The 55,784-nt window shown below is 63.0% G+C and carries 55 protein-coding genes and 1 pseudogene (2 of these 56 only partly in view); 19 read left to right on the top strand and 37 right to left on the bottom strand.

All coding sequences use genetic code 11. The features are described 5' to 3' along the window. Positions 1-61: the 5' portion of a flagellar export protein FliJ gene (locus X730_RS162755; RefSeq protein WP_023669945.1), read on the bottom strand. The gene continues 317 nt to the left of window position 1, outside the view; the window shows 61 of its 378 coding nt (coding positions 1-61); its start codon is at positions 59-61; its stop codon lies off the left edge, out of view. Positions 62-510: 449 nt separating this feature from the next. Here X730_RS162755 and ctrA point away from each other — a divergent pair, with 449 nt between their 5' ends. After that, positions 511-1,206: a cell cycle two-component system response regulator CtrA gene (gene ctrA / locus X730_RS162760; RefSeq protein ID WP_006203583.1), complete on the top strand. Its 696-nt coding sequence runs from the start codon at positions 511-513 to the stop codon at positions 1,204-1,206. An 85-nt stretch (positions 1,207-1,291) separates the two neighbouring features. Here the strand turns inward: ctrA and X730_RS162765 are convergent, their stop codons facing one another. Both X730_RS162765 and X730_RS162770 read right to left on the bottom strand, forming a co-directional pair. Further along, positions 1,292-1,660 carry a response regulator gene (locus X730_RS162765; protein ID WP_023825383.1) on the bottom strand — a complete coding sequence of 123 codons (369 nt, stop codon included), beginning with the start codon at positions 1,658-1,660 and terminating at the stop codon, positions 1,292-1,294. Positions 1,661-1,904: 244 nt separating this feature from the next. Next, a complete protein-coding gene (locus X730_RS162770; RefSeq protein ID WP_023669947.1) occupies positions 1,905-2,534 on the bottom strand; it encodes a histidine phosphotransferase family protein in 630 nt (209 codons plus the stop codon). Between the two features lie 391 nt (positions 2,535-2,925). Between X730_RS162770 and X730_RS162775 the strand changes: the two genes are divergently transcribed. Next, entirely contained in the window at positions 2,926-3,462 is a 537-nt protein-coding gene (locus tag X730_RS162775; protein ID WP_245259859.1) for an EipA family protein, read from the top strand. 155 nt (positions 3,463-3,617) lie between these two features. Further along, positions 3,618-4,778, top strand: a complete 1,161-nt coding sequence (locus tag X730_RS162780; RefSeq protein WP_023669949.1) for a hypothetical protein — start codon at positions 3,618-3,620, stop codon at positions 4,776-4,778. A 38-nt stretch (positions 4,779-4,816) separates the two neighbouring features. Here X730_RS162780 and X730_RS162785 read toward each other — a convergent pair whose 3' ends face one another. The 6 genes from X730_RS162785 to X730_RS162810 all read right to left on the bottom strand — a co-directional run bounded on the left by X730_RS162785 (position 4,817) and on the right by X730_RS162810 (position 9,558). Next, the gene (locus tag X730_RS162785) at positions 4,817-5,611 is read right to left on the bottom strand and encodes an RNA methyltransferase (RefSeq protein ID WP_023669950.1); all 795 of its coding nucleotides are present in this window, start codon (positions 5,609-5,611) and stop codon (positions 4,817-4,819) included. A 71-nt stretch (positions 5,612-5,682) separates the two neighbouring features. Next, positions 5,683-6,021: a metalloregulator ArsR/SmtB family transcription factor gene (locus X730_RS162790; protein ID WP_023669951.1), complete on the bottom strand. Its 339-nt coding sequence runs from the start codon at positions 6,019-6,021 to the stop codon at positions 5,683-5,685. A 153-nt stretch (positions 6,022-6,174) separates the two neighbouring features. Beyond that, entirely contained in the window at positions 6,175-6,945 is a 771-nt protein-coding gene (locus tag X730_RS162795; RefSeq protein WP_023699709.1) for a HugZ family protein, read from the bottom strand. Positions 6,946-6,980: 35 nt separating this feature from the next. Further along, the gene (locus X730_RS162800; RefSeq protein WP_023825382.1) at positions 6,981-8,147 is read right to left on the bottom strand and encodes a CaiB/BaiF CoA-transferase family protein; all 1,167 of its coding nucleotides are present in this window, start codon (positions 8,145-8,147) and stop codon (positions 6,981-6,983) included. A 6-nt stretch (positions 8,148-8,153) separates the two neighbouring features. Beyond that, a complete protein-coding gene (locus X730_RS162805; protein WP_023683632.1) occupies positions 8,154-8,915 on the bottom strand; it encodes a 3-hydroxyacyl-CoA dehydrogenase in 762 nt (253 codons plus the stop codon). Positions 8,916-9,021: 106 nt separating this feature from the next. Continuing rightward, positions 9,022-9,558, bottom strand: a complete 537-nt coding sequence (locus X730_RS162810; protein WP_023683633.1) for an N-acetyltransferase — start codon at positions 9,556-9,558, stop codon at positions 9,022-9,024. Between the two features lie 271 nt (positions 9,559-9,829). On the opposite strand from X730_RS162810, the gene X730_RS162815 reads away from it, so the two are divergent. Continuing rightward, complete coding sequence (locus X730_RS162815) at positions 9,830-10,816, top strand: glutathione S-transferase family protein (protein WP_023825381.1); 987 nt, start codon at positions 9,830-9,832, stop codon at positions 10,814-10,816. 16 nt (positions 10,817-10,832) lie between these two features. Here X730_RS162815 and X730_RS162820 read toward each other — a convergent pair whose 3' ends face one another. After that, a complete protein-coding gene (locus X730_RS162820; RefSeq protein WP_023669957.1) occupies positions 10,833-11,327 on the bottom strand; it encodes an NUDIX domain-containing protein in 495 nt (164 codons plus the stop codon). A gap of 77 nt (positions 11,328-11,404) precedes the next feature. Between X730_RS162820 and X730_RS162825 the strand changes: the two genes are divergently transcribed. Then, positions 11,405-12,331 carry a metallophosphoesterase gene (locus X730_RS162825; protein ID WP_023683636.1) on the top strand — a complete coding sequence of 309 codons (927 nt, stop codon included), beginning with the start codon at positions 11,405-11,407 and terminating at the stop codon, positions 12,329-12,331. Here the strand turns inward: X730_RS162825 and X730_RS162830 are convergent, their stop codons facing one another. From X730_RS162830 to leuA, 4 genes are all read right to left on the bottom strand, one after another. Further along, positions 12,332-12,949 carry a hypothetical protein gene (locus X730_RS162830; protein WP_023817388.1) on the bottom strand — a complete coding sequence of 206 codons (618 nt, stop codon included), beginning with the start codon at positions 12,947-12,949 and terminating at the stop codon, positions 12,332-12,334. Between the two features lie 84 nt (positions 12,950-13,033). Continuing rightward, entirely contained in the window at positions 13,034-13,837 is an 804-nt protein-coding gene (locus X730_RS162835) for an alpha/beta fold hydrolase (protein ID WP_023825380.1), read from the bottom strand. Between the two features lie 103 nt (positions 13,838-13,940). After that, the gene (locus tag X730_RS162840) at positions 13,941-15,710 is read right to left on the bottom strand and encodes a hypothetical protein (protein ID WP_023825379.1); all 1,770 of its coding nucleotides are present in this window, start codon (positions 15,708-15,710) and stop codon (positions 13,941-13,943) included. 193 nt (positions 15,711-15,903) lie between these two features. Then, a complete protein-coding gene (gene leuA, locus X730_RS162845) occupies positions 15,904-17,580 on the bottom strand; it encodes a 2-isopropylmalate synthase (RefSeq protein WP_023683640.1) in 1,677 nt (558 codons plus the stop codon). A gap of 482 nt (positions 17,581-18,062) precedes the next feature. Here leuA and X730_RS162850 point away from each other — a divergent pair, with 482 nt between their 5' ends. The 3 genes from X730_RS162850 to X730_RS162860 are packed head-to-tail and all read left to right on the top strand — an operon-like array spanning position 18,063 to position 20,325. Then, positions 18,063-19,229: an ATP-grasp domain-containing protein gene (locus X730_RS162850; protein WP_023804784.1), complete on the top strand. Its 1,167-nt coding sequence runs from the start codon at positions 18,063-18,065 to the stop codon at positions 19,227-19,229. A gap of 5 nt (positions 19,230-19,234) precedes the next feature. Then, positions 19,235-20,011, top strand: a complete 777-nt coding sequence (locus X730_RS162855; protein WP_023741035.1) for an alpha/beta hydrolase-fold protein — start codon at positions 19,235-19,237, stop codon at positions 20,009-20,011. Beyond that, positions 20,011-20,325 carry a nuclear transport factor 2 family protein gene (locus X730_RS162860; RefSeq protein ID WP_031196475.1) on the top strand — a complete coding sequence of 105 codons (315 nt, stop codon included), beginning with the start codon at positions 20,011-20,013 and terminating at the stop codon, positions 20,323-20,325. Before X730_RS162855 ends, X730_RS162860 begins: the two co-directional genes overlap by 1 nt. A gap of 10 nt (positions 20,326-20,335) precedes the next feature. On the opposite strand, the gene X730_RS162865 is transcribed toward X730_RS162860, so the two are convergent. After that, positions 20,336-21,871 carry an MFS transporter gene (locus tag X730_RS162865; RefSeq protein ID WP_023825378.1) on the bottom strand — a complete coding sequence of 512 codons (1,536 nt, stop codon included), beginning with the start codon at positions 21,869-21,871 and terminating at the stop codon, positions 20,336-20,338. A gap of 146 nt (positions 21,872-22,017) precedes the next feature. Between X730_RS162865 and X730_RS01000000164100 the strand changes: the two are divergent. After that, positions 22,018-22,913, top strand: a pseudogene (locus X730_RS01000000164100) (LysR family transcriptional regulator). A 56-nt stretch (positions 22,914-22,969) separates the two neighbouring features. On the opposite strand, the gene X730_RS162870 reads toward X730_RS01000000164100, so the two are convergent. From X730_RS162870 to X730_RS162890, 5 genes are all read right to left on the bottom strand, one after another. Continuing rightward, on the bottom strand, positions 22,970-23,722 hold the full coding sequence (locus tag X730_RS162870; protein WP_023669968.1) for an SDR family NAD(P)-dependent oxidoreductase: 753 nt from the start codon (positions 23,720-23,722) through the stop codon (positions 22,970-22,972). A gap of 45 nt (positions 23,723-23,767) precedes the next feature. After that, positions 23,768-24,856 carry an AbrB family transcriptional regulator gene (locus X730_RS162875; protein ID WP_023754959.1) on the bottom strand — a complete coding sequence of 363 codons (1,089 nt, stop codon included), beginning with the start codon at positions 24,854-24,856 and terminating at the stop codon, positions 23,768-23,770. A gap of 80 nt (positions 24,857-24,936) precedes the next feature. Continuing rightward, on the bottom strand, positions 24,937-25,245 hold the full coding sequence (locus tag X730_RS162880; protein ID WP_023691624.1) for a putative quinol monooxygenase: 309 nt from the start codon (positions 25,243-25,245) through the stop codon (positions 24,937-24,939). A gap of 79 nt (positions 25,246-25,324) precedes the next feature. Further along, the gene (locus X730_RS162885) at positions 25,325-26,104 is read right to left on the bottom strand and encodes an SDR family oxidoreductase (protein WP_023686180.1); all 780 of its coding nucleotides are present in this window, start codon (positions 26,102-26,104) and stop codon (positions 25,325-25,327) included. Positions 26,105-26,177: 73 nt separating this feature from the next. After that, positions 26,178-26,606 carry a DsrE family protein gene (locus X730_RS162890; RefSeq protein ID WP_023754958.1) on the bottom strand — a complete coding sequence of 143 codons (429 nt, stop codon included), beginning with the start codon at positions 26,604-26,606 and terminating at the stop codon, positions 26,178-26,180. Between the two features lie 100 nt (positions 26,607-26,706). Between X730_RS162890 and X730_RS162895 the strand changes: the two genes are divergently transcribed. From X730_RS162895 to X730_RS162905, 3 genes are all read left to right on the top strand, one after another. Next, entirely contained in the window at positions 26,707-27,795 is a 1,089-nt protein-coding gene (locus tag X730_RS162895; protein WP_023754957.1) for a hypothetical protein, read from the top strand. Between the two features lie 65 nt (positions 27,796-27,860). Beyond that, the gene (gene vapB, locus X730_RS162900; RefSeq protein WP_023724992.1) at positions 27,861-28,106 is read left to right on the top strand and encodes a type II toxin-antitoxin system VapB family antitoxin; all 246 of its coding nucleotides are present in this window, start codon (positions 27,861-27,863) and stop codon (positions 28,104-28,106) included. Continuing rightward, positions 28,103-28,489 (top strand): type II toxin-antitoxin system VapC family toxin, encoded by a 387-nt coding sequence (locus X730_RS162905; RefSeq protein WP_023825377.1) that lies wholly within the window; start codon positions 28,103-28,105, stop codon positions 28,487-28,489. The genes vapB and X730_RS162905 overlap by 4 nt, the downstream gene beginning before the upstream one ends. A gap of 6 nt (positions 28,490-28,495) precedes the next feature. Here the strand turns inward: X730_RS162905 and X730_RS162910 are convergent, their stop codons facing one another. Both X730_RS162910 and X730_RS162915 read right to left on the bottom strand, forming a co-directional pair. Beyond that, the gene (locus X730_RS162910; protein WP_023754956.1) at positions 28,496-29,443 is read right to left on the bottom strand and encodes a cation diffusion facilitator family transporter; all 948 of its coding nucleotides are present in this window, start codon (positions 29,441-29,443) and stop codon (positions 28,496-28,498) included. 5 nt (positions 29,444-29,448) lie between these two features. Continuing rightward, positions 29,449-31,638: an anthranilate synthase gene (locus X730_RS162915; protein WP_023754955.1), complete on the bottom strand. Its 2,190-nt coding sequence runs from the start codon at positions 31,636-31,638 to the stop codon at positions 29,449-29,451. Between the two features lie 320 nt (positions 31,639-31,958). On the opposite strand from X730_RS162915, the gene X730_RS162920 reads away from it, so the two are divergent. After that, positions 31,959-32,729 carry an isocitrate lyase/phosphoenolpyruvate mutase family protein gene (locus X730_RS162920; RefSeq protein ID WP_023695831.1) on the top strand — a complete coding sequence of 257 codons (771 nt, stop codon included), beginning with the start codon at positions 31,959-31,961 and terminating at the stop codon, positions 32,727-32,729. A 1-nt stretch (position 32,730) separates the two neighbouring features. On the opposite strand, the gene X730_RS162925 is transcribed toward X730_RS162920, so the two are convergent. From X730_RS162925 to X730_RS162940, 4 genes are all read right to left on the bottom strand, one after another. Then, entirely contained in the window at positions 32,731-33,786 is a 1,056-nt protein-coding gene (locus tag X730_RS162925) for a succinylglutamate desuccinylase/aspartoacylase family protein (protein ID WP_023754953.1), read from the bottom strand. Positions 33,787-33,877: 91 nt separating this feature from the next. Continuing rightward, positions 33,878-35,056 (bottom strand): MFS transporter, encoded by a 1,179-nt coding sequence (locus X730_RS162930; protein ID WP_023754952.1) that lies wholly within the window; start codon positions 35,054-35,056, stop codon positions 33,878-33,880. Positions 35,057-35,171: 115 nt separating this feature from the next. Then, positions 35,172-36,563 (bottom strand): FAD-containing oxidoreductase, encoded by a 1,392-nt coding sequence (locus X730_RS162935; RefSeq protein WP_023754951.1) that lies wholly within the window; start codon positions 36,561-36,563, stop codon positions 35,172-35,174. Next, positions 36,560-37,021: a membrane protein gene (locus tag X730_RS162940; protein WP_023754950.1), complete on the bottom strand. Its 462-nt coding sequence runs from the start codon at positions 37,019-37,021 to the stop codon at positions 36,560-36,562. The genes X730_RS162935 and X730_RS162940 overlap by 4 nt, the downstream gene beginning before the upstream one ends. 154 nt (positions 37,022-37,175) lie before the next feature. Between X730_RS162940 and X730_RS162945 the strand changes: the two genes are divergently transcribed. Continuing rightward, complete coding sequence (locus X730_RS162945) at positions 37,176-37,733, top strand: sugar O-acetyltransferase (RefSeq protein ID WP_023754949.1); 558 nt, start codon at positions 37,176-37,178, stop codon at positions 37,731-37,733. Between the two features lie 15 nt (positions 37,734-37,748). On the opposite strand, the gene X730_RS162950 is transcribed toward X730_RS162945, so the two are convergent. Next, a complete protein-coding gene (locus X730_RS162950) occupies positions 37,749-38,744 on the bottom strand; it encodes a helix-turn-helix domain-containing protein (protein ID WP_023825376.1) in 996 nt (331 codons plus the stop codon). 128 nt (positions 38,745-38,872) lie between these two features. On the opposite strand from X730_RS162950, the gene X730_RS162955 reads away from it, so the two are divergent. After that, a complete protein-coding gene (locus tag X730_RS162955) occupies positions 38,873-39,508 on the top strand; it encodes a cysteine hydrolase family protein (protein ID WP_023683661.1) in 636 nt (211 codons plus the stop codon). A 73-nt stretch (positions 39,509-39,581) separates the two neighbouring features. Here the strand turns inward: X730_RS162955 and X730_RS162960 are convergent, their stop codons facing one another. From X730_RS162960 to X730_RS162970, 3 genes are all read right to left on the bottom strand, one after another. Next, positions 39,582-41,261 carry a formate--tetrahydrofolate ligase gene (locus tag X730_RS162960; protein ID WP_023825375.1) on the bottom strand — a complete coding sequence of 560 codons (1,680 nt, stop codon included), beginning with the start codon at positions 41,259-41,261 and terminating at the stop codon, positions 39,582-39,584. A 312-nt stretch (positions 41,262-41,573) separates the two neighbouring features. Continuing rightward, the gene (locus X730_RS162965; protein WP_023686165.1) at positions 41,574-42,698 is read right to left on the bottom strand and encodes a DUF2333 family protein; all 1,125 of its coding nucleotides are present in this window, start codon (positions 42,696-42,698) and stop codon (positions 41,574-41,576) included. A gap of 16 nt (positions 42,699-42,714) precedes the next feature. Beyond that, positions 42,715-44,019: a DUF6638 family protein gene (locus X730_RS162970; protein ID WP_023825374.1), complete on the bottom strand. Its 1,305-nt coding sequence runs from the start codon at positions 44,017-44,019 to the stop codon at positions 42,715-42,717. Between the two features lie 237 nt (positions 44,020-44,256). Here X730_RS162970 and X730_RS1000000167310 point away from each other — a divergent pair, with 237 nt between their 5' ends. Beyond that, positions 44,257-44,394 carry a hypothetical protein gene (locus X730_RS1000000167310; protein ID WP_023749803.1) on the top strand — a complete coding sequence of 46 codons (138 nt, stop codon included), beginning with the start codon at positions 44,257-44,259 and terminating at the stop codon, positions 44,392-44,394. A gap of 144 nt (positions 44,395-44,538) precedes the next feature. On the opposite strand, the gene X730_RS162975 is transcribed toward X730_RS1000000167310, so the two are convergent. The 6 genes from X730_RS162975 to X730_RS163000 form a co-directional block, all read right to left on the bottom strand. Continuing rightward, positions 44,539-46,449 carry an ATP-binding protein gene (locus X730_RS162975; protein ID WP_023825373.1) on the bottom strand — a complete coding sequence of 637 codons (1,911 nt, stop codon included), beginning with the start codon at positions 46,447-46,449 and terminating at the stop codon, positions 44,539-44,541. Between the two features lie 24 nt (positions 46,450-46,473). Further along, positions 46,474-47,619, bottom strand: a complete 1,146-nt coding sequence (locus X730_RS162980; RefSeq protein WP_023669989.1) for a hypothetical protein — start codon at positions 47,617-47,619, stop codon at positions 46,474-46,476. A 27-nt stretch (positions 47,620-47,646) separates the two neighbouring features. Continuing rightward, positions 47,647-48,735 (bottom strand): hypothetical protein, encoded by a 1,089-nt coding sequence (locus X730_RS162985; protein ID WP_023669990.1) that lies wholly within the window; start codon positions 48,733-48,735, stop codon positions 47,647-47,649. 320 nt (positions 48,736-49,055) lie between these two features. After that, the gene (locus X730_RS162990) at positions 49,056-49,439 is read right to left on the bottom strand and encodes a cytochrome c family protein (RefSeq protein WP_023669991.1); all 384 of its coding nucleotides are present in this window, start codon (positions 49,437-49,439) and stop codon (positions 49,056-49,058) included. An 84-nt stretch (positions 49,440-49,523) separates the two neighbouring features. Continuing rightward, positions 49,524-50,702, bottom strand: a complete 1,179-nt coding sequence (locus X730_RS162995; protein ID WP_023825372.1) for a glycosyltransferase — start codon at positions 50,700-50,702, stop codon at positions 49,524-49,526. Positions 50,703-50,716: 14 nt separating this feature from the next. Then, positions 50,717-51,328: a thymidine kinase gene (locus tag X730_RS163000; RefSeq protein ID WP_023683669.1), complete on the bottom strand. Its 612-nt coding sequence runs from the start codon at positions 51,326-51,328 to the stop codon at positions 50,717-50,719. 237 nt (positions 51,329-51,565) lie between these two features. Here X730_RS163000 and X730_RS163005 point away from each other — a divergent pair, with 237 nt between their 5' ends. From X730_RS163005 to choV, 3 genes are all read left to right on the top strand, one after another. Further along, positions 51,566-52,501 carry a choline ABC transporter substrate-binding protein gene (locus X730_RS163005; RefSeq protein ID WP_023686157.1) on the top strand — a complete coding sequence of 312 codons (936 nt, stop codon included), beginning with the start codon at positions 51,566-51,568 and terminating at the stop codon, positions 52,499-52,501. 137 nt (positions 52,502-52,638) lie between these two features. Beyond that, positions 52,639-53,493, top strand: a complete 855-nt coding sequence (gene choW / locus X730_RS163010) for a choline ABC transporter permease subunit (protein WP_023669995.1) — start codon at positions 52,639-52,641, stop codon at positions 53,491-53,493. Next, on the top strand, positions 53,490-54,671 hold the full coding sequence (choV, locus tag X730_RS163015; protein WP_023669996.1) for a choline ABC transporter ATP-binding protein: 1,182 nt from the start codon (positions 53,490-53,492) through the stop codon (positions 54,669-54,671). The genes choW and choV overlap by 4 nt, the downstream gene beginning before the upstream one ends. A gap of 97 nt (positions 54,672-54,768) precedes the next feature. On the opposite strand, the gene X730_RS163020 is transcribed toward choV, so the two are convergent. Further along, positions 54,769-55,784 carry the 3' portion of a transcriptional regulator gene (locus tag X730_RS163020; protein WP_050588061.1) on the bottom strand. The gene runs 1,015 nt beyond the window's last position, so 1,016 of the gene's 2,031 nt are visible here — the last part of the coding sequence; the start codon falls outside the window, past its right edge; its stop codon occupies positions 54,769-54,771.

The raw sequence follows: 55,784 nt of genomic DNA, 5'->3' as shown, positions 1-55,784 counted from the left end.
GCCGCCGCTTCTCATTCACCTGAAATTGCTTCAGCCGAACGAGGTTTTCACGTGACTTCATGATTCGGTACTCCCGGAAACGCACACCTGCACATATCGTCCAATCCGCCCGCCAGGGCCTGGCGTCGCCCGTATCCACCGGCATTCCCCGAACTATGGGAAACAAATCCCTAAAGTTTTTTGCCGGCGGTAACCATTCGTTTACGCGCATTGTTAATCATAAGGGCGAGGACTTAAGGCCGGGTAAAAATTCCGGCTCCCGATACGGAAGCCGGCCAGCGAGTCCCTTGAGTCACTTAGTCCGACTTATTAATGTGTTGCATTAGCGATTTGGTTCTGTGATTCATCATTAGATTCAAGAGGGTGTAGAAAGGGGTTAAAAAATCTGGTACCGTCCTTGGTGCGGAATTAGGTTTTGTTAACCATTCGATGGCAGCCTCTGTTCAGGCAATCACTGCTCCGGTCCCGGATGGGTCGTGACATGGTCCGGCGGCAGAAAAGGGGAATGAAATGCGCGTTCTGCTGATAGAAGACGACAGTGCAACCGCTCAGAGCATCGAGCTGATGCTCAAATCTGAAAGTTTTAATGTTTACACGACCGACCTCGGCGAAGAAGGTGTCGATCTCGGTAAACTTTATGATTACGATATCATTCTTCTCGACCTCAACCTTCCCGATATGTCCGGCTACGAAGTCTTGCGGACACTTCGCCTGTCCAAGGTGAAGACGCCGATCCTGATCCTGTCCGGCATGGCCGGTATAGAGGACAAGGTGCGCGGCCTGGGCTTCGGCGCCGACGACTATATGACCAAGCCGTTCCACAAGGACGAACTGGTCGCCCGCATTCATGCCATCGTGCGCCGTTCCAAGGGCCATGCCCAGTCGGTCATCACCACCGGCGACCTGGTGGTCAATCTCGACGCCAAGACCGTCGAAGTCGGCGGCCAGCGCGTGCATCTGACCGGCAAGGAATACCAGATGCTGGAGTTGCTCTCGCTGCGCAAGGGCACCACGCTGACCAAGGAAATGTTCCTCAACCACCTTTATGGCGGCATGGACGAACCGGAACTGAAGATCATCGACGTCTTCATTTGCAAGCTGCGCAAGAAGCTCGACGCAGCATCCGGTGGGCAGAACTACATCGAGACGGTCTGGGGTCGCGGCTATGTGCTGCGCGAGCCGGAAGACATCCGCGTCAGCGCCTGAGCGAACACCATCCGATTGAATTTAATGAGAAAACCCGGCTCATGCCGGGTTTTTTGCTGTCCTTCTTGGCCGAGGACGTGCCGAGTCAGGCGGCAACCTTCAAGGTACGAAAACGTTCGAGCAGTTGCGGCCGGTTGAACGGCTTCAACAGATAACCCTGGGCGCCGGCGCGCTTTGCCTTCATGATCGAGGCAACATCGACCTCGACCAGTGAGATCAGAATCTGCGGTTTGACCGTGCTCTCCATGGCGCGAACCTGGCGAATGACGTCGACCGCTTGCATGTCCGGCAGGGCGCCGTCGACGACAATCACATCAGGCATCTCGGCAGCGCACATCTCGACAGCATCAAGTCCAGTTGCCGCTTCGATCACCACCATGTCGGAGCCGCCAAGAATCCGTTTTGCAACCTTTCTGATGACGCTCGAATCGTCGACAAACATGCAGCGCTTCATTTCCGGGTCCTCTTTGCCATGGTGCGAACCGGCGGCATCCGGGTATCGGGATGCACACTAGGCCAATCTGGTAAAGAAGCAGAAAAGCCGTTAGGTAAAGTTTTTACAAACATGTCGTTTGCAGCCCCATTCGGCAGGGGCGTTGCCGGCAATGAAACTTGCTTGTTCTGAATTGCCGCAAATATCAGCGGGAAAAGATACTTGATTGTTCTTGATGCTCGGACGTCCTGCCGAGCGGCTTCGCTCAGGCCGCGGACAGCACGATCTCTTCGGCGGTCGCGTGAATCGAGATCGTCATGTTGGCCTCACGCGCCAGCAGCAGCGTGTAGTAGGGCTGGACGGTATGGGCGTCGATAGGCTCCTCGGGCTTGTTGCCGGAATGGAGCTCGAGGAATTTCGGCGGCACGCGCAGCATCGGGCCGCTTGCGGCAAGCGCAAAGCGCGGCTCGGTGTCGAGGTTTTCCAGCGTGACCACCAATCTGCCACCGCGCGGGATGGCAGCATTGGCGACGAGCAGCAAATTGAGCAGCAGCTTGACCTTGTTCTTGGGCAGCAGGGCGCGAACCCCGTTCCAGATCAATTCCGGCTTCTCGTTCTTCAGGAAGGCGATGGCGACGGACTCGGCATCGCCGGTGTCGATCATCATGCCCGCCGAACCGGCGGCGCCGAAGGCGATGCGGGCGAATTGCAGGCGGGCCGAAGCGTTTCTGGCGCTCTGCCGGATCAGTTTCATGGCGTCTTCGTCGGCGCCGCCCTCGTCCAGGAGTTCAAGGCCGTTGTTGATGGCGCCGACCGGCGAAATGATGTCGTGGCAGACTCGGCTGCACAACAACGCTGCGAGATCGGGTGCGGAGAGAGAGAAAAGCTCAGCCATCGGCGAAAAATCCCTGCTAAAATTCACATCCTGGTGGCCGCGCGGCCGACAGCCACGCTCACCACCCGAATCACGCTCTCTCCCCCCCAGGCATTCTGAATACACAGCGCCCGAGCGTGCAGCAACAATCCACAATTCTTGTGAGAAAAACGGCATCTTTGCACAGGATCGGAGCCCGCGCAGACCGTCAGAAACAGCCTTCGAACCGCCATGTTCATGTGGGAGGTTAATGGTTGAAAAAGGATTACGGCATAGTTTGCCCGTAACAGTCATCCTTAACGGCCGCCTAAAGAGCCGGACGGGTGCGAGGCGTCGGCGAAAGTGCTCCCTGACGGAGATTGGAAGCATGGTTTCCCGATTCTACGACCGGACGTTTGTCCGCGTCTTCTTCATGGCGATTGCCCTCATGGGCGCTCTCGCTTTCTCAACCTCTGCGTCGCGGGCACAGGAATACACCGCTCAGGAGATCGTCGATTCCGGTCACAAGTTCTTCGGCGCGACGTCGGGCGGTCTCGCAACCGTCGTCGAGAAGATTTTTGCCTCCTACGGCCTGCCCAATGGCTATCTGCTCGGCGAAGAGGGATCCGGCGCGCTGATCGGGGGCCTGACCTATGGCGAAGGTACGCTCTACACCAAGAATGCCGGCGACCATAAGGTGTTCTGGCAAGGGCCTTCGCTCGGTTGGGATTTCGGCGGCGAGGGATCGCGGGTGATGATGCTCGTCTATAACCTCGACGACGTCAGCAATCTCTACAATCGGTTCGGCGGCGTTGCCGGTTCGGCCTATGTCGTGGCCGGCGTCGGCTTCAACGTGCTGCAGAACAACAGGGTGCTGCTGGTGCCGATCCGCACCGGCGTCGGCGCGCGGCTTGGCGTCAATCTCGGCTATCTGAAGCTGACGCAGAGGCCGACCTGGAATCCTTTCTGAGCGATTCCGACCACACTTCGACCCGATCAACAGATTCTGACCCGGTGCAGCTGCGGCAAACCCTTGCCGCAGCGCTGGATTTGCGTCATGCGAACATGGCAAAGTCCAGACTTGGCGGTTGCCGGATAGCGGCCCGCCCGTAACGGGTAGTCACCTTGGTTCAGTCGATCCTGTTCTTCGCCCTCGGCTTTCTGTGCGCAGGCTTTCTGGCGCTGCTGGTCGCGCCGGCCATCTGGCGGCGGGCGGTCGCGCTGACACGCAAGCGTGTCGAGGCGTCGGTGCCGCGAACGCTGGCCGAGATCCAGGCCGACAAGGACAGCTTGCGGGCCGAGTTCGCCATGACGACGCGCCGGCTCGAAATCAGCATCAAGACGCTGCGTGAGCAGGCGAATGAGCAACTCGTCGAAATCAATCGCGGCCGCGAGGCGCTGAAGGGCCTGGCGGTCGAGCGCAAGGACAAGAAGCAGGCGCTTTCGGAGCTCGGGGAAAAAAACGAATTGCTGCTGCATCGCGAGCAGCAGATACAACAGCTGTCGGACAGGCTTGCACAAACAGAGCGCATGATGGAAAAGCGCGCGCTCGAGCTGGAAAAGCTCGAACATATGTACGACGACGCGTCCTTCTCCTCCAGCAATCGTCAGATCGAACTGGTGGCTCGCGAATCCGAGCTGGAAAAACTTGCCAACGACATTTCAGTGCTGCGCGGCCAGCGGAAGGAGGCCGACAAGCGCCATCAGGAAGTCGTCGCCGAAGGCAAGGCCACGCGCGATGCCTTGAAGGCCGAAAAGAAAAGAACCGCCGACCTCGACAGAAAGCTCGAGCGCCTGCTCGCCACGCTGGCCGATCGCGAGGACAAGCTCGATCGCCGCGAAAAGGAACTGGCCCGGCTTCGCGAGCGGGTGAAGGGCGAGGCTACAGGAGGCGCCGTGGCTGCTGGCCTGGTTGGTGCGCAAGACAGTGCCCGCGCCAGGAACGAGGACATCGACAAGACGCTCGCCAAGCTCGAAGGCGACCGAGAGCGGCTCGAAGCCAGGCTGACGACGCTGGCCCGCGAAAACAAGCGGATGAAGGCGGAGCTTGGCGGTTCTGGATCCGCGAAGCCCGGGAATGGCCCCGGCAATGGCAATGATGCCGGTTCTGCCTTGCGCGAACAGATGAACAATCTGGCGGCTGAGGTCGTCCATTTGACGGCCAAGCTCGAAGGACCCGATTCACCGATCGCCAAGGCGCTGGCGGCGCCGCAGGAAACGCGGTCAGGAACCACCAGCCTGGCCGATCGCGTGCGGGCGTTGCAGAAGGCAGATTTGCCGAGCTGAGTTTCAAGCCCCGGCTTGGAATTGCCTGACTACGCCTATCAGGGCGAAAAATGGTGCAGCGCAATGGCTGACGCGGCAGCAACATTCAGGCTGTCGAACCCTTCCGACATCGCGATCCGCACCGTCCGCAGGCGGGCAAGCAGGCTCTCCGGGAGGCCCTCGCCTTCGGTGCCGAGATAGAGCGCCAGTCGTTTCGGTCGCGCGGCATCACGAATGTCAGCCTCACCACGCGGCGACAAAGCGACCTGGCCGAAGCCCAACTCGCCGAGCTTCGCGATGAAAGCTTCAGTGTCGCCGAAGGACGCAAAGGGCACCTTCAACGCGGCGCCGACGGAGACGCGGATCGCCTTGCGATACAGTGGGTCGCAACAGGTGGCGTCGACGAAGACGGCATCGGCGCCGAAGGCGGCGGCATTGCGGAAGATCGATCCGATATTGTCATGGTTGGCGATGCCGATGAGAACGACGATCAACGCTTCGGCAGGCAAGGTGTCGAGCAAGGCCTCGGCGGGCTGTGGCGTGCCCTTGCTGCCGATCGCCAATATACCGCGATGCACGTGGAAGCCGGCGATCCTGTCCATGACGGCGCTTGCCGCAACGTAGACCGGCAGGTCGGCAGGGGCCTTGCGCAGGATGTCGTCGAGCCCGGCCAGCCGGTTTTCGAGGACCAGGACCGACTCCGCAGCAAAGCGTCCGGCTGACAGCAGGACGTCCAGCACCACCTTGCCTTCGGCAACGAACCGGCCATGGCGGCCGGTGAGATCGCGCTCGCGGATGTCGAGATAGGCGGCGACCCGCGGATCGCGCGCGTCGTCGATCTGGATCGGATCCATCAATACCTCGGCCGGCGAAAAATCGTCAGCGAGGTAAGGAGCGATCGGAGTCGCCAGTCAAGCCCTGCAGGTCAAGTCCCGGCGCGGCGCAGACGCGTTGCCATCTGGGACAAGTCGCCTATCCCGAAAATGCCGTCCAGCATGCGCAACAGTTCGCGCACCGCTTCGGACTTGCAGGAATAGTAGATCATCTGCCGGTCGCGGCGGGTCTCGACAAGATCGAGCGCCCTGAGCTTGGCCAGATGTTGCGACAAAGCGGACTGGCTGAGCATCACCTTTTCGGCGATGGCGCCGACCGACATTTCACCGTCGGCCAGATAGCTCATGATCAAGAGCCGCTTTTCGTTGCCCATAAGGGTCAGAAATGTCGCCGCCGATTCGGCATTGGCGATTAGTTTGGTCGAGACCATCGATGCCCCATGTTTTCCTGCTCATCCAAACGCTATGGGGGCAAATAGCGTTGGCTGCTATAATTCAGCTATGGATCACGCTGCTGATTCAGCGTCGCCTGAATCGTAGATCATTTCGCCCAAATCTCAAGACGTGCTTTTGATTCATGACGATTATCCTTGCGTAGCTGGCGCACGACCGGCTTTGGCCATGTCGACCAGAACCGGCCGCAGGTCGCGCGCGGTCTTCAATGGCTGCGGAAAATAGACCCTGCAAACGGTGTCGCCCGATGCCAGGTCCATGCCATCGGCATCGAAGCCGGTCATGGTCCAACCATCACCTTCAACCCTGGCGAAATGATGGGCATAGACGGCGATGGCGTCGAGATGGTCGGCATTCATGTGGTCGAGAGCGGATTGTTCGCTGGCGGCCAGCTCGTCGACGATCAACCCCTCGGTGATGAGATCGGCACGGTCGAGCAGGTAGGCCTTGCCGAAGCCGCCATTCAGGCTGGCGCGCTCCGGCTCGAGGCGAAAGATCGAGAAATCGCCGAGCCCGGCATAGAGCTTTGCCTTGGGATTGCGGTTGAGATAGCGCCGCTCGGCGCGGGTATGCGCGCTCGACCCGCGTTCCAGCGGCTGCGCCCGGCAGACCAGCGTTATCCTGGGATGCGCCAGCGGATCGCCCTTGCCGGGTTCGCCGGCAAGCAGCGAGCAGCGCGGCTCGGCAAGGATGGCGCCGGTATGGGCTGACAGCGCCGAGACAAGGATCAGAGGCGTGCCATCGATGTCGGTGGCGACTCCGACCCTGGAGGCCAGCGGTGCGCCGGTCGACGGCTCGATCACCGCGAGGGCGCCGAAACGGGCGCTGCGGATCAGCGTTGCGGCCAGCCTGATCGCCTCGGCGTCCGTCGCGCGAATGACGTCCTTCTTCGGCTGGTCCAAAATGCCCACCAGGTAAGTTGATTTTCTAAATCCAGTTATTGGCCAATCATGCCGGCTTTGACAAGCGCTTTGATCTCGGCTGTCGAAAAGCCGAAGCGCGCCAGCACGGTCTGGGGCAGCTGATCGTCATCTTCAGACATGCCGGCAAGCGCCGGCTGCGAGGCCGAGAAGCGTGGCGCGGGCGCGGGGCGCTCGAGCGCACCGGCCTTCACAAATGCGTGACGCGCCCGGCTGTGCGGATGATCCCTGGCTTCGGCCAGCGACAGAACCGGCGCCACGCAGGCATCGCTTGCGGCAAACAGCGCGTCCCAGTCGTCGCGTGTCTTCTGCCGGAACCGGTCGGCAATGGCCGCGCGCATGTCCGGCCACAACGCCTTGTCGTATTGGCCGCGGACAAAATCCTCGCCGAGCGGCAGCAGCCTTGCGAATGCGGCGAAGAAGCGCGGCTCAAGGCAGCCGACCGCAACGTGGCGTGCGTCCGCCGTCTCATAGGTGTCGTAGAAGGGCGCACCGGAATCGAGCAGGTTGGCGCCGCGCCGGTCGCTCCACAGACCTGCCGACATGAAGGCGTGTATGGGGGCCACCAGCATCGAAGCGCCCTCGACCATCGCCGCGTCGATCACCTGGCCTTTGCCGGAGCGCGAGCGCTCGAACAGCGCTGCAAGCACCCCGGCGATCAGCATCATGGCGCCGCCGCCATTGTCGGCGATCAGATTCAGCGGCGGCACCGGCCGGCCTTCCTCCCGGCCTATGGCATGCAACACACCGGAATAGGCGAGGTAGGTGATGTCGTGGCCGGCGCGACCTGCGAGCGGCCCGTCCTGGCCGAAGCCGGTCATGCGGCCGTAAATCAGCGCCGGATTGCGCGCCAATGCAGCATCCGGGCCGAGACCAAGCCGCTCCATCACACCGGGGCGAAAGCCTTCGACAAACAGATCGGCCTTTTCGGCAAGGCGCAGCAGCAGTTCCGTTACTTTGGCCTGCTTGAGGTCGACGCGCAGGATGGAGCGGCCGTGACGGTCGAGATTGTACGCATCGGAGAGCGGCAGCAGGGGTTGGTCCGAACCGGTGCGCTCGATGCGCAGCACCTCGGCGCCCATCTCCGACAGCATCAGCCCGGCCAGAGGCACCGGGCCGAGCCCAGCCATCTCGATGACTTTCAGGCCGGCCAGCGGACCGGTCTTCACTGCGCCGGCCGCCATGGCCGTCTATTTCGGCGCCATGCGGATTGCCCCATCGAGGCGGATGGTTTCGCCGTTCAGCATCTGGTTTTCGACGATATGCAGGGCGAGCGCGGCATATTCGGACGGCTCGCCGAGGCGGGACGGGAAGGGCACGGCCGCGCCGAGCGAATCCTGCACCTCCTGCGGCATGCCGGCCATCATTGGCGTCTTGAAGATGCCGGGCGCGATGGTGCAGACGCGAATGCCAGAGCGCGCCAGGTCGCGGGCAACCGGCAGCGTCATGCCGACGACGCCGCCCTTGGATGCGGCATAGGCGGCCTGGCCGATCTGGCCATCATAAGCGGCCACCGACGCGGTGTTGACGATGACGCCGCGCTCGCCGCCCTGCAGCGGTTCGAGTTTGGCGGCACGGTCGGCGACGAGGCGGATCATGTTGAAGGTGCCGATCAAATTGATCTCGATCACCTTGCGGTACTGGTCGAGCGGATGTGGACCATCCTTGCCGATCGTCTTCACGCCGATGGCAATGCCCGCGCAATTGACCAGGATGCGCGCTGGCCCAAGTCTCTTTTCCACCTCGGCGACCGCGGCCGCACCGCTGTCGGCGCTGCTCACATCGCACTGGATGGCGGCGCCGCCAATGTCGCCCGCCACCTTCGATGCCCGGTCGATGCCGATATCGAAAATGGCGACGCGCGCGCCCTTGTCGGCCAGCGCGCGGGCGGTTGCCTCGCCGAGGCCGGAGCCGCCGCCGGTTACGATCGCAATCTGGCCGTTCGGGTTCATGCTGCATGCTCCGTGCTGTTCCGGGTCATGCTACGGAGGTCGCCGCCATGGTGCAACCTGACCAATGGGGATCCATCGCGACTGGTGCCGCGACCGATCCTGGAGCTCAGGCCATCACTGGTGCCTGCTCCGCGATCCTGGCAAGGCTGGCATGGCCGACCTCGCCGGAGAGCCGCGCCACGGCACCGGGCACGATCTCGTGCGACAGCAGCCGGTCGAGGTCGACCGGGCGCGGCATGGAGATCTGGCCGCGGGGGATCTTTCTGAAGCCGAGCGGGCCGTAATAAGGCTCGTCGCCGACAAGGATCACCGCCGGCGCGCCGGCCTTGGCGGCCGCCTCCAGCGCGATCGCCACGAGCCGGCGGCCGATACCGAGATTCTTGAAGGCGGGCCGCACGGCGAGCGGCCCGAGCATCAGCGCGCGTCCGGCGCCGGCGGCGATGCGGGTCATGCGCACCGAAGCAACGACGATGTCGCCATTCATGGCGACAAAGGATAGCGAGCGCTCGTGGCCGCCGGTCTCGCGAATCTTGTAGGCGGCCAGCACGAAACGGCCGGGGCCAAAGGCTTCGTCGTTGATGGCTTCGATTTCGGGATCATGCGCCGGAGTTTCCGGCAGGTATTTCACGTCGGCAAGGCTCATGGTCTTCGCGGTCCGATAAAGAGGAAAGGTTGCTGCAAGCGGCAGCGTTCGCCAGTCAGCGCTTTCTAAGCGCGGGCGCCCTTTCGTCGTCGGTCAAACCGGATCAAGCCAAGATCGAACATGCGGAGTGTCCGCTAGCATCAATTTCCGGCGGCTGCAATCGGCTGTTTTCAACCGGCGTTTCATACGAGTGACGCTCTGTTCAGCAGATGACGGCTTCGGCATTGCCGCCTTGCGACTACATTGGCCAAGGCACGCAAGGAGATTTCGTATGGGATTGCTGGTCGAAGGCAAATGGCAGGACCGTCCGGCCAATGTCGATAGCAGCGGCAGGTTCATCCGGGCCGAGACGCAGCGGCGTGACCGGATCACGCGCGACGGCGCGCCGGCGCAAGGTCGTTCGCGCGGCTTCAAGGCCGAGCCCGGACGCTACCATCTTTATGTCTCGCTCGCCTGTCCGTGGGCGCACCGCACGGTGATCTTTCGCGCGCTGAAGAAGCTAGAAGACATCATCCCGGTTTCAGTCGTGCATCATTTCCTCGGTACTGAGGGCTGGACGTTTTTGGCCGAGGATGGCGCCACCGGCGACACGCTCTACGGCCTCGACTTCCTGCACCAAATCTACACGAAGGCCGATCCAGCCTATTCGGGCCGGCTTTCGGTGCCGGTGCTGTGGGACAAGAAGGAAGAGACCATCGTCTCCAACGAATCCGCCGAAATCATCCGCATGCTCAATTCGGCCTTCGACGAGTGGGGCGATGCCGCTCTCGATTTCTATCCGCCAGGCCTGCGCGGCGAGATTGACAAGGTCAATGCGCTGGTCTTTCCCGCCGTCAACAACGGCGTCTACCGCGCCGGCTTTGCCACCACGCAAGCGGCCTATGAAGAGGCGTTCGGCGAGCTGTTCGCGGCGCTCGACACGCTGGAGGGCCGACTGTCAAAACAGCGCTATCTCACTGGCGAGCGTATCACCGAGGCCGACTGGCGGCTGTTCACCACGCTGGTGCGTTTCGACCCGGTCTATGTCGGCCATTTCAAATGCAATCTGCGCCGCATCGCCGACTATCCGAACCTTTCGAACTATCTGCGCGACCTCTACCAGGTGCCCGGTATCGCCGGCACGGTGAACCTGCACCACATCAAAATGCACTATTACGGCAGCCACGAGAGCATCAACCCGACGCGCATCGTGCCGGTCGGGCCTGGGCTCGACTATGGCGCGCCGCACGACCGGGCGCGGTTCAGGCAGGCGGCGTGAGCATCGGATTGACAGCCTACCAGTACGGCGATACCGGCTCGCCTTCAAAAACCTCGGCAAGCCGCCGCAGCGTCGCCGGCGTCGTGCCATGCGGCAAGCGGTCGAGCGGAAAGAAGCCTGCTTCGGCGATCTCGTGGTCCGGCAGTTTCGGCGCGGTCTGGTTGAAGGTTTCGATGAGATAGAGGCCGACATGGTCGCGGCGGCTGGAGCGGCGGTTGAAATGCATCGATTTCAGCACCGGCTGGGCTGTCAGCGCGATGTTGCCTTCCTCGGCCAGTTCGCGCACCAGCGCCTCACCGAGCGTCTCGCCGACTTCGACGCCCCCGCCCGGCAATTGCCAGCCGGGAACGTAGGTGTGGCGGATGAGGAAGACAGTGTTCGAGGCGCGATCGTGGATCAGGCCGCGCACGCCCAGCGTCATCGGCCGCCGCAGAAGGAAATAGAGATGGAACAGCCTTGCCCTGAGGCCTGCCCAGCCGGTCTGGCGAAACGCCTGCTCCGGGTCCGACATAGCCATGACTAGCGAAACCGTGGATGGGCAGGAAACAGTGAGTGGAAAGCGGGGAGCGCGTCGCCTATGAAGGAAGGATGTTCAGGCTCGCGCATATTTCCGATGTCCATCTGGGGCCGCTTCCCGGTGTAACCTATCGCGAACTCGCGTCCAAGCGCGTCGTCGGCTACGTCAACTGGCAGCGCAACCGCCGCCGCCATATGCACGATGCCGTCATCGACACCATCGTCGCCGACATGAAGGCGAGCACACCCGACCACCTCACCGTTACCGGCGATCTGGTCAATCTGGCGCTCGACGGCGAGATCGAGATGGCCAAGCACTGGCTTGAGACGCTGGGTTCGCCGGAGGATGTCTCGGTGGTGCCGGGCAACCACGACGCCTATGTGCCGGGCGCCTTCGACAAGGTCTGCCGCTCCTGGGCGGCGTGGATGAGCGGCGACGGCGTGACTGCGCCGATCGACCGCAACGCTTTTCCCTATCTGCGCGTACGCGGCAATGTCGCGCTGATCGGCGTTTCGACGGCGCGCGCTACGGCGCCGTTCATGGCCAATGGCTTCTTCCTCGAAGGTCAGGCGCAAAGGCTGGCGACAGTGCTCGACGCAACGAACAAACGCGGCCTGTTGCGGGTGATCATGATTCATCATCCGCCGGTGCGCGGCGCCGTCGCCCAGCAAAAGCGCCTGTTCGGCATCTCCCGCTTCCACAAGACCGTTCATAGGCATGGCGCCGAACTCGTGCTGCACGGCCATTCGCATCTGCCGTCGCTGTTCTTCATCGGCGGGCGCGGCGCCAGGATTCCGGTCGTCGGCGTCGCCGCCGCCGGGCAGTCGCCAGGCAGCAAGAACCCGGCGGCACAGTACAATCTGCTCGATATTGACGGGGAGAAGGGCAATTGGCTGATTCGCCTGACGCGGCGCGGCCTGACCGGGCCGGCCTTGCCGCCATCGGACCTGCAGGTCATTGAACTCGGCGCGCAGACACCGAGGCCTCCAGATCGTTGATCAGAAGCTGATCTTCATCGCCATCAGGCGATCCCAAAACAGCGCGGCCGCCACCGCCAGGCCAACAAGCGCGCCGGCGGCGACCAAGCCGAGACCGGAAAGGAACGTCGACCAGCCCCTGCGGGGCACGGCTGCTTGCAAGGGCGGCTCAGCTTCCGGCACGGCGGCGCGTTTCAGGTCGGCGACGGCCGGCTCGACACCGCCCTCCATCATGCGCTGGCGCTCGACGATACGCTCCGCCACATAGCGCGTGACCTGATCGGCGACCGGTTTCATATCGGTTGATTCGGCGAGCACGACGCGGCCGATGCGGGTATCCCTGAGAAAGCGGTAGGTGCGGCGGTCGCGCCCCATGGCGACATGGCTGACGGCGTCGATCCACAGGCGGGGCTGCAGGCCGGAGGAGATGACGAAGTCGAAATTGTCCATGTCGGCGGGCACGTCGGCAAAGACCGGGGCGAGCTCAGCGGCGAGCAGATCAAGCCGCATCCGGTGCGCCTCGCGCATGTCGACCACGACATCGTCGCGATCGGCGAAGGCATTTTTCACATCGCGAACGGCGTCGGACAGTTTGCGGGAGGTGTCGATGGGGGTGATGTTTTCGCCAGTGTCCTTCATCGGCGTCGCCTCGCTGATATGGTTAATTGCGAGTTAACACAGGCGGCGGCAAAATGCACTGGCGAGATGCGGGGCGCAAGTAAGTTAGCTCGCCGCGGCCTCGAATGTCGGACGCAGGCGCCTGCCGCGGCGTGCCATGTTTCGGCGCACGGCCTGGGCGACCACATCAGGTACTTCCTCGACCAGCATATGGCCGGCATCGAGCACGTGATGAATATGAAAATGCGCCGGCAGACAATCAGCCTGGGTAAAGGGCAGCACCGGATCGTCCGTTCCCCAAACCACCATCACCGGCATGTCGAGGGTGTCCAGCTGTTCGCGGGGTATGACCCCCTGCCGCTCGTTCCTGGTCATGACGGCCGATATCTCAATCAGCTTGCGCAACTGGCCGGGGCGACGGCGTAGGTCCGCCAGGACGCCAACGATGCGTTCGGGCGGCGGGCTTCGCGGTCCCGACATGGCGGCAAGGCAGGCGCGGATTTCCCGTCTGTCGGCGGCCGCGGCGTAGCGGCGCAACAGCGGTCCGTTGATCTCGGGGCCAGCACCGCCCGGCGCCAGAAGCGTCAGCGAGCCTATCCTTTCAGGCTCGGCAAGCGCCATCAGGGAGGCGACCGCGCCGCCCATCGAATGACCGGCGACATGCACCCTTGCTATCCCGCGTGCGGCGATATCGGCGAGAACCGCTCGCGCCGCTGTTTTGGCCGGGCCGCTGCCAGGAAATTCGAGAGACAGTCCGTGTCCCGGAAGATCGTAGGCCAAGGTCCTGACATCGGGCCCTAGCGACGCGGTCACCTCGCGCCAGATATCATGGCAACCACCGAAGCCATGCAGCAGGACGACCGTCTTCGGCCCGGCGCCCCGCTCGGCAACATAGAGGGATGAGACCATGAAAATGTGCGATTATTGCAAGACTGGAGAGGAAATTCGAATCGAGGCTGGATTGCTCCCAGTCCAGACCGATGGCCAGTAAAGTTTTCGCGATCCGGAAAGACTAGCTGGCGTTGCCGAGGCCCGCGGCGCGCAGCGCCTCAACCAGCCGGTCGGTCAGATCGGCGGGATATTTGCGCTCGGCGAAGGCCGCGCGCGGATCGGCGGCGAATTTCGGGAATTTGGTGGTCAGCTCATCCAGAAGCTTGGCTGCCAGCTGTTCGCGGCCGGCAGCCTTGGCGCCGATCAGCCGCGCCGCCAGATAGTGCGATTTCATCGCCGTCGTGCGCAGCGACTCGCTGGCTATCGCGGCCTTGTTCATGTCGCCCAGCATGAATTGCCCGGCGAAAAGCCCAAAATCCCACCATGTCGGATGGCCGCTGAACGTCTCAACGGCATGGGTCAGGATGGGTGTTCCCTCGGCATATTTGCCGGCAAAGATCAGGCCATAGCCGTAAGCGGCAGCCATGCCGAGGTCGTAGGGGTTGAGCTCATAGGCCTTGCGCATCCAGCGGATCGATTCCTCGGTGTTGCCGAGGCGCGAGTTGAGGTAGCCGTAGGCGCGGTGCGCATAAGGGCTGGTCGGTCCCATCTGGATGGCGCGATGGGCGAAAGACATTGCCTGTTCGACCGTCGCGCCAGGCGGATAGGCGTAATGATCGGTGGCGGCCTCAAGGGTCAGGGAGGCCAGTTCCGAATAGACCAAGGACGATTTCGCACCCTGGCCGGCGAGCTTGTCCAGGCAGCGATAGGCAGCCTCGTGCGTCCTGGTGCTCTGGTCGAGATAGTATCTGTCGTTGAGGATCAGGCAGCTCGTCAGCCCGGTCTGAATGCCGTTCTGTTCGATGTAGCTGTAGAGCGGGCCGGAGGCGGGAATGGTCGAGCTGAGGATGGCGGCGATACGATCCTCGACGGTGCCAGTTGCGCTGTCGGCGGCCGTCAGACTGCGGGACAAAAGCACGCGGCCGGTCGCCACGCTCTGCAGTTCGAGCGTCACGTCACCTGCCATTGGTCCCGGCAGGACATCGAAAACGAAGCTGGTCGGGTCGGTGCTCGGATCGCGCTTGCTGTCGGCGTCGCGGCCGATGAAGTCGATCGTGTCGAAACCGGCAAGGCCGGCGCGCAGCGAAGCGGCGACGCGGCCGGCCTCGGGGCCGGTGGCCTTCACCGCGATGTAGACGAGGGGCAGGGCCTCCATCGACGGCGATGCGATGCTGCTCGTTACGCCCGCGGTCTCGACCACCGCGGTAGGATCGCTGCTGGCAAGCAATGCGCCGCTGCCCTGGCGCAGGATGAGCACGCCCAGCATGAGAATGACCAGCGTCATGGCGACCCAGAAGAACTGGAGATGGCGCGCCAGCGAAGGCCCAGGTTCTGTAACCCCCGAAGCTGTCGCGGCAGCGGGAACGGCGTCAAGAGCCGCCTGGTCGGGCGATCCGGGCAAGGCGGCTACCGCCGCCGCAAGCGGCTCCTGCCCAACCGGCAGGCGTATGGCGTTGAGCTCATAGGACGGCACGTAGCCGCCGCGCGGAATGGCAATGCGAACCGGTTCGGCTATGCCTTCATTGGCGAAATAATGCTGGAGAAGTTCGCGCAGCCGGCCTGCCTGCACCCGGACAACGGCGTCGGTCGACGAATCGAAATCGCCGTCCTTGCCGAAGACGTCCATGGCGATGGAGAAACCCTTGAGCCTGTCGGCTTCGCCGGCCTGCTCGCGCTCAACAAGATAGCGCAGCAACTTGCGCGCGCGCTCGGAACGTCCGAACGTTTCGCTGGCGAGCAGTCGCTCCAGTGTCTCGCGCACTGCGGGGGCGGCAGGCGTGGCATGCTGCAAGTGTCGATCCTCTCGAAGTCGGCACAGGTTGAGGCGCAATCATATAGAGCCTGCACTTCCATACAAGCATGCTTATGTTATGCGATCGCGTAACACACCGGATAGTTGCCGGTGGTTGACACAAAAGACCGGAATTTCCCTCGGCAAATGGGGGATTTCCGGGCGCCGCGGACATTCGGCGCCCGGGAAAATATCAGCCGGCCTTGCGGCCGATTATCCGGTTGGCGGCCGAAACAACGGCTTCCAGCGAGGCGGCGACGATGTTGGTGTTGATGCCGGCGCCGAACAGCTTGCCGCCGGGATATTCCATCTCGACATAGGAAATCGCCGAGGCGTTCGAGCCGCGCTGGAGCGAATGTTCGGAATAATCAAGCACCGACATGTCGACGCCAACATGACGCGACAGCGCATCGACGAAGCCGTCGATCGGGCCGGTGCCGGAGCCGGCGATTGTCGTCTCCTTGCCGTTGTCGAGGATCACCGCCTCGACCACGCGCCGGCCCTTTTTCTCGGTATCGGGATAGGTGTGATGGTCGAGGAACTTCAGTCGTGCGCCGGGCTGGTCGACATAGGTTTCAATAAAGCGGTCATGGATGCGTTTTGCCGGCACTTCCTTGCCTTCGGCGTCGGTGATCGCCTGGATCTCCTGGCTGAACTCGATCTGCAGGTTGCGCGGCAGATTGAGGCCGTAATCGGCCTGCAGTACATAGGCGATGCCGCCTTTGCCCGACTGCGAGTTGATGCGGATGATCGCCTCGTAGCTGCGTCCGACATCGGCCGGATCGATCGGCAGATAGGGCACTTCCCAGACCGGCGTGTTGGCCTTCTTCAAGGCCTTCATGCCCTTGTTGATGGCGTCCTGGTGCGAGCCGGAAAAGGCGGTGTAGACGAGTTCGCCGACATAGGGATGGCGCTCGGAGATCTTCAGCTGGTTGGAATATTCGTAGACGTCCTTCATCCGGTTGATGTCGGAGCAATCCAGATGGGGATCGACGCCTTGCGTGTACATGTTGAGCGCCAGCGTCACGATGTCGACATTTCCGGTGCGCTCGCCATTGCCGAACAGCGTGCCTTCGACGCGGTCCGCACCCGCCATCAGGCCGAGCTCGGTGGTGGCGATGCCGGTGCCGCGATCGTTGTGGGGGTGCAGCGAGATCAGCAGGTTCTCGCGGTCGTCCAGGTTGCGGCACATCCATTCGATCCGGTCGGCATAGATGTTGGGCGTCGACATCTCGACCGTCGACGGCAGGTTGATGATCAGTCTGTTGTCGGCTGTCGGCTTCACGATCTCGGTGACGGCGTTGCATATCTCCAGCGCGACTTCGAGCTCGGTGCCGGTAAAGCTTTCGGGCGAATATTCGAAGCGATAACCGCCGCCGGCCTTGGCCGCCATGTCGGTGATCATCTTGGCCGCGTCGGTGGCGATGCGCTTGATACCGCCGACATCCTTCTCGAAGACGACGCGACGCTGCAACTCGCTGGTCGAATTGTAGAAATGCACGATCGGGTTGGTGGCGCCCTTCAGAGATTCGAAGGTGCGGGTGATGAGTTCGGGACGGCACTGCACCAGCACCTGTAGCGAAACATCAGCCGGCACATTGCCTTCCTCGATGCACCAGCGGGCGAAATCGAAATCGGTCTGCGAGGCCGAGGGGAAACCGATCTCGATCTCCTTGAAACCCATGTCGAGCAGCAGGGCGAACATGCGCGCCTTGCGCTCATGACCCATCGGATCGATCAGCGCCTGGTTGCCGTCGCGCAAATCGACCGAGCACCACACCGGTGCCTTGTCGATGACCTTGTTGGGCCAGGTGCGGTCGGTGAGACCGACCGTCGGGTAGGGCTGGTATTTTCGGGCCGCGCCCGGCATGTGGCCGGCCGCGCGTTTTACGCTTTCGGCTTCGCCGGCGCGGATGTCTTCTCGTGCGTTCATCGTCTTGTTCTCCCGGCGGCTCGCGGATCGGTCTTCGGACGGATTCCAGGGCGAGCAGCGCCTTATCAGATTTTCGTTCGCTTGATGTGAATTGCCAATTTCTGAACTGGCCAAGGAGCGTGCGCGTAAGCGGCGGTTCGACCGCCGGGCGCTCCTTCAGCGAACCCGGCGATCGCCGATAAGGCCGAGAAGAAGCAGGGTCGATGCCAGCGCGCGCACGGTCTCGCCGGCAAAGCCGGTCGGACGGGAAGCGACGGAGGAGACGCGCGTGTTCATGGCGGGTTTCATACAGGAGCCGCCATGGACAGGCAAGTGGGCTGCCATTCCACCACTCGCGAGCACTCTTCCCCATGCGCGGCAAATGCGCCAGACTTGCGTGTAGCCGGGGCCGCAATGCTTCGCCGTCTGAGGGGTCATCCGTGAATTTCGTTTTCTTCTCGCCGCATTTTCCCGCCAACGGCGCCGATTTCTGCGACCGGCTGAAAAAGGCCGGCGCCACGGTGCTGGGCATTGGCGATGCGCCTTATGAGGCGCTGGACGGGAAGCTGAAGGTGGCCCTGTCGGAATATTACCGCATCGCCGACATGGAGGACTACGATCCGGTGTTCCGGGCCATGGGTCATTTCATCCACAAATGGGGCCGGATCGAGCGCTTCGAGTCCCTCAACGAGCATTGGCTGGAGCTGGAAGCCAACATCCGCACCGACTTCAACATCTACGGCACCAAGCTCGATTTCGTGAAGAATTTGAAGCGCAAGAGCCGCATGCGTGCATTCTTCCGCAAGAGCGGCGTCGACACCATCGCCCAGCGCAAATGCTCCGACCGGGCCGGCGCCATGACCTTCATCCGCCGCGTCGGCTATCCCGTGGTGGTGAAGCCCGATTCCGGGTCCGGCGCCTCGAACACTTTCAAGATTTCCAACGCCAGGGAGCTTGACCAGTTCTTCAGAGACAAGCCCGAGGACGTGACCTTCGTCATGGAGCAATTCATCGAGGGGCTGGTGGTGACCTTCGATGGGCTGGTCAACCGTGACGGCGAGGTGGTGCTGGCGGCCAGCCACCGCTACGACCAGAGCATCATGGAAGTGGTCAACAAGGATCGCCACATGAGCTACACCTGCTTTCCCAAGGTCCGACCGGCGATCGAAGAGGCCGGCCGCAAAATCCTCAAGGCGTTCGACGTGCGCGAGCGCTTCTTCCACATCGAGCTGTTCGAAACCAAGGACGACCGCGTCATCGCGCTTGAGGTCAACATGCGGCCGCCCGGCGCCTGGATGACCGATGCGATCAACTACACGTTCGACATCGACGTCTACGCGGCCTGGGCCGACATGGTGGTGAAGGATGCCGCCGGTGGTCCTTATGAGGGCAAGTATTTCACCGCTTATGCCAGCCGCAAGCAGCACCTCCACTATTTGCACAGCCATGAGGACGTGCTAGCCGCGCATCGCGACAAGATCGTCCATCATCAGCCGATAGAAAATGTTTTCAGCCGCGCCATGGGAAATTACGCCTACCAGATGCGCTCGAAGGACGAGAGAGAGCTGCGCGCGGCCGTCGCCTACATCCACGCGGAAAAGGCTTAGACGCGATGGACATCTCCTATCACAAGGGTTTCTCCGGCAATCTCGGCCGCGACATGGAATACAAGCGCTACGGCCATGCCGGCCGGCCGGTGGTGGTGTTCCCGACGTCGCAGGGGCGGTTCTACCAGTTCGAGGATTCCGGCGGGGTTGGAGCGCTGGCCGAATTCATCGATACCGGCCGCATCCAGCTGTTTGCGGTCGACGGCGTCGATTCGGAATCGTTCTTCAACAAGCATGCCGGCGTCGCCCACCGCATCGGTCGCCACGAGGCTTATTTCCGATATGTGCGCGAGGAGGCGCTGCCGGAGTTTCTGGCGACCGCCGAGCAAGCCAATGGCGGGCGCAAATTAAAGCCGCTGTTCACCGGCTGTTCGATGGGCGGTTATCATTCCACGAACTTCGTCTTTCGCTTTCCCGAACTCGCCAGCGGCGTCATCGCGCTGTCGGGCGTCTATTCGGCGGGCGACTTCTTCGGCAAGGCGCTGGAAGGTGATATCTTCTACAATTCACCGCTCGACTATCTGCCCGGCACCGTAGACCCAAAGCTGCTTGCCCGGCTGAAGTCGCTGAGGATGATCTTCTGCTGCGGGCAGGGTGCCTGGGAAGAGCGGATGCTGGTCGAGACCCGCAGGCTGGAACAGATCCTGCGCGACAAATCCATTCCCGCCTGGGTCGACTATTGGGGCGGCGATGTCAGTCATGACTGGCCATGGTGGCACAAGCAGCTGGTCTATTTCTTCGGCCGCTGGCTGGATGATGATCTGATGCACCGGCTCGATTGATGACCACACCCGAACCTATCCGCCGCTTTATCGAGGCCACCAATGCGGGTGATAGCGAAGCCGTTCTCCACACGTTCACAGCCGACGCGTCCCTGACCGACTGGGGGCGGTCCTTCCAAGGCCGCCAGCAGATCGCGCGCTGGAACCAGTCGGACAATATCGGCGTGAATTCCAATCTTCGCATTGTCCGCATCGCCGAGGTCGAGGGCAGCTACCGCGTCCGCATTGCCGTGAAAGGCAATGGCTTCAACGGCGAGGGTGACATGACCTTCGTGCTGGACGGCCACCGCATAGCGAGCCTCGTCATCTCCTGACGCGGCTCAGCTACCCTTCCTGGCAAACCGGCAGAGCAATGGTCTCGTGTTCCACCGCCGATCCACGGCGCAAGCCGAGAAAGACGACAAGGGCGGTGACGATGGTGATTGCCGCCAGCACGATCAGCAGCCTGTCGAACGCGATCTCATAGGCCTGGACCAGGACCGTGGCTCCGGCACCCGGCAAGCGGGCTGCCGCTTCGCCGATGTTGCCGGTCACCAGCAGCTGCGCGGCGGCGGTTGCATCCAGGGAAGACGCCGTTCCCTGAGCCGCCAGTTGGGCTGCCGTGAAACCCGACAGGACTGCCATGACGATCGCCAGCGCCACGCCTTCGCAAGCGACGCGGGTGGTGTTGAAGATGCCGACCGCCATGCCGGCACGCTCTTTCGGCACGACGCCGACGGCAAGTCCGTCCATCAGCCCCCAGGGCAAGGCGATGCCGACGCCGATGAGGATCAGCGGCGCCACCAGCGCTGCGGCGACAGGCGGTGTCAGGCTCAGCCAGACAAGGCCGCCGGCGGCCACAAGCAGGCCGACACCGCAGATCGTTGCCGGAGCGATCCAGCGCGCTACCTGGCCGGCGAGCAGTGGCAGGATCAACAGCGGTCCCGACAGGCAGATCATCAACTGCCCCGCCTTGATCTCGCTCATCCCCTCGATGCCGATGAAGCGGATCGGCAACAGCACCAGCAGGACGACGAAGCCATAGGCGGGAGCGGCCGCCAGGAACTGGACGCCGACGAAGCGGGGAAAGCGGAACAGCGAGAGATCGAGCATCGGCCGGCGCACGCGCCGCTCGACGACGACGAAAGCGGCAAAGCAAAGGGCGGCCGCCACGAGAAGCGCGATCACCAGGGGATCGGTCCAGCCGCTCTGCGGCGCTTGCAGCACGCCGTAGGTCAGCGATGCCAGCGCGATCGTAAAGGTGCCGGCTCCCGCCCAGTCGAGGCCGGTCGCATCCGGATCGCGCGATTCCCTGATGGTGCGCAGGCCGAGCAAAGCGGCTGCAATCGCGAGCACTGCCACCAAGACGAAGATCGATCGCCAGCCGAAAGCATCTATGAGCAGGCCCGACGCGATCGGCCCAAAAGCGAGGCCGATGCCGAAACTGGTGCCGAGGAAGGAGAAGGCGCGCAGCCGCAATGGCCCATCGAATTCCTGGGCAAGAGCGGAGGCGCCGCCGGCAAAGGCGGCGGCACTGCCGAGCCCTTGCGCAGCCCTGAGCACATCGAACCAGACGATATCAGGGGCGAACATCGATCCCAGCGATGCCAGCACATAGGTGGCGAGGCCAACAAGGAAGAGCCGCTTGCGGCCATGATTGTCGGCCAGCGCGCCTGATGCCATCAAGGTGGCGGCGAAGGTCAGCATGAAGGCGTCGGTCACCCAGTTGAGCGCGATCGGGCTGCCGCCGAGGTCGGCCGCAATGCGGGAAAGCGCGACGGCCGGGCCGGTGAAGGTCAAGGGCATTGTCATGGCGGCAAGGCATACCGACAACAGGACAAGCCATGGCGCGACCGCGCCGTTTGTGGTCTTCGAGGTCATGGATTTCCTATCTGAACCAGGATCCGCCGGCCTGCCGCAAGCTTGCTGCGCCGGTCGTAACGGGAAGATAGGCTCGCGACACTTCGAGAAAAATAGTGTTAAATCTCCAGATATACCGGACTGAAACGCTCGAATGGAGAGATGCGATGGAACGCCTCAATGGGCTCCTGGCCTTTCCCGCACGGCTGAGTTCGGCAGCTTCATCGCTGCGGGCCGCACGCTCGGCATCTCGGCATCGGCCGTCGGCAAGAGCGTCGCCAGGCTCGAGCAGGATCTCGGCGTAAGGTTGCTTCAGCGCAGCACGCGCCGCATCGGCCTGACCGAAGAGGGCAAGCTGTTCAACGAGCGGGTGCGGCGCATCCTCGACGACATCGACGATGCCGAGGCGATGCTGTCGCGGAGCCGCGAAACACCGCATGGGCGGCTGCGCGTTTCGACGCCGATCGTGACCTATCATTTGCTGTTCCCGGTGCTGTCCGAGTTCATGGCGCGCTATCCCGAAATCGAACTCGACATCGACTTTAACGACCGCATCGTCGACCTCATCGACGAAGGCGTCGACATCGCGATCCGCAGCGGCGACCTGCCGGATTCGCGCCTGGTGGCGCGGCCGCTTGCACCCTTCCGGCTGCTGTTGTGTGCGGCACCCTCCTATATCGAGCAGCACGGCAACCCGAGCCTCCCGGACGATCTCGTGAACCATTACGGCATCCGCTTCCACTTTCCCAACAGCGGCAAGCTGCAAGGCTGGCCGTTCATCGGCGGCAGCGCCGAGCCGCAGGTCCGCTCGATGCTGACCTGCAACAACACGGAGGCGCTGAAGGGCGCCACGATGGCCGGGCTCGGCATCAGCTCGATGCCCGATTTCCTGGTCCGCGAGGCGCTGCGTGACGGCCTGCTGCGCACGGTGCTGGATGACCATGTCGACGGCCGCGGCCAGTTCCGGTTGTTGTGGCCGTCCAATCGTCATTTGTCGCCGAAGGTTCGCGCCTTCGTCGATTTCCTTCCCAACCGGCTTGCCGCGACGCTGAGCGGCTCTTGAATTAGTCCTTCGCGGCCGACGGCGATAACGAAGACAGCGAGGAATAGCTCTGCTTCTCAGTAGGTGGCGCGGCCGCCGGACAGGTCGAAGGTCGCGCCGGTGGTGAAGGAATTTTCGTCCGATAGCATGAAGGCGATCATCGCAGCCGCCTCTTCGACTTCGACGAACCGGCCTCGCGGCACCTTGCCCAGCATGTAGGCGACCTGGGCCTCAGTGAGCTGTTCGAGGATGCGGGTGCGGGCGGGCGATGGGGTCAGCGCGTTGACGGCGATGTCGTGGCCGGCCAGTTCCTTACCGAGCGATTTTGTCAGCGCGAGCACGCCGGCCTTGGCGGCGGAATAGGCGGCGGCATTCGGATTGCCTTCCTTGCCTGCGACCGAGGCGATGTTGACGATGCGGCCGTAGCTGCGCGCGATCATGCCGGGCACCAGGCGCTTGCAGCAGTAGAAGACGCCGTTGAGGTCGATGTCGATTATCTGGCGCCAGGCGGCAGGATCATAATCCGCCACCGTCGCTGCCGGTCCGGCGATGCCGGCATTGTTTACCAGCAGATCGACCGGACCAAGCGAGCGCTCGGTTTCGGTCGCGGCGCTGTCGACGGCCTCCATCAGCGATTGATCGCACAGCAAACCCTCGACCCGGCCGAGCGGGGCGAGTTCGGAAACGGCCTTCGCCATGGCGGTCTCGTCCACATCCCAGATGGCGACGCTGGCGCCCGATGACAGCAGTCGCCGGGCGACAGCAAGGCCGATGCCTTGCGCGCCGCCGGTCACCACGGCGACCCGGCCTGAGAGATCGACGGCATTCACACGACGTTTCATGGGCACTTTTCCTCTTCCCTGGATATTTGAATCTCAGTCCCTGACGGCTCTCGCCACCAGCCGCGCTATGCTCGGCCCGGCGATGAGCACGACCAGGAAGCGGGTCGACTGCAAGGCCATGACGAAGGATATGTCGACGTTCTGCGCGGCGGCGGCAATGATGGCGACGCTGTCCATGCCGCCGGGGCTGGTCGCGAGGTAGGCGGTCAGCGGATCGATGCCGAGGACGTGGCTGATCAGCCAGGCAAGCCCGCCGCAAAAGGCGATCAGCACGACGATAGAGCCGACGATCTGCGGCAGCGCCCGTGTCGCATGGCGCAGGATCGCCCGGGTAAAGTTCAGCCCTATCGACCAGCCGACCATCGCATAGGAGAGCGCCAGCAGCCATGGCGGCAATTGCATCGCCGCGCCGAAGCCGAGATGGACTATGGTGCCAAAGATGAAAGTGCCGAGGAAGAAGGGTGACGGCAGCCGGCACAACCGGCCAAGCAGGCCGCCGACCAGCGCCACGCCGAGCGTGGCGGCAAAGGCTGCCGGTTCGATCAGCGGGAACCAGACGATGGCTGGTACCTCGATGCCCGACGTGTCGACCCACATCTTGGCGACGAGCGCCGCCGTCATCGAGACGAAGATGACGCGCAGATACTGCATGAAGGCGACGAGGCGCTGATCGGCGCCGAAGGCACCGGCCATCAGCACCATGGCAGTGGCAGCACCCGGCGACGAGCCCCAGACCGCGGTGGTGCCGGGCAGGATGCGCCAGCGGCTGATCAACCAGCCAAGCAGGCTGGACGCCGCAAGGGTCGCCAGCACCACGACAAGGACCAGCGGCCATTCCTTGTAGAACACCGAAAAAATGTCGGTGGAGATCGACGCCGCGACCAGACAGCCGACCAAGGCCTGGGCGGCGGCGGACAGCGGCCGCGGCACGCGCACCGTGGCGCCATTGGTGCCGGCAAGGATCGCCGCCAGCATCGGGCCGATCAGCAGCGCCGCCGGCAGTGCGGCGTATTCCAGCGCGCCGGCGAACAGCAGCGAGACGATCAGCAGCACCACCCACTGCCGAACCGGACGCATGCGCGCCATGCGTTCGACGGCCGGTTGGTCTGGCGAAGAGTCCATGTTTGGGTCTTAGACCTGGAAGAGAAAAATGCGAACGCTGTCTCGGACGAAATTCACGACCCCGACCCCGCGTTGGGATGTCACTCGTTCTTGATGGCGGGCAGGCCGAAACCGCCGGCCGGATGGGTCTCGACCTGGAATTCGAAGCCGGCGATGATCGGCCGGGCCTTGGCGATCGCTGCCTGGACCTCCGGCAGCTGCAGCGAAGCCTTGTGGCTTGCGGCGTCGGTCCACACTTCGGTCACCCAGATCGCGTCGGCATCGGCCGGGTCGCGGGCGATGACATAACTCAGGCAACCCGGCATGGCGCCGGTCGAGGCGAGCAGCACATCCATGATCGCGTCGCGCTGGCCGCGCGCCGCCCGCATCTTTCCGATCAATCCGTACATTGCCTCTCCCCTTTCTTCCAACCTCAGCAAACGTGCGCACGACATGCATGGTTGCGAGACGCAGTATGCAATTGCCGGCTCACGGCATCAACTGGCCACCGTTGACCTCGATCACCTGGCCGGTGATGTAACCACTCAGGAGATCGGAGGACAGGAAGAGATAGGCGCCGACGCAGTCTTCGGCCGTGCCGGCACGCCCTTGAGGAATGGTGGCGACCATGCCCTTCATCTGCTCGTCGGTGGAATAGCGCTCATGGAAGGGTGTCGCGATGGTGCCCGGCGCCACCGCGTTGACGCGGATGCCGAAGCCGATCAGTTCCTTGGCCATGCCGCGCGTCACATTGGAGACAAAGGCCTTGGCCGAACCGTACAGCCCGGCGCCGCCGCCAGCGCCGTTGCGCGCCGCGATCGACGAGGTGTTGACGATGAAGCCGCCCTGCTTCTTCAGCCATGGCATCGCCTTGCGCGAGGCCGTCAGCACCGAGCGGGCGTTGAGGTCCATCACCGCGTCGTAGTGCGCCTCGGTCTGCTCCGCATAGGGCACGCGGCCGAGCATGCCGCCGGCATTGTTGATCAGCCCGTCGAGCCGCCCGAATGTTTCGGCGCTCTCCTCGACTACCCGCTCGACATCGGCTGCCTGTGAGAAGTCGCCCTGTGTCAGGAACACCTCACCGCCGCTGTCGCGGATGTTTTTGGCCAGCGTTTCTGCGGCCTCCCGGCTCGAATTGTAGTGCAGGGCGACCCGGCATTTCTGGGCGGCGTAGGCCAGTGCAAGGGCGGCACCGATGCCGGTCGAAGCGCCGGTGACCAGCACCGCTTTGCCGGCAAGATCGGGGATGACGAGGGTGGTCGCGGTCATGAGCACTTTCCTTCGGGCTGTTTGGCCACCCTTCGTAGGCTCTCATGGCCTTCACGTTCAAGCCCGTGGCGGCTCAGGGCCGGAGATAGGCGTAGCCCTGGCGCTGCAGTTCGGCGAGCTTGACGACGCCGCCCTTGTCGGCGGCGTGGAAGCCCTCGAGCAGGTCGGCAAGCGTGATCTCCATGCCTTGCATGGTGTTGCCGCAGGCATGCGGCTCAAGGCCCTGCTGGACGAGGCCGGCAAAGCGTCCCGAGATCGCCGCCGATATGCCTTTCGAGTTGAAGCCGGCGAGGGCCGGACCATGCACGACCAACACGATGTCGACATTGCCGCCGGTGCCTTCATAGTGGTTCTTGATGTTGCCGAGCACGAAGTTGACCTTATCGAGGTCGCTGAGGTGATAGGCGACCTTCGGTCTGTCTTCAGCGGCGGCGGCCCGGCTCAGCCCGAACAGGCCGGCGGCACCGGCAAGGCTGGCCCGGAACATGTCGCGTCGACGCATGGCATCCTCTCGGCTTGGCGCTCCCCGCAAATTGCGTGGCTGCGGCCATGATACTAGCATAAATTCACGTTACGTCCTGTCGATGCGAGGAGGGGGTCACATGGCGTTCAGGAAGTGGAAGGTTGTTGCCAGCGCTGGATTTGGCGCCGTGCTGCTCGGCGCGCTTGCGGGTTCGGCCGCGGCCGACGATGTGCTTAAATTACCCGAACTCAGCCCGAATGGCGCCGATGCCTGTTTCGGCCGCGTCTATGATGCGGCGCACCTCAAGGCGCATCCAAAGCAGAAGGTGGCGCGGATCTTCTTCCTCTATGGCCATGATCCGGTGAGCCATCCGAACGAGGAGCCGATGGCAAACGCCGACACCTCCTACAACGGTTTTCTCACCACCATGGTGCGCGGCGCCAAGGCGCCGCAATGGGCCGGCGGCTGGTGCAATCACGAGTCCGAGGACGGCAAGTCAGGTCCGATCCGCTGCGGCATGGACTGCGACCGCACCATGGCGTCGCTGAAGCTCGATGACAAAGGCCGCCTGATCCTCACCGACGTCTCGTCCGATCTCTATCTCGACGCCGGATCGGAAGACGAACTGGGCGAAGCCGAATATGACCGGCAGGCTCTGGGCTCGGAGGACAACAATTTCCGCCTCGACCCGATGCCGGCCGCAACCTGCCAGGCTGAATTCGCCAAGATCGACCCGATCGATCCGGCGCTTGGGGCTCCCTTGCGCGAGCGACTGAAGCCGGACCAGCCTTTCTGTTTCGGGCGAGACTACGATGCCGCGCATCTCTCCTCGCATCCCGACCAGGTGACGCAGTCGATCCGGGTCTTCCGCGGGCCGGTCGAACTCGCCTCCTTTGCCTCAGGCGATGTCGCCAACTGGCCCGACGGCTCCGATGTCGCCGTTTCGGTGACCACCAGGAAGAACGGGGCGAAGGTCACGCAGACCTATTCCTGCCAGGGTGAAGCGGATCAATGGCGCTGCGCGGCCAGTTCGAAGATGAGCAACTTTTCCTGCGATATCGCGCAAAAGGAAATCTTCCTCAAGCGCGGCGCCAACGGCACCCTGATGCTGGCCAACCCCAATAGCAGCCTGGCGATTGTCGATCTGTGCTCGGCGGATGGCAAGACCAAGTCCGATGACAAGGTCTACCGTTTGGAGGCTATGCCGCAGACGGCCTGCACTCGTTGAGTTCGATCTTGTCTATGACGCTACCATGGTATATATCTTTGCTATATCTCATTTGAGGATAGCACATGGACAAGGCAAAGGTGTTCTGGTCAGGCCGGTCACAAGCTGTGCGCTTGCCTAAGGAGTTTCGGTTCGAGGCAGATGAGGTTTCGATCCGTCGTCATGGGCAAACTGTCATCTTGGAGCCGCTTGCGCAGGATTGGGCATGGCTCGACCAGGTCATCGGACCGGTTGACGACGATTTCGTCCAGGGAGCGCTGGAGCGTCAGGATGGTCAGGATCGACCTGCTTTGGATGACCTCTTTAAGTGACCTACCTGCTCGACACCAATGCCGTCATAGCGATCATCGCGGGCGACGAGGGTCTGCTGGCATTGCTCAAACGGCATGCACCACAAGACTTTGCTCTCTCGGCGGTCGTTTTGCATGAGCTGTACTACGGCGCTGAAAAGAGCCAGCGAAAGGTCCAAAATCTGGCGCGCATCGAAGCTTTGCAGTTCCCGGTACTTGAATTCGACCGAGACGACGCGAGACATGCCGGCGAGATTCGTGCTGGGCTTGCGGCACTGGGAACCCCGATTGGTCCCTACGATGCGCTGATTGGCGGGCAGGGACGTGCTCGGGACCTCACGCTGATAACCCGCAATATCCGGGAATTCGAGCGGATCAAAGATCTCACTATCGAAACGTGGTAACTCGCCTCACGCGAACGGCACCGCCGTCGTGCCTTTCGGCAGCTTCGCCTCGTCGTCCGGCTCGACATGGATGGTGACGCGCACCGAGGGGATTTCGGCCTTCAGCGCGTCCTCGATGCGGTCGCAAATGACGTGGCTGGCGCCGACCGTCATGTCGGCGTCGACGACCAGGTGGAACTCGATGAAGGTGGCGCGGCCGGCGATGCGGGTCTTGAGGTCATGAACCTCCAGCGCGCCCTTGCAATTGGCCGAGATGATGTCGCGAATGTGGATGTGTTCGGTCGTGTCCACTGCGCGGTCCATCAGCCCGTTCATCGACGAGCCGATGACGTGCCAGCCCTGCCACAGGATGTTGAGCGCGACGATGACGGCAAGCGCCGGATCAAGGATCTGCCAACCGGTCAGGATAGCGCCGACGAGGCCGCCGAAGACGCCGACCGAGGTCACGACGTCGGTCATGATGTGCCGGCCGTCGGCGACCAGCGCCGGTGATTTTGCGCTGCGCCCGGCGCGGATCAGCGTCCAGGCCCAGAAGGCGTTGATGACGGTGGCGACGCCGTTGATCGCCAAGCCCTCCCAGGGTTGTTCGAGCGGGGTCGGCGTCTGCCAGGAGCGCCAGACCTCGTTGAGGATCAAAAGCGCGGCGAGCACGATCAGCACGCCTTCCAGCACCGCCGAAAAATACTCGGCCTTGTGGTGGCCGAACGGATGGTCCTGGTCGGCCGGCTTGTAGCTGACCAGGACCGCCCAATAGGCGGCGGCCGAGGCTATGACGTTGACGATCGATTCCAATGCGTCCGAATAGAGCGCAACGGAGCCGGTGACGTACCAGGCGGCAAGCTTGAGCGCGAGCACCACGCAGGCGATGACAATCGACCAGAAGGCAAGGCTGGCGATCCTTTGCCTGGCCGCTGCCTTCGCTGCGATCGCCGCCATGTTGTCCGTTGCCGCCATCTTTTCTAAGCGGCCTTTTCCTTGGCCTTGCGCGGCAGATGCGCAACGATGTTTTCGATGATGCGCATGCCGGCATTGTGGCCGAGCGTCATGATCGATTCCGGATGGAACTGGACGGCGGCGATCGGCTCCTTGCGGTGTTCGAAGGCCATGATGATGCCATCCTCGGTCTCGGCGGTGACGATGAAATCGTCGGGCAGCCGCACCGGATCGGCAAAGATCGAGTGGTAGCGGCCGACGGTCACTTCCTTGGGCAGGCCGGAGAAGATGATTCCGGGCTTGGAGACGCGGATGCGCGACGGCTTGCCGTGCATCGGCACGTGCAACTGCCTGAGTTCGCCGCCATAGGCCTCGGCCAGCGCCTGCAGGCCAAGGCAGACGCCGAAGATCGGCAGGTCGCGGGCGCGGGCGTTCTTGATGGTCGCGGCGCAGTCGAAATCCTTCGGCGTGCCCGGTCCGGGCGACAGCACGACGAGATCGGGCTTCAGCCGTTCGAAGACTTCTTCCGGCACCGGCGAACGCACGGTCGAGACATTGGCACCGGTCTGGCGGAAATAGTTGGCCAGTGTGTGGACAAAGGAGTCTTCGTGGTCGACGAGCAGGATGTTGACGCCGTCGCCGACGCGCGCGGTGGTGCGTTCGGCGCCTGCGGCATTGCCCAATTTGGCGTCGCGAATGGCGGAGAGCATGGCGGATGCCTTCAGTTCGGTTTCGGCTTCTTCTTCCTCGGGGATGCTGTCGAAGAGCAACGTGGCGCCGGCTCGCACCTCGGCAATGCCGTCCTTGATGCGGATGGTGCGGAGCGTCAGGCCGGTGTTCATGTCGCCGTTGAAATTGACCATGCCGATGGCGCCGCCATACCAGGCACGCGGGCTCTTTTCGTTCTGCTCGATGAAGCGCATCGCCCACAGTTTCGGCGCGCCGGTGACGGTGACCGCCCAGGCATGCGACAGGAAGGCGTCGAAGGCATCCATGCCTTCGCGCAGGCGCCCTTCGATGTGATCGACGGTGTGGATCAGGCGCGAATACATTTCGATCTGGCGGCGGCCGATGACGCGCACCGAGCCCGGATCGCAGACCCTGGACTTGTCGTTGCGGTCGACGTCCGAGCACATTGTCAGCTCGGATTCATCCTTCTTGGAGTTGAGCAGCTTCAGGATCTGCTCGCTATCGGAAATGGCGTCGTCGCCGCGCTTGATGGTGCCGGATATCGGGCAGGTCTCGACGCGGCGGCCATTGACGCGCACGAACATTTCGGGCGAGGCGCCGATCAGATACTCGTTTTCGCCGAGATTGATGAAGAAGGAATAGGGCGACGGGTTGATCGACTTCAGCTTGCGCGAGATTTCGGAAGGCTGCGTCTCGCAGCGTTCGTAGAACATCTGCCCGGGCACGACCTCGAACAGGTCGCCGCGCTTGAAACTATCCATCGCCTTGCGCACCAGATTGGCGTATTCGCCAGGCTCATGGTCGCCGCGCGGCGGGATGCGGTCGGCGGTCTTGAACGGTTCGGCGATTTCGTCGCGCGGCAGCCCCTCGGTTGAAAAACCGTCGCCGGAATAGTCGTAGCGGTCGGTCCAGGCCTTGGTCGAATAATGGTCGACGACCAGGATCTCGTCAGGCAGGAGCAGCACGAGATCGCGCTGGCTCTGTTTGCGCTCGAGCTTGTAGTCGACTGGATCGAACTGGAAGGCGAGGTCGTAACCGAAGGCGCCGTAAAGGCCGAGATTGGCGTCTTCATCGGTCTTGAACAAAGCGGTGATGGCGCGCAGCACAGTAAACACAGAGGGGACGCGGCTGCGCTCTTCCTCGGTGAAGACGCGGCCGGGCTTGGCGACATCGAGGCGGATCAGCTTTTTCGAGGTTTCAGCAATCGTCACCTCGGTAATGCCGGCCAGCGTCTTGCCGATCACCGGCAGCAGCACTTCGCCACGGCCGTTCAGCGCCTCGATGCGCATGGCGCGGCCACGCGCGGAAATCACCAGCGGCGGATCGATGATGGCCGTATCCCAGCGTGTGTAGCGGCCCGGATATTCGTAATTCGAGGAAAACACCGCACCCCGGCGCGAGTTCAAGCCGTCGACATAAGCGTCGATGGCACCGGCGTAAGGCTTGTCGTGGCGTTCGCGGGTGATGGTGACACCACCTGCGGTCACGAAGCTTTCCGCGCCGTTTTCCAGAGCCTTGATCGTCATTGCCGTCTCCATATGGCTTGTTGGGCAACGGACCCGGGACTGGCTTTGAAAAAACAAATGGCCGCCCGGACATTCCGTTGCGGCCACCCTCTATTTTCACGCGCACGCGTTCGAACAGGCCGCTGTCAGCGAGCCCACCACCAAATGGTCTTGATCGAGCGCATGTTCATGGGCGAAATCCATAGCGGCGAAAAGCCGGATGCGCAACAGGTTTGAAAGGCCTGTTTGTGGCCGCCGCTTCCGCAGCCCATGGCACATCGCCAAGGCTTGGGGTCCTGCCTAGACTGTTCGTCCAACATCGGAAAGACGGGAAGACAGCAATGACCGAGCAGATCGAGCGCGCACGCAGGTTCCATGCGCTCCACGTCAGGGGCAACCCGATCGTTCTCTACAATGCCTGGGATCCGGGCTCGGCCAAGATCGTCGAGAAGGCGGGCGCCAAGGCGATCGCCACCGGAAGCTGGCCGGTCGCGGCTGCTTTTGGTTATGCCGATGGCGAGAAAATTCCGCTGGAGCTGGCACTGGACAACATCAAGCGCATCGTGGCGGCAGTCGACCTGCCGGTGACCATGGACCTCGAAGGCGGCTACGGCGTCGAGCCGGTGACTGTCGCCCAGACGGTGACACGTGCCCTGCAGGCCGGCGCCATCGGTTTCAATTTCGAGGACCAGATCGTCGGCGGCGCCGGTCTGCACGACATCGCCATACAGGTGAAGCGCATCGAGGCGGCAGCGGCGGCGGTGAAGGCTTCCGGCATTCCCGCCTTTATCAACGCCCGTACCGACATTTTCCTCAAGGCCAAGCCGGATGTGCATGACAGCGTGCTGCTCGACCAGGCCATCGAGCGGGCGCACGCTTATGAAAAGGCAGGAGCGAGCGGCTTCTTTGCGCCGGGGCTCGGCGACGAGGGTCTGATCGAGGCGCTGTGCAAGGCCACCGTGCTGCCGGTCAACATCATCGCGCTGGCGCATGTGCCGCCGCGCCAGCGCCTGGCCGAGCTTGGTGTCGCCCGTGTCAGCCACGGCCCGGTGCCGTACCGGCAGATGGCCGAATGGCTCGAGGCCAAGGCGCGGCTGGCGATTTCGGGTTAGCTCAGTCCTCCAGCGTGCCTGACCTCGCGTCGGCGCTCTTCTTGTCGCCGACCAGCTTCAAGAGATCCTCGCCGGCGCGGATGATGCGGCGCGAGCGGCGGGTCAGGATGACGCCGTCCTGCGGTGCCAGCACCTCGGTGCGGCCGCCGGCCTCGCCCGGTGTGTGGACGATGGTGGCGAGGCGCGCGCCCTTCGCGACGCGGTCACCGGGCTTGACGTCGTAGAGGATGGCGCCGGCCCGGGGCGCCGGCATCATGTCGATGTTTTCGAGCGGCGCGACGAGGCCCTTGAACGGGCTGGGCGGGGGAAGGGCGGTGTCGGCGATGACGCCGCGCGCCACCAGCAGCCGGTAGAGGCCTGCGGCATCGGAATTTGCCAGCGTGCCGTCGACATCCAGCATGCCACGGTATTCTACCGTGGTGGCAACGCGGCGGTCGAGCTTCGCCACGTTGGCGGGGACGTTCTGGTAGGGCATGATCGTGGCGCCCTCGAAGGTGCCGTCCGTGTCCTCGCTCCACAACACCACGGCGTCGATACCCATGGCGGCGGCGCAATCGGCCATTGCCGGCCACAGGCTGGCGTGGACGTAGAGATAGGCAAGGCCCTCGTCGTCGCAATGCAGGTCGAGCACGATGTCGTGGCCGAGCGACAGCTGCACCAGACGGGTCTTCAATCGCTGGTCGGGGGTGCCAAGCGTGGTGTCGGGCAATAGCTTGGCGTCGGGCGCGGCGAGCAGTGGAAAGCCGCGGTTGAAATTGTTGCGGGTGCCGAGATGGAAGCGGCCCTGGTGCTCGCCGAAATGATATTGCGCGCGGCCGATCGGATTGGCCCAGGGCACGACCGTGATGTTGCCCTTGATGCGGCCTTCGGCTTCGGCCTTGTTCAGCGCCGGTATCAAGGCGTCGATGGCGACGACACCAGGCAATTCACCGGCGTGGAGTGCTGCCTGCAGATAGGCCGAAGGTGCTGCCGCGTCGGCGCCGGCGAAGCGGAACACCGGGAATTCGTAGGAAACGCCTTCGGTATCGCCGGCGATGCGTTCGATCGATTTCTGCATGGGATGCCTCCAGGATAAGAGGCAGAACACATGCACGTTTGCCGAAGGGCTGTCGATTGGTCCAGTTCGAGCCGCCATGGGCGCAATGGAATTATTCGGCGGCGGCCGGAACCGTCGCTATCGGCGCCGATCCTTCGAGCGCCTGCGAGACGACGGCGACGCTGACCGCCAGCAGGGCCAGCGCCGCGCCGACCAGCGGCAAATGAGCATAGGAAACGCCGGCCGACAGAGCCACGCCGCCGATCCAGGCGCCGCTGGCATTGCCGACATTGAATGCGCCCTGGTTGAGCGTGGCGGCGAGGTTCGGCCCTTCCGAAGCCGCTTCGACGACGCGGATCTGCAGCGGCGGCACGACGACGAAGATCAGCAGTCCCCACAAGAAGACGACGCCGATGGCGACGCTGGCGATAGCGCCGAACTGCATGAAGCCGACAAACAGAACTGCCATCAAAAGCAGCGTGCCGATGACCGTCGGCATCAATTTCCAGTCGGCCAGCCGGCCGCCGATGATGTTGCCTATGGTCATGCCGGCGCCGAACAGCAGCAGGACCCAGGTGACCGCGGAGGTCGACAGGCCGGAGACATCGGTAAGGTAGGGCTTGATGTAGGTGAAGACGGCAAACAGGCTGGCCGAGGCCAGCGAGGCGATCAGCATGGCGAGCCAGACCTGCAGCTTGCCCAGCACGCGCAGTTCGCTGCGCAGGCCGCCGCCGCTCGGTTCGACGACATTGGATGGCACCAGCCAGGCGATGGCGGCAACAGAGATCAGGCCGATGCCGACGACGGCAAAGAAGGTGGAGCGCCAGCCGAAGGCTTCGCCAAGCGCGGTGCCGGCAGGAACGCCGAGAATGTTGGAGAGCGTCAATCCCGCGAACATCATCGCCATGGCGCTGGCGCGCTTGTTGCGCGGCACCAGGCTGGCGGCAACGACGGAACCGATGCCGAAAAAGGCGCCATGACCGAACGCGGTGAAGACGCGCGCGGCCATCAGGAGCCAGTAATTGGGCGCAATGGCGCAGAGCAGATTGCCGACGACGAACATCGCCGTCAGCGCGACCAGCACTGGCTTGCGCGGCAGATGCGCGGTGGCCATGGCGACGATGGGTGCGCCGAAGACGACGCCCAGCGCATAGCCGGTAACCAGCAGGCCGGCCGAGGGGATCGACACGCCGAGATCGGCCGCAACCTCCGGCAACAGGCCCATGATGACGAATTCGGTGGTGCCGATGCAAAAGGACGCAATGGCAAGCGCAAGGATCGGCAAAGGCATGGAAAATCCAGACTGAATCGGTTCAATTCAGACTGAACGAGAAGCCTTGCCGCGCGCAATGCACATTGCTGCAACGCACCAATGCAGAAAGCGCCGAGCTTGACGCGGGGCTATGTCAGGCGAGCGGCTTCAGCTCCTGGGCGATGGTTGGCAACAGCTCCGAGACGTTGGGGTGGATATGCACGGCGCGCGCCAGCGTATCGACCGGCGCCTTGGCGTACATCAGGTCGAGCACGCAGTGCACTGCCTCGTCGCCGCCGGGGCCGAGCACGGAGCAGCCGAGGATTTCCCTGGTGTCGGCATCGACCAGGATCTTCATGAAACCTTGCGTCTCGCCCTTTTCGATGGCGCGGCCGACGCGGGTCATTGGTCGCTGGCCGACCAGCGCCTTGCGCCCGGATTTCTTCACCGCCGCCTCGGTCATGCCGCAGCGGCCGAGCGGCGGATCGATGTAGAGCGCATAGGCCTCGATGCGGTCGCTGACCTTGCGCGGATCGTCGTCGAGCAGATTGGCGGCGACGATCTCATAGTCGTTGTAGGAGGTGTGGGTGAAGGCGCCCTTGCCGTTGCAGTCGCCCATCGCCCAGATGCCGGGCACGCTGGTGCGCAACTGGTCGTCGACGGTGACGAAGCCGCGCAGATCGACCGTGATGCCGGCCTTGTCGAGGCCGAGGTCGTCGGTGTTGGGGGTGCGGCCGAGTGCCAGAAGCACATGCGAGCCGACCGCCGGCGGCTTGCCGGATGAGAAGGTCACGGCGATGTCCTTGCCCTGTCTGGCAAAGCGGATGTCGTCGGCGCCGACATGGACTTCTATGGCTTCGTTTTCGAGGATCGACAGGATGGCCGCCGACACGTCCTCGTCCTCGCGGCCGGTCAGGCGCGAACTCTTCTCGATGACGGTGACTTCAGAGCCGAAGCGGCGAAACATCTGCGCGAATTCAAGAGAGATGTAGCTGCCGCCGACGACGATGAGATGGCGCGGCAAAACGTCGAGGTCCATCATCGAGGAGTTGGTGAGGTAGTCGACGTCGTTGACGCCGGGCAGGTCGGGCACCGAGGCGCGGCCGCCGGTGTTGAGGAAGATCTTTTCGGCGGTCAGAAGGTCGTCGCCGACACGCACCGTGTTGGCGGATTCGAAGCGGGCATGGCCGCGATAAAGCGTGCAGCCCTTCATGCCGGCGATCCACGTCTCCAGATTGCTGCGGGAGTCATTGGTGACCTTGTCCTTGCGCGCCTTGATCCTCTTGTAGTCCACGCCGACAGGGCCTGAGAACGTCACGCCATAGTCCGCGGCACGCCGCGCCAGATGCGCGGCATAGGCGCTGGCGACCATGGTCTTGGTCGGCATGCAGCCGGTGTTGACGCAGGTGCCGCCGACCAGCTTGCGCTCGATCAGCGCCACGCTCATGCCGGCTGACGTCAGCCGGCCGGCGAGAGGAGGGCCGGCCTGTCCGGCGCCGATGATGATGGCGTCGTATGTCTTGGCGTCTGAGGCTTGGGCAGTCATACCACCGCCGCCACGATCAGCAGGCCGCCGATGATCGCCACCGCGTCCTCGAGGAGGGCGGCAGGCAAATCCTTGCCGAAGGCGGCGGCCAACCGGCCGCGCGCTTCGGCGCCGCCATAGGTGCCGATGACAGCACCGATGGCGCCGGCAATCAGGCCGCCAATGGTGGAACCGGCAGTGGCGCCGATCACCGCGCCGCTGAAGGCGCCAAGCAGGATGCGGGCGCCGAATTGCTGCGGCACCTTGCGGCTCGGCGTCGAGGGCAGCTGGTCGGTGACCAGTTCGACGATGGCGAGGATGGTGAAGATACCGACGGCGGCCCAATGGCCCATAAAACTTGCCCAGGTGCCGGCCACCGGCAGCCAGCCGAGATAGGCGCCCCAGGCGATCGCGCCCGGCGCGGTCATGGCGCGAAGACCGGCAATCACGCCGATCAGAAGTGCAAGCAAATAGAGCATGTCGATCCCCTCGAAAGCAGGCCCGGGACTGGCCTACGAGGGCAAGCTAGCATAGGTCCTGCGTTTGACGAGAGTAGGCGATGGTGCTTCTTCCATCAGTGAGCATTGTACTTTGGTAACCAGTCGAACATGACGAACGGACGGAGTCGCTGTGATGGCCGGAAGCGAACGCACAAGGATGATTGCAGGCGAATGGTACATCTGCATCGACGACGAACTGGAGGCGCTGCGGGAGATCGCGCGCGATGCGGTGTTCGAGCATAATACGCTACGGCCCCAGCAACGCGGCAATATCGGCCCGGCGCTATTGGCGCTGCTCGGCAGCGCGGGCGCAGGCTCCCGGATCGAGGCGCCTTTCCACTGCGCCTACGGTTTCAACATCCATCTCGGCGACGGCGCCTTCCTCAATGCCGGCTGCACCATCCTCGACCCCGCGCCGGTGCGTATCGGCAGGCGGACGCTTCTCGGCCCCAATGTGCAGATCTACTGCGCCGAGCACCACAAGGAGGCCGCGGGCCGTCAGTCGGGACTGGAGATTGCCCGGCCGGTCACCATCAGCAATGACGCCTGGATCGGCGGCAGCGCCATCATCCTCGGCGGCATCAGCATCGGCGATGGCGCCATAGTCGGCGCCGGCGCGGTGGTGACGCGCGACGTCCCTGACAACACCACGGTGGTCGGCAATCCGGCGCGGGCGGTCAAGCGGGGCTGAACTCGTCGTGGGCGGTCAGTATGAAGCCGTGCGTGCCATGCGCTCGTCCGGACCGGCTCGCCGCGAGAATTCACGCCGGTATTGGGCCGGTGACGTCTTGAGCCGTGCGGCGAAATGCTGGCGCAGCGAGGTGGCGCTGCCGAAGCCGGCTTCGAAGGCCACCATGTCCATCGATTTTTCCGTCGCCTCCAGCAGCCGTTGCGCCAGTTCGATGCGTTGGCCGGCCAACCATTCGCCAAAGCTGGTGCCGATCGATTTCTGGAAACGGCGGGTGAAAGTGCGCCGGGTCAGGCCCGCGGCCTCCGCGACGCGGTCGAGGTTGTGCGTTTGTCCGAGCGTTGCCCGCACCGTGTCGAGCGCCAGGGTGAAGCGGTCGGTGGCCGGGGTTTTCGCCAGCGGGCGCTCGATGAACTGCGCTTGCCCACCCTGCCGGTGCGGCGACAGCACGATGTGCCTGGCCAGCCGCAGCGCTACCTCTGCGCCATAGCGGGCGCGCACAATGTGCAGGCAGCAATCGAGCCCGGCGGCGACGCCGGCCGAGGTGACGATGTCGCCGTCGTCGACATAGAGCACGTCGGCGTCGACTTCGATGTCCGGGTATAATGTTTGCAGCCGGTCGGTGGAGGCCCAATGTGTCGTCGCACGCCGGCCCGCAAGCAGCCCGGCGGCGGCAATGGCGAAGGTGCCGAGACAGAGGCCGACGATCAGCGCACCGCGCCGGTGCGCGTGGGTGAGCGCTGCCAGGAGCGGCGGCGGAAGTGGGGCCTCGAGATCCTTCCAGCTCGGAATGATGACGATGTCGGCATCGTCGAATGCGGAAAGGCCATACGGCACCGCGATGGTCAGCCCGGCATCGGTGTGGATCGCTCCATCGTCGAGTGCGCAGACGCGAAAGTCGAAACGCGGCAGGCCAAGCTTGGTGCGGTCGGTGCCGAACACCACGCACGGCACGGAGAGGTGGAACGGGCTGATGCCGTCAAAGGCGAGAACGGCAATGATCGGATCGGTCATGAGAAGTATCCAGCAAGGAAGGGACAATTGTCCCAATTCTTTCGAATGATGTCAATCGGGACACTTTTGGCAACAGGGCGATCCGGCTAGTTTCGGCCCGTCCCATTCAAGCCTGAGAGGAAAACACCATGTCCGCCAACACCCCGCGCCGCGCGCTCATCGTCATCGATGTCCAGAACGACTATGACGGCGGCAACCTCGCCATCCAGTATCCGCCGTTCCGCGACAGCGTCGTCAATGTCGCGCGCGCCATGGATGCCGCCGCTGCGGCCGGCGTGAAGGTGGTGGTCGTCAAGCAGATGGCGCCCGAGACCTCGCCAGTCTTCGCCAAGGGCAGCCATGGCGGCGAACTGCATCCCGAGATCGCCCGGCGAAGCCGCGACCACTATGTCGAGAAGTCACTGCCTAGCGCCTTTGCCGGCACCGACCTCGAGGCGTGGCTGCGCGCCAATACCATCGATACGATAACGGTGATCGGCTACATGACGCATAATTGCGACCTGTCGACCATCATCCACGCTGCGCATGTCGGCTTTGCGGTCGAGTTCCTGTCCGACGCCACCGGTTCGCTGCCTTACGCCAACAGCGCCGGCTACGCCTCGGCCGAGGAGATCCACCGCGTGGTGTCCATCATCCTGCAGTCGCGCTTTGCGGCCGTGCTCAAGACCGCCGAATGGATCGATTGCCTGAAGACCGGTGCTTTGCCCGAACGCGACACGCCTTATGCGTCCAACCAGCGCGCGCTGGCGCGCAACGCTGCATAGGCAATCTGCGCCCGAAAAGCAAAAGGGCGGCCAGTGGCCGCCCTTCTTGGATCTCGCAACGATCTCGAAATTTTCAGAACAGGCCTTCGATCTGGCCGGCCTCGTTGAGGAAGATCTTTTCCGAGGACGGCGCCTTGGGCAGGCCGGGCATGGTCATGACCTCACCGCAGATGACGACGACGAAGCCGGCGCCCGCCGAAAGCCTGACCTCGCGTACCGGCACGGTGTGCCCGGTCGGCGCGCCGCGCAGGTTCGGGTCGGTCGAGAAGGAATATTGGGTCTTGGCCATGCAGACCGGCAGGTGCCCGTAGCCGGCCTGCTCCCAGGCATGCAGCTGGTCGCGCACCGACTTGTCGGCGATCGCCTCGTCGCCGCGATAGATGCGCTGGACGATGGTGTTGATCTTCTCGAACAGCGGCATTGCGTCGGGATAGAGCGGCGCGAACTGCGAGGCGCCGGATTCGGCGATCTCGACGACCTTGCGCGCCAACTCCTCAATGCCGGCAGAGCCATTGGCCCAATGCTTGCACAGGATCGCCTCGGCGCCGAGCGAGGCGACGAAATCCTTCATCGCCTGGATTTCCACCTCGGTATCGGTGGTGAAATGATTGATCGCCACGATCGCAGGCACGCCGAACTGTTTCACATTCTCGATGTGGCGGCCCAGATTGAGGCAGCCCTTCTTGACTGCCTCGATGTTTTCGTTGCCGAGGTCTTCCTTCTTGACGCCGCCATTCATCTTCATGGCGCGCACGGTGGCGACGATGACGGCAGCCGCCGGCTTCAAACCCGCCTTGCGGCACTTGATGTCGAAGAATTTTTCGGCTCCGAGGTCGGCGCCGAAGCCGGCTTCGGTGACGACGTAGTCGGCGAGCTTCAGCGCCGTGGTGGTGGCGACCACCGAGTTGCAGCCATGGGCGATGTTGGCGAACGGACCGCCATGGACGAAGGCCGGGTTGTTTTCCAGCGTCTGCACCAGGTTTGGCTGCATGGCGTCCTTCAGCAGCACCGCCATGGCGCCGTCGGCCTTGAGGTCGCGGGCATAGACCGGCGTCTTGTCGCGGCGGTAGGCGACGATGATGTCGCCGAGGCGCTTTTCCAGATCCTTGAGGTCGGTGGAAAGGCACAGGATAGCCATGACTTCCGAGGCGACGGTGATGTCGAAGCCGGCCTCGCGCGGATAACCGTTGGCGACGCCGCCGAGCGAGCAGATGATTTCGCGCAGCGCCCGGTCGTTCATGTCCATGACGCGGCGCCAGGCGACGCGGCGGGTGTCGATGCCGAGCTCATTGCCCCAGTAGATGTGGTTGTCGATCAGCGCTGACAGAAGGTTGTGCGCCGTGGTGATGGCGTGGAAGTCGCCGGTGAAGTGGAGGTTCATGTCCTCCATCGGCACGACCTGCGCGTAGCCGCCGCCGGCAGCACCGCCCTTGACGCCGAAATTCGGGCCGAGCGAAGCCTCGCGGATGCAGACGATCGCCTTCTTGCCGATGCGGTTCAGACCGTCACCAAGGCCGACGGTGGTGGTCGTCTTGCCTTCGCCGGCCGGCGTCGGGTTGATGGCGGTGACGAGGATCAGCTTGCCGTCCTTGTTGCCCTTCACCGATTTGATGAATTCGGCCGAAATCTTCGCCTTGTCGTGGCCGTAGGGCAAAAGGTGCTCGGTCGGGATGCCGATCTTGGCGCCGATCTCCTGGATCTGCTTTTTCTTGGCGCCGCGCGCGATCTCGATGTCGGACTTCACTTCGGCCATGACGGCTTTCCTTCGGATTGGACGGTGGAGGGGACGGGTTTGATCTCACTCGCAGGCATGTTGAACCCGGGCGTGGGCATGTTCTAGCCCTGTCGCTCCCGCGGCGTCAACTTGCATGCAACTATGTTTCCTATGAAGAAAGTGTCTCCGCGGCCGGCCGACGTGTCGCCGGTTCTTCCTGGCTCCGTTGCCGCGCCGTATAGAAGCCAGAGGACGCGACGTTCCGCCGTCTCAAAACAGCCGCCCAATGCACGGAATGCGACAGAGGCGACGGCGCAAATTCGCCATCGCTCGCCGGGAAAGCTGTGAACGCTACTGAGTCAGGACGTTGCTGATCTCGACCATGTTGGAGCGCACGCGAAGCACGTAGAAACCCATCGTCGTCAGGTGCGTCGGCATGATCCAGCCATCCTCGCGGCCATTGGCGATGATGAAGGGCTGGATGCGCAGCGCCGAGACGAATTGCGCATCCATCGTGTCCCACAGATTGCCGAGATGCTTTTCCTTGATGACGTCCTCGAAGTCGGCCTGGGCGCCCTTCATCAGGCCGTAATAGGCATAGAGCTGGCCATAGGCGAACCAGAAGCGGTCATCGGCGCGGAAGTCGAACCAGCCATTGTTATGGTTTTCGGCGCGCTCCTTGAGGATCGCCGAGGTCGAACCGATGTCGGAGGAGATGCGGTCGATATACTGCTTCAGATTGTCGGCGCGGGCATCGAACGTCGCCTGGCAGCTGCCGAGGCGGGCGTTGAAGGAGCGCAGCTTGGTGACGGCATCGCGATAATAGCTCGGCGTCGGCGTCTTGGGGCCGAACGGGTTGAGGCCGAAATACCAGGTCTCCTCGTCGAACTGCAGATTGCCGCGCGCATCCTGCAGGTCGCCGTCGATCTGCGATGTGGTGCGAACACGCCCGAGATTGTCGGCAAGCTCGGTGGCGGTGCGCCGCACCGCCTGGTTGATGCCGCGCTGGAACGAGGCCTTGTTGTCCATGAACGGCGTGTTGTCCCAGTCGATGCCGAACAGGCCGAGTTTGTAGAGGATCATGGACGAGATCCAGGCATTCTGGTTGACGTTGAAGTCCGTCAGGTCGGCCGCCACCTGGGCGATGCCCGAATTGCCGCAGGTCTTGGCGGTGTCGGTGCCGGCGCCGGCGGCGACCTGTTCGCCGGCGGAAATGTTGCGGTTCTCGAAGGTGTATTTGTCGACGTAGTTGGGATCGAACTTGTTCCACCACTGGGTGGCGTAGAAGAAATTGGCGTAGAGGCCGATCAACACCAGAAGCGCGAGGCCGACCACAGCCTTCAGGATCCAGCCGCGCTGCGTATACCAGCGCCCAGCCCAGAGGAACGGCCACAGGATCGCGCCGATGACGAGGCCGATGCCGCGGCCTATCCATTGGAAGATGCGGGTGAAGAAATTCACGATCGGATCAAGCATGGCTCTCGTTCACCCCTCAGTCAGTCAGGCCGTAAAGGCGCGTGCGAAACGCCACTTTGTCTTTCAAATATGTGGTTTTCAGAACGTCCACAACATGCGACCGCCAGGCGTCGCTGTAGCCGTCATAGTCCTTGTAGAAGCCCGGCTTGTTGAAGACGTAACGCGAGACGAAGTCCTGCGGCACGAAATCCGAGATCAGCTGGTTGGTCAGCCAGGCGTCGGGATGGTCGGGCTTGCCACGCACGACCAGGAAGCGCTGTTGCGGAAACACATCCTCGATCTTGAGATGGCCGAGCTGGGCGATCTCACGCTTGGCGGCGTTGAGAAAGGGGAAATTGCCGTCCTTGGTGATCAGATCGGCATGGCCATGGATCCAGGTCTGCAGCCAGACCTTGTCGACCTCGGTCAAATTGCGGTTCGGCTCTGTGTCGCGGATGAGAGCGCGCACCACCATCTCGGCGCGATGCTCGAGATAGCCCGAGCTTTCGACCCATGACGCACGGGGCAGTTCGATGCGGCCGGTGCTGGCCAGGAACTTGAACACCTTGTCGGCATCGTTGATCGAGAGATAGCTGACCTGCCAGGGCCGCGAACGGCGAAAGCCGGGGGCGGCCGGGTCGCCGATGACGGTGGTCATATCAGGATCGACGAAGACGTAGACGCCGCCGAAATGGCTGGTCCAGTAGGCGTTGTGGCGGAAGATCACCTGGTCGGGCACCAGCGCATTCTCACGGATATCGCCGCACACCTTCGCCAGTTCCACCATACGGCTCAGCATGGTGTTGTCGCGCCAGGCATCGGGCTCCTGCTTCAGCCGGTCGACCAGCTTGCCGAGTTCGGCGGCCTTGCCCAGCACGTCCTCGGCCGAAAGCACCCTGAACTCGACCTGGCTGATCGACAGCAGATCCTCGATGTCGTTGACCAGGGGAACGGAATCCTCGATCTCCCCGTAGATGACATCCTTGATGGTCAGCGCATCGATGGCGCGCTGGTTCTTGGACATGAACTCGAACATCAGCTGCGAGGTGTTGGAAAAGGCGGTGTGCACCACCGGCAGATCGATCTGCGACGGCGTCAGGATGATGAAGCGGCGGTTGACCTCATTGGGGTCGAGATAATCGTAATCGCCGCATTCCTCGGCCACTTCGGGCGAGAAGCCGGTGCGGTCGATCTGGAAGCTCTTCAGCTTGGTGGGCTTGAGGCCAAAGGCAACAAGCGCCTTGTTGTAGCGCTGGATGAGGTGCGTCTCGTCGACGGTGAGCAAGCGACCGTAGATCAGCTCATTGTCGCGGAGAAGGTCGGGCTTTTTGGCGTGGCTCATGCAGAACGTTCCGAGTGGCGTTGCCTGTTGTGGCGAAGCGCCAACGCTGACGCCTCCCTCTCCCCGTTCTTCACGGGGAGAGGGGGGCGTCAGCGTTAGCGCCAAGCCTTTCAGCACCCGCGGGCAGCGAAGGAAGCTCACGCATTCCAGAGCCCCTTCTTCATCTCCTCCATCTCGCGTCCCGCCCGNGAGGGTAAGGGTGAGGGGCAGCGCTAGCATTCAAGGACATGTCTCCCCATGGCCTTTGGCGTCAATAAATCGAAGATCATTGGTCCGGATGTGCCGATCGAGGCGCTGTTCGATAGCTGCCAGTATGGTCGTAGCGATCTCTGGTCCACGCATGCGCCGCCCCTCACCCTTACCCTCTCCCCGTGAAGGACGGGGAGAGGGGGGCGTCAGCGTTAGCGCCAAGCCTTTCAGCACCCGCGGGCAGCGAAGGAAGCTCACGCATNGGACGGGGAGAGGGGGGCGTCAGCGTTAGCGCCAAGCCTTTCAGCACCCGCGGGCAGCGAAGGAAGCTCACGCATTCCAGAGCCCCTTCTTCTTCATCTCCTCCATCTCGCGTCCCGCCCGTTCGCGCAGGCGTGCTTCGCGCAGCAGCTTCTCCACCGCGGCGTCGTCGGATTTGTCGGAATAGCGGAACTCCGAGTCGGCGTAGCGGTTGATCTCCTGCATGACCATGTCCATCGAGAACGGCCCACGCAGTTCCTCGATCATGGCTTTCTTTTCGTTGTAACCCTTGTGCATGAAGGCTTCCGGCTTCTCGAACCAGTCGTCGGGCAGCTCGATGTCCATGGCGCGCATCTTGATGGCGTCGGTGACGTTCTTGATGGCTCGGCCGGTGAAGCGCGGCTCGGCATCCTTGATCAGGTGCAGATAAGTGCCGATGTCGGCCATCGATTTCGGCGCGCCATTCTCCTTCATGTAGCGCTCATAGACCTTCATCAGCCCGTCTTCCTGAGGCTTCTCGTGCTCCTCATAGGCTTCGGTCACCGCGCGCTGGATCTCCTGCGCGGCGTAGAGCTTGTGGTCGCCGAGTGGGATCTTGTGGTTCTTGCCGGCAAGCAGGACGAAGATGTCGATATAGTCGTCGCGGCTCTGTGGGCCGTCGACCAGCCAGCGGGCGCCGGCGCGCTGGCGCAGCGCATCGTCGACATTTTCGGGATAGTTGGAAAACATGCCGAACGAGCAATTGCCGCGCACCACCGTGCCGGCGCCGGCAAAGGCGTCCATCAAGACGCCGGTGATTTCCTGTTGGCCGGCCGAGGCGCGGTCGTCGGAGCGGCGGGCCGCCACCTGGTCGATGTCGTCGACGGTGCCGAAGCCGATGACGCGTGGGTTCAAGACATTGTTGATGAACTGGCGGCAGTTCTGGCCGGATTTGCCCTGGTAGGACGAGATCTGGTCGACGCCGAAATTCTCATAGGCGAAGGGATAGCCGGCAACCTGGCAATAATTGTTGACGAGGCCGGCGATCATCTGGATCAGCGTCGTCTTGCCGGTGCCCGGCGCGCCATCGCCGATGAAGGTGAAGAGGAAGCCGCCGAGCTCGACGAACGGGTTCAGCTCGCGCTCGAAATCATAGGCCATCAGCATCTTGGCGAGCTTGACCGACTGGTATTTGGCGATGTGGTTGCCGACGACCTCTTCGGGCTTCTTGAAGGTCATCACCAGCGGCTTGGAGCGCTTGCCGGGCGCGACGTCGAAGCCGTCGAGGGTGAAATCGTCGGCGTCGATGCGGATATGGGCGTTCTCGAACGGGCCGATGCCGTCGAAGCGGCCCTTGCGGGCCAGCAGCCCATCAATGGCAACACGGGCGAAAGCACGCGCCCGGGTCGTCAGGTCGCCATCGTCCTTCGACCCGGTGATCGCCCTGTCCAACCCAGCCACGATCGACTTCACCGCGTCCTGCGGCGTGTCGAACAGGAAGTCGGGTTCGGGGATATCGTTGGGCGCCTCGCCATCGCTGTCGATCAGCTGGAACAGATAGGAGGCAAGGCTGAAGGCCGAAACGTAAGCAGAGGCTGACAGAAGCTTCTTGAAGGTCGCGGCTTCATCGCCTTCGAGCGGTGCGCGGGTGTTCTTGGCCTGCAGGCTTTCAAGGTCGGAGCCTTCGGCGAAGACATCGGAAATGGCGAGCGCAATCGCCAGGCCGCGGCGGGCGCGAAACAAAAGCGTGTGCTGCGGGATGCTCATCAACTGGTCGTCGGGATGGATCGCGGCGACGGTCTTGGTAAGCTCGACCTCGCGTGTGCGGCGCACCGAGCCGACCGAGACGGTGGAGACGAAGCGGCGGTTGGTGCCGGCAAGCGCGGTGCCGGATTCGCGTGAAGGATCCTCCAGCACGACGACGCGAGTGATGAAGCTTTGCGCGGTTGCGCGGTGCTTTTCGATAGCCGCTTCCGGAATGGTGGTCAGGCCGGTGTCCATGAAGGATGCTCCGCGATGTGACGGTCAGACATCTGAAATCACCTGCCCATTTGACAGGATGTGAACCTTGTAGCCGGAAAAGATCTTTTGAGCTTCGCCGGCGGCGTAGAGTGCTTGATAGGCTTCGTGCGGGATCAGGGCGTGGTTCTCGTAGCTCGACACACCCTGGCGCGCGGCTTCGAGATCGTCGGTGTTGATAAAGAATTCCTGCGTGGTCTTCTCGCTCGAAAACAGGCCCTTGCGGCCGGGTTTCTCGCCCTTGGAGTAGACCTCCTGGATGGTCCAGGTGAGCAGCCAGGCATTTTCCGGTTTGCGCACCTTGGCCAGCACCTCGGTCACGGTCGAATTGTTGTCCGTAATGCCTGCGGAATAAAAGGGGCCGAGCACGACGCGGCGCAGCTGCTTAGGGTGCAGCGGCTCGAAATCCTTGTCGAGATTGACCGCAATCGTTGCGGGCGAAAGCGTGTAGGCGGAATTCTTCTCGGTGAAATCGTCGAAGCGATGGGCGAGTTCGGGGTTGAGCAGGCCGTCCACCGGCAGCGGGATGTCGACCCGTTCATTGAGCTTGCCGCTGCTGTCAACGAGCTGCCGGATCATGCTTTCGGAGGAATCCTCCACCGTCACCATGTAGACCAGCGGCAGGTTGGCGCTGCCGTCGAAGCTCGCCCAGTGCACGAGGTAATAGGGGCGCCCGGTCTTTGGATTGACCGAGACCTTGGCCGTCTGCGCCAGCGAGAACGGGCCAAAAGTCTGTTCGCTCTTGACGTCCTCGAGATAGAGCCGCTCGGCCATCGACTTCTGCAGCGCTTCGGGGAATTCCTTGTGGCGCAGGATGAAGTCGGCCATTTCCTCGCGCAATTCGCCGGCCAGCGGAATGTTGGCCAGCCGCGCCTCGGCCTGGCGGCGGTCGTTTTCCAGTTCGAGCAGGTTCTGGAAGACGGGATAGCCGCTGTCGGCGCGCGAAATGCGGAACGTGTCCATGAAGCCGAGCCGGTTGCGCCAGCAGGAAAACGATTTGTCCAGCCGGGCAATGTATTCGGCGACAATCTTGGCGACGATGCCGTGCCGGTAAAGCGGCGAGCGGTCGTCGCGCATGAACACTTCGAGGCCGCTGAGTGCCGCCGTGATGGCGGAAAAATAGCGCGCCGCCGCTTCGTTTTCGGGAGTCATGCCGGTGTGCCCGCGTGCAGCCGCTCCTTACGACTGCACGTAGTTGGCCGAATTGTGCTTCTTCATCACGTCGTCGAAACGGCGGGCGAAGGCGTCGTCGGCGAGCTTCTTGCGGCGCTGGATGTCGGAGCTGGCGACCATGTTCTTCTCGTGCATTTCGAGGAGATCGCCGATGTGCTTTTGCGAGGCGGCGCCAATGCCGGCCATGGTCTCTTCGGCGGTGTTGTCAACCTGGCTGCCCAGCGTGTTGATCTTGTGGGCGACATCCTGCTGGGCGGCGGTCTTCAAGGAATCTTCCAGTGCCTTGTAGAGCACGATGCGCTGCTCGGTATCGATTGTCAGCTTGTTGATCAGCGTCGACTGCGCTGCGATCTGATTGTTGAGCGAATCGACGAAGGTCTGGAACATCGAGGTGTAGCGTTCCAGCGTCTGGCTTTCGGCCAGAAGCTCCTGCTCCTTGGCCTGCTTTTCATTGTATTCGGTCGCCAGTTTCGAGCGCTCGCCCTCAAGCTGCGTGCGCTCCTTCTGACTGGTAGAAGCGGCGATCTTGTTTTCGATGTCGAGCAGCAGCGGATTGACCTCCTCGATGCGCTTCTGCACCGCCTCGAGGTTGGTCATGGTGACCTTGCGGCGCTCGATCACCTGCGACAGGCTGTTTTCCGAGGTCTTGTAGCGCTGGTCGAGGACCTCTTTCTGCGCTTTCAGGATGCCGACGATGGTGTCGGACTTGACCAGAAGCTCCTGCAGATTGCCGGCCAGCGACATGTTGCGGACGCGGTCGGTGCGCATGCGCTGCTTGCGTTGCGCCGAGAAGACGCCGACGAAGCTTTCCCAGCCGGTGTAGTTCTTCATGCTCTCGAATTCGGTGCCGAAGACGTTGGTGGCGTCTTCCAGCCCGATGATCAGGTCGGCAATGTTGCCTTCCATCACCTTCTGCTGCTTCAGCACGTCCTCGATGCGGGCATTCTCGATGTCGAAATTGGCGTCGCCGATCTTCTTGTCGGCGGTGGCCAGCGTATCAAGCACCGTGCCCGACTGCTCGATCTTGGAGCGCATGTCCTGCACGACCTGCCTGGTCTTGGCAATTTCGGCATCGAAATTCTGCAATGTCGCCATAGGGGCCTCCCGCTTCGGCTTCCGGTCGCTGGCTGCGAACAGCGGCGAATATATGTGGGGTATCAGGGGATTGAAAGACGCAAGACAAGACCCGCCCCGAAAACAAAAAAATGCCTGGTCGTCTTGAAAGGCAATGAAGGCGGGGTCATGGCGTGACTAACCAGCCGGCCAAGTATTGTTCAATTGTCATGAACTTTGACGGCTGCGAAGAAGTCGATCTCGGACAGTGTGGGTGTGCTGAATTCGACAGAGGGCTCAATGAGTTGCAAGCGCGAGACAGCTGGCGGAAGCCGTCGCCATCACGCTACGCATCGCGCCGTTCAAGGCTTCGGATCGGCCTTCAGATAGGCGATGACGTTGGCGATGTCCTCGTCGCTGCTCAGGCCGGAGAAGCCCATCCTGTTGCCGGGTACTTTCAGCTTGGGAGCGCCGAGATAGGCTTTGAGGTTGGCTTCGTCCCAAACGAGGCCGGCCGCGCCGGCGTCCTTCATGGCCTGCGAATAGTTGAAGTTCTGGGCGGTGCCGGCGGTGCGGCCGACGATACCGAGGAGATGCGGGCCGACCTTGTCGCGGTCGCTTGCCGCCTCGTGACAGGCCATGCAGCGGTAGAACACTTTCTTGCCAAGTGCTGCATCGCCGTCGGCCAGCGCGGCGAGGATACCGGCCAAGTAAATGACAAGGCCTGATGAAATGGCTCGAAGCATGGCGGTTCCCGGCTGGCTCTGGCTGAGGGCAAAATAGGCTGCAGGCCTTAACAAACGCCGTATGCCGGTGGATAGCAGCCGGGCTCAATCCGTGCGCGGGATCGCCGCGACCGCCTGCTTGACCTGCTTTTCAATCGCCGCCGACGAATGATTGTCGCGCACGAAAGCGCGGCCGATCTCCGCCATCTCGGCGGCCGCTTGCGGGCGTGTCGCGAGATCGATGATTTTCAATGCCAACTTGCCGGCATCGTCGCTGGACAGGAAATGCCTGCCCGCCTGCAGGCCAAGCCCTTCGACGGCCTTTTCGGTGGCGGCGACGACAAGGCCCGCCGCCATCGCCTCCAGCACCTTGATGCGGGTTCCGCCGCCGAAGCGCAGCGGGATCGGCGCATAGCCGGCACGCCCAAGCAATTCCGGCAGATGCGGTGGGTTCTCGATCAACCGCAGACCATGCCTGGTGCATAGACCGCGCACGACATCGCGCGGGTTTCTGCCGGCGACGGTGATCGACCAGGGCCGGCCGGAAGCGGCGAGGCGCGGCGCCATCGCGCGGCCGATCTGCTTGACGGCGTCGATGTTGGGGAAATAGCCGAGATGCCCGATGAAGCACAGGCTGAGCTCACTGAAGCGCTCGGCAGCAATCGGCAGGGAAAGCACGCTCTCGTCTGGAATGGGGTTGGCGACGAACCTGACGTCGTTGACGGGGCCGAGAGCGGACAGAAGCGCTTCGTCGGCCCGCGAACAAACCCAGACCTGGTCGGCCATGGCAACCGCACACCTGTCGGCCTCGCGCGCCTCTGCCTTCCTTCGCCTGTTTTGGCGCCAGTCTCGAATTTGCTGCCACAGCGTCAGGCCGGCGATCCGGTCGGACACCGTCCGGGAATCAATGTTGTGCTGGTCAAGGACGGTGCGCGCGCGATGCTTCGGCGCCAGCGTCAGCAGCTGCGAAAGCACGATCTCCTCGATTACCACGAGATCGGGCGCGAATTCCCTCCAGATGGCGTCGGCCTCGGCCAGCTCGTCGTCCGGCATCATATGCACGGTCGGGTGCGGGCCGCGCCTGCCCCAGGGCGCCCTGCCGCGCGCTGCCTCGATGATCCGGTGACGGATGTTCGGCGGTGTGGAGGGTGCCGGGGCGCCAGTCAGGCTTACCGTCAGGACCTCGCCCATCGATGCCAGGGCGCGTGCATTGGCGGCGTTCCGGATCTCTCCGCCGGAGACCGGCGGAAACGGGCAATCAACTGTGAACTGCAGAATTTTCATGTTGTCCCGGCCGTTCAGCCTCTGGTGAAGCCAATGAAATCGTCGGGCGCGGCGCGGCCCATTTCCTCTTCCCAGTGGCGGCGGCAGAGCGAGATATAGACGTCCTTGCCGATCGCCACCTGTTCGCCTTGTCTGGCCACCTTGCCGTCAGCGCCGAGACGCACGACCATCGTCGCCTTGCGGCCGCAGCGGCAGATGGTGCGCACTTCGCGCAGATCGTCTGCGATGGCCAGAAGCGCTCGCGAACCGGAAAACAGATTGCCCTGGAAATCGGTGCGCAGGCCGTAGCACATCACCGGGATGTTCAGCCGGTCGGCGATACGGGCGAGCTGCCAGACCTGCTCTTCCTCGAGAAATTGCGCCTCGTCGACAAAGATGCAATGCACCGTCGTATGTTCGTGATGCTCGGCGACGCGAGCGTAGAGATCGTCGCCGTCGCGGAACATCTCGGCCTCGGTCTCCAGGCCGATGCGCGACGAGATCAGCCCGGTGTCGCCCTTTCTGTAGTGGCCGGCGACGAACAGCATCGTCGTCATACCGCGTTCGCGATAATTGTAGGACGCCTGCAGCAGCATTGTCGTTTTGCCGGCATTCATCGTCGCATAGTGGAAGTAGAGCTTGGCCATGCCGTCCTTTTAAGCCGAGTTGGCGCGGCGCGGGGAGAGGGCACCGCTGCATTTGATGGGAAAAGCCGTCTGCAATCGAAAAAGCGGCAGGGGTGTCGCTGTTTGGCCAGTCCGCGCCGTTGATCGTGATTGTCTTAGCGCTTGAAACCACACCAGAATGGTGTTTGGCTGACGAAACAAGGCGGGCAGAGAAACCGTAACTACGCTTCGCCAAAGAATCACAATGGGAGACTGCCAATGTCGCGTATGAACACCTTCGTCGCCGGCCTCGGCCTGGCGACTTTTCTGTCCACGAGCGCTGCACTTGCCGGCGATCCGGAGAGCTGCAAGGCGGTGCGCCTTTCCGATGTCGGCTGGACCGACATCCAGGCAACCACCGGCGTCGCTTCGGTGCTGCTCACCGCGCTCGGCTACGAGCCGCAGACGATCCAGCTATCGGTACCGGTGACCATGGCGTCGCTGAAAAACAAGGATCTCGACGTCTTCCTCGGCAACTGGATGCCGTCGATGACCAACGACATCAAGGACTACACCGCCGATGGTTCGGTCGAGACGATCGGCACCAACCTGACCGGCGCCGGCTACGGCATCGTCGTACCGACCTATGTCGCGGAGGCCGGCGTCAAGTCGCTGACCGACATCGGCAAGTTCAAGGACAAGTTCAACGGCAAGATTTACGGCATCGAGGCGGGCAATGACGGCAACCGCATCATCCTCGACATGATCAAGAACCCGAAGGACAATCTCGAAGGCTTCGAGCTGGTCGAGTCCTCGGAAGCCGGCATGCTGACGCAGGCCGAGCAGTCGATCAAGAACAATGAGTGGATCGCGTTCCTCGGCTGGACGCCGCATCCGGTGATGGGCGCCATGAAGCTCACCTATCTCGACGGCATGGGCGACAGCGGCTTCGGCGCCGCCACCGTCTACACCAATGTGCGCAAGGGCTACACCACCGAATGCCCGAATGCCGGCAAGTTCATCGCCAACCTGAAGTTCAACCTCGACATGGAAGGCGAGATGATGGACGCGATCCTGAAGGGCGGCGACGCCAACACGGTCGCAGCCGACTGGCTGAAGAAGCACCCTGACGCGGTTGCGCCGTGGATTGCCGGCGTCACCACCTTCGATGGCGGCGATGCGGCAGCGGCGGTCAAGACCGCGCTCGGAAGCTGAGCCGACTGAATTCGGCAAAGCCGAACCAGGAAGGGCAGCCAATCTAGAAAAGGCTGCCCTTTTTCATATCCTGTGAGAAGATGACCTAACGACAGCGGAGGCCGGAAGCAGGCGGTCTCTCGCATGAGAGGGGCGATATGGATCCGATTTCGAAATTCATGGTTGATCACAAGATACCGATCGGCGCCTGGGGAAAGGCGTTCTTCGGTTTCCTCACCGACAATTTCGACACCGTGTTCAGGGCTTTTTCGAACGGCCTCAATTTCCTGCTCGACGGGCTGGTTGGCATCCTTTTGATGGTGCCGCCGGTGCTGCTGGCGCTGATCATCGCCATCATCGCCTGGCTGCTGCAGCGCTCGCGCCCGTTGGCCATAGGCGTCTTTCTCGGCCTGATCTTCATCATCAACCAGAACCTCTGGAAGCAGACGGTGCAGACGCTGGTGCTGGTCGTGGCGGCCGCCGCCATGGCGATGGCCATCGGCGTGCCGCTCGGCATCTGGGCCGCGCACAAGCCGAAGGTCTACCGCATCATGCTGCCGGTGCTCGACTTGATGCAGACGCTGCCGACCTTCGTCTACCTGATCCCGGTCCTGACCCTGTTCGGTCTCGGCAACGCGCCCGGCCTCATCGTCACCATCATCTTCGTCATCCCGACTGCGGTCCGGCTCACCCATCTCGGCGTCGTCTCGGTGCCGAAGTCGATCATCGAGGCAGGCGAGGCGTTCGGCGCCACCAAACAGCAATTGCTTTGGAAGGTCGAGCTGCCCTCGGCCTTGCCGACCATCATGGCCGGGCTGACGCAATCGATCATGCTGTCGCTTTCGATGGTGGTGTTTGCAGCACTGATCGGCGCCGGCGGCCTCGGCACTGAAATCAACCGCGCGCTCGGCTCGCGCCGCATCGATCTCGGGCTCGAGGCGGGCCTGGCGATTGTCGTACTCGCCATCGTGCTCGACCGAATGACGCGTATCGGCGTTGGAGGCAAGAAATGACCGTCGCCGTCGATTTCAAAAATGTCGATATCGTCTTCGGGTCCGACCAGGCCGGTTCGCTGGCGCTGATCGATGGCGGCGCCACGCGCGCCGAAATCCTCGAAAAGACCGGCAATGTGCTGGGTTGCGCCGGCGCCAGCCTGACCGTCCATGAGGGCGAAATCTCGGTGCTGATGGGCCTGTCCGGCTCGGGCAAGTCGACGCTGCTGCGGGCGGTCAACCGGCTCAACGTGGTGTCGCGCGGCCAGGTGCTGGTCAAGGACGGCGACAATATCGTCGATGTCGTGACCTGCGATCAGGCGACGCTGCGGCGGCTGCGCCAGAAGCAGGTGGCGATGGTGTTCCAGCAGTTCGGCCTGCTGCCTTGGCGTACGGTGGAGGAGAATGTCGGCCTCGGCCTCGAACTCGCCGGCGTGCCGGAGCAAGAGCGCAAGGAGCGCGTGCAACGCCAGCTGAAACTGGTCAATCTCGACCAGTGGTCGAAGAAATACGCGCATGAGCTGTCCGGCGGCATGCAGCAGCGCGTCGGCCTGGCCCGTGCCTTCGCCACCGAGGCGCCGATCCTGCTGATGGACGAGCCGTTCTCTGCGCTCGATCCGCTGATCCGCACCAAGCTGCAGGACGAATTGCTGCAGCTGCAGGCGGAGCTGAAGAAGACCATCATCTTCGTCAGCCATGATCTGGAAGAGGCGCTGAAGATCGGCACCCACATCACCATCATGGAGGGCGGTCGCATCGTGCAGACCGGGGCGCCGGAAGACATCGTGCTCAAGCCCGCCAATGACTATGTCCGCGACTTCATCGCCAATGTGAATCCGTTGTCGGTGCTGACCGCCTGGAACGTCATGCGCGACAGCCGCGACCTCGAGCACGGCGATAATGGCTGGGTGTGGCTCGACCGGCGCAAGACGACTCGCTTTAAGATCGACGAGCACGGGCTGGTGGCGGCGGCGGAACGCGACGGCAAACCGGCGGTATGGGTTTCGTGCGCCGATGTCGAGGCGCAGCCGGAGGAGACGGCGCAAGTGTTCTGGGCCAATCCCGGGACCTCGCTGAAGACGGTGATGCTGGCCATGCACCGCTCGCAGACGGCACCCGTGGCGCTGTTCGACGACCAGTCGCGCTTTGTCGGCGCGATCGGGATACGCGATGTGCTGAGCGCGGTGTTGCGGCGCTAGATCATGATGAGATTTGGTTGAAATCTCATCATGATCTAACCATTTGTTGGAGCATGATCTTTTCCAAAAACCGGTACCCACTTTTTGGGATCATGCTCTAAGCCAGCCCGATACGCGTGGCGCCGAGCTTGAACAGGGCTGTGGCATCCCGGTCGAAGCGGAAGGTGTCGATGAAGTCGTCGGCTCGGTAATCCGGAAGCGTCTTGCGGATGGCGGCGGCGAAGTTTTTCGCCTCGTCCAGCCGCCCAGCCAACGCCAGGCAGTGAGCGGCGATCGACAGGATGATGACATGGGCGTTGGGGCGGGCGGCCGCCTTCAGCGCCCATTCGGCCGCCTCGTCGAACTGGCCGAGGCGGACATGGGCCATGGCGCGCGCGCCCAGCATGCCGAACAGCATCGGGTCGAACGGCGACAGATGGCGCGAATGATCCGACGATCCGATCGCCGCGTGCGGGTCGCCCGACTGCGAATGCACGAACGACAGCGCATAGTGGCCAAGCGCGAAGTTCGGGCTGAGGTCGACGGCTCTTTGCAGTTCGAGCACGGACGCGTCACCCTCGCCGCGCAGCCACAGCGCCCGGCCCATCGCCCAGTGCGCGGCGGGATTGTGATCGTCGACCAACAGGCTTTGGCCGGCTGCCTCAAAGGCAAGCGCGCTGTCCTGGTCGCGGTCGCCCCAGCGCTGGAAGGCGCTCTGCCAATGGGTGAAGGAGAGGCCGGCATAGGCGCGGGTGAAGGTCGGATCCTGCCTGACAGCAATGTCGAAGAAATGCCGTGCGAGGTCGTTCTCGCTGCGGGTGAAGCGATACATGTGCCAGAGGCCGCGATGGTAGGCCTCCCAGGCGTTAAGTGAATTGGGCGCTTTCAGCATGGCGCGGTTGCGCTCGACGGTCTCGATCTCGGATGAGACCGAGGCCACGATGCTGTTGCCGATATCGTCAAGCACGGCGAAAAAATCGTCGGGCTTGCGCTCGAAGGTCTCGGCCCAGACGATCCTGGCTGTGCGGACCTCGACGAGCTCGACGGTGATGATCAGGCGGCCGGTCAGGCTGCGCGCCGTGCCGGTGGCGACATAGTCGACATTCAGCCTTCGGCCGGCATCTTCCGGCGCGA

It is taken from the genome of Mesorhizobium sp. L103C131B0 (assembly GCF_000502275.1).
Classification (GTDB): domain Bacteria; phylum Pseudomonadota; class Alphaproteobacteria; order Rhizobiales; family Rhizobiaceae; genus Mesorhizobium.
This window is presented reverse-complemented; position numbering and strand designations above follow the sequence as displayed.

Excerpts from the sequence above, each read along its gene's own strand:
- choV (WP_023669996.1), top strand. The coding sequence starts at position 53,490 with ATGACCGTCGCCGTCGATTTCAAAAATGTCGATATCGTCTTCGGGTCC.
- X730_RS162830 (WP_023817388.1), bottom strand. The coding sequence starts at position 12,949 with ATGAAGGACACTGGCGAAAACATCACCCCCATCGACACCTCCCGCAAA.
- X730_RS162970 (WP_023825374.1), bottom strand. The coding sequence starts at position 44,019 with ATGAGCCACGCCAAAAAGCCCGACCTTCTCCGCGACAATGAGCTGATC.
- X730_RS162820 (WP_023669957.1), bottom strand. The coding sequence starts at position 11,327 with ATGTCGGACCCGGAGCAGGCGTTTCGCCAGACCGGCTGGGCAGGCCTC.
- X730_RS162985 (WP_023669990.1), bottom strand. The coding sequence starts at position 48,735 with ATGGCGACATTGCAGAATTTCGATGCCGAAATTGCCAAGACCAGGCAG.
- X730_RS163000 (WP_023683669.1), bottom strand. The coding sequence starts at position 51,328 with ATGGCCAAGCTCTACTTCCACTATGCGACGATGAATGCCGGCAAAACG.
- X730_RS162980 (WP_023669989.1), bottom strand. The coding sequence starts at position 47,619 with ATGACTCCCGAAAACGAAGCGGCGGCGCGCTATTTTTCCGCCATCACG.
- X730_RS162835 (WP_023825380.1), bottom strand. The coding sequence starts at position 13,837 with ATGGTCTCATCCCTCTATGTTGCCGAGCGGGGCGCCGGGCCGAAGACG.
- leuA (WP_023683640.1), bottom strand. The coding sequence starts at position 17,580 with ATGCCGGGCGCGGCCCGAAAATACCAGCCCTACCCGACGGTCGGTCTC.
- X730_RS162995 (WP_023825372.1), bottom strand. The coding sequence starts at position 50,702 with ATGAAAATTCTGCAGTTCACAGTTGATTGCCCGTTTCCGCCGGTCTCC.
- X730_RS162965 (WP_023686165.1), bottom strand. The coding sequence starts at position 42,698 with ATGCTTGATCCGATCGTGAATTTCTTCACCCGCATCTTCCAATGGATA.
- X730_RS1000000167310 (WP_023749803.1), top strand. The coding sequence starts at position 44,257 with ATGGCCTTTGGCGTCAATAAATCGAAGATCATTGGTCCGGATGTGCCG.
- ctrA (WP_006203583.1), top strand. The coding sequence starts at position 511 with ATGCGCGTTCTGCTGATAGAAGACGACAGTGCAACCGCTCAGAGCATC.
- X730_RS162880 (WP_023691624.1), bottom strand. The coding sequence starts at position 25,245 with ATGTACGGATTGATCGGAAAGATGCGGGCGGCGCGCGGCCAGCGCGAC.
- X730_RS162885 (WP_023686180.1), bottom strand. The coding sequence starts at position 26,104 with ATGACCGCGACCACCCTCGTCATCCCCGATCTTGCCGGCAAAGCGGTG.
- X730_RS162890 (WP_023754958.1), bottom strand. The coding sequence starts at position 26,606 with ATGCGTCGACGCGACATGTTCCGGGCCAGCCTTGCCGGTGCCGCCGGC.
- X730_RS162815 (WP_023825381.1), top strand. The coding sequence starts at position 9,830 with ATGGGATTGCTGGTCGAAGGCAAATGGCAGGACCGTCCGGCCAATGTC.
- X730_RS162920 (WP_023695831.1), top strand. The coding sequence starts at position 31,959 with ATGACCGAGCAGATCGAGCGCGCACGCAGGTTCCATGCGCTCCACGTC.
- X730_RS162950 (WP_023825376.1), bottom strand. The coding sequence starts at position 38,744 with ATGACCGATCCGATCATTGCCGTTCTCGCCTTTGACGGCATCAGCCCG.
- X730_RS162940 (WP_023754950.1), bottom strand. The coding sequence starts at position 37,021 with ATGCTCTATTTGCTTGCACTTCTGATCGGCGTGATTGCCGGTCTTCGC.
- X730_RS162975 (WP_023825373.1), bottom strand. The coding sequence starts at position 46,449 with ATGGACACCGGCCTGACCACCATTCCGGAAGCGGCTATCGAAAAGCAC.
- X730_RS162925 (WP_023754953.1), bottom strand. The coding sequence starts at position 33,786 with ATGCAGAAATCGATCGAACGCATCGCCGGCGATACCGAAGGCGTTTCC.
- vapB (WP_023724992.1), top strand. The coding sequence starts at position 27,861 with ATGGACAAGGCAAAGGTGTTCTGGTCAGGCCGGTCACAAGCTGTGCGC.
- X730_RS162855 (WP_023741035.1), top strand. The coding sequence starts at position 19,235 with ATGGACATCTCCTATCACAAGGGTTTCTCCGGCAATCTCGGCCGCGAC.
- X730_RS162875 (WP_023754959.1), bottom strand. The coding sequence starts at position 24,856 with ATGGACTCTTCGCCAGACCAACCGGCCGTCGAACGCATGGCGCGCATG.
- X730_RS162785 (WP_023669950.1), bottom strand. The coding sequence starts at position 5,611 with ATGGATCCGATCCAGATCGACGACGCGCGCGATCCGCGGGTCGCCGCC.
- X730_RS162955 (WP_023683661.1), top strand. The coding sequence starts at position 38,873 with ATGTCCGCCAACACCCCGCGCCGCGCGCTCATCGTCATCGATGTCCAG.
- X730_RS162765 (WP_023825383.1), bottom strand. The coding sequence starts at position 1,660 with ATGAAGCGCTGCATGTTTGTCGACGATTCGAGCGTCATCAGAAAGGTT.
- X730_RS162860 (WP_031196475.1), top strand. The coding sequence starts at position 20,011 with ATGACCACACCCGAACCTATCCGCCGCTTTATCGAGGCCACCAATGCG.
- choW (WP_023669995.1), top strand. The coding sequence starts at position 52,639 with ATGGATCCGATTTCGAAATTCATGGTTGATCACAAGATACCGATCGGC.
- X730_RS162800 (WP_023825382.1), bottom strand. The coding sequence starts at position 8,147 with ATGGCGGCCGGCGCAGTGAAGACCGGTCCGCTGGCCGGCCTGAAAGTC.
- X730_RS162935 (WP_023754951.1), bottom strand. The coding sequence starts at position 36,563 with ATGACTGCCCAAGCCTCAGACGCCAAGACATACGACGCCATCATCATC.
- X730_RS162895 (WP_023754957.1), top strand. The coding sequence starts at position 26,707 with ATGGCGTTCAGGAAGTGGAAGGTTGTTGCCAGCGCTGGATTTGGCGCC.
- X730_RS162770 (WP_023669947.1), bottom strand. The coding sequence starts at position 2,534 with ATGGCTGAGCTTTTCTCTCTCTCCGCACCCGATCTCGCAGCGTTGTTG.
- X730_RS163005 (WP_023686157.1), top strand. The coding sequence starts at position 51,566 with ATGTCGCGTATGAACACCTTCGTCGCCGGCCTCGGCCTGGCGACTTTT.
- X730_RS162910 (WP_023754956.1), bottom strand. The coding sequence starts at position 29,443 with ATGGCGGCAACGGACAACATGGCGGCGATCGCAGCGAAGGCAGCGGCC.
- X730_RS162790 (WP_023669951.1), bottom strand. The coding sequence starts at position 6,021 with ATGGTCTCGACCAAACTAATCGCCAATGCCGAATCGGCGGCGACATTT.
- X730_RS162775 (WP_245259859.1), top strand. The coding sequence starts at position 2,926 with ATGGCGATTGCCCTCATGGGCGCTCTCGCTTTCTCAACCTCTGCGTCG.
- X730_RS162930 (WP_023754952.1), bottom strand. The coding sequence starts at position 35,056 with ATGCCTTTGCCGATCCTTGCGCTTGCCATTGCGTCCTTTTGCATCGGC.
- X730_RS162915 (WP_023754955.1), bottom strand. The coding sequence starts at position 31,638 with ATGACGATCAAGGCTCTGGAAAACGGCGCGGAAAGCTTCGTGACCGCA.
- X730_RS162805 (WP_023683632.1), bottom strand. The coding sequence starts at position 8,915 with ATGAACCCGAACGGCCAGATTGCGATCGTAACCGGCGGCGGCTCCGGC.
- X730_RS162810 (WP_023683633.1), bottom strand. The coding sequence starts at position 9,558 with ATGAGCCTTGCCGACGTGAAATACCTGCCGGAAACTCCGGCGCATGAT.
- X730_RS162825 (WP_023683636.1), top strand. The coding sequence starts at position 11,405 with ATGTTCAGGCTCGCGCATATTTCCGATGTCCATCTGGGGCCGCTTCCC.
- X730_RS162960 (WP_023825375.1), bottom strand. The coding sequence starts at position 41,261 with ATGGCCGAAGTGAAGTCCGACATCGAGATCGCGCGCGGCGCCAAGAAA.
- X730_RS162990 (WP_023669991.1), bottom strand. The coding sequence starts at position 49,439 with ATGCTTCGAGCCATTTCATCAGGCCTTGTCATTTACTTGGCCGGTATC.
- X730_RS162945 (WP_023754949.1), top strand. The coding sequence starts at position 37,176 with ATGGCCGGAAGCGAACGCACAAGGATGATTGCAGGCGAATGGTACATC.
- X730_RS162865 (WP_023825378.1), bottom strand. The coding sequence starts at position 21,871 with ATGACCTCGAAGACCACAAACGGCGCGGTCGCGCCATGGCTTGTCCTG.